Genomic DNA, 57,671 nt, shown 5'->3' with positions numbered 1-57,671 from the left:
AACAATGCCACAGCATAATTACCATGTTTCATGCGTCCAGCTGCATTGATTCTGGGAGCGATTATAAAAACCACATCTGTAATGGTTAGTTCTTCTTTTTTTACTTGATTGATAATGGCTTTAATTCCTGGTCTAGGATTGGTGTTGATTACTTGCAAACCAAAATAAGCCAACACTCTGTTTTCTCCTATAATTGGTACAATATCTGCTCCTATGGCTGTGGCAACCAAATCCAAATATTCGGTTAAAGCTTCAATAGGTTTTCCTTCATTTAGAGCCAAAGCTTGGATGAGTTTAAAACCAACACCACAACCACAAAGCTCCTTAAACGGATAGTTACAATCGTCACGTTTTGGATCTAACACAGCAATGGCATCTGGAAGGTCTTTTCCTGGTCTATGATGGTCGCAAATTATAAAGTCAATCCCTTTTTTTTTGGCATAAGCCACTTTGTCGATGGCTTTGACACCACAATCCAAAGCGATAATTAAAGAAAAATCGTTATCGTCTGCAAAATCAATACCTTTTATGGACACACCATAACCTTCATCGTATCTATCAGGAATATACGTGGCAACTTGTTCTGTACGTGTTTTAAGGTAGGTTGACATTAAGGCTACCGAAGAAGTTCCGTCTACATCATAATCGCCAAAAACAAGAATGTTTTCATGGTTTGCCAAAGCTTGTTCCACACGTAAAACTGCTTTATCCATGTCTTTCATTAAAAAGGGATCGTGCAAATGCTCTAAACTTGGTCTAAAAAATGTTTTAGCATCATCATAAGTTTCAATGCCACGTTGTAATAAAAGTGTGGCAACAACTTCATCTACCTGCAATGCTTTTTGTAAAGCAGCTAACTTTTCAGCTTCGGGTTTTGGTTTTAATGTCCAACGCATGGGAAAGTTTCAAGTTTATAAGTATTTAAAGTGTATTAAAGTTATAAATTGTTTCGAGGATTAAAAAACTTTAAGTGCTCTAGGACTCTTTAAACAGTCAAAGAATTATGAAAATGAATGGAAGTTTTTACCGTTGCAAACTTGCGGAACATGTCCATGACACCACAATATTTTTCAATGGATAAATCCACTGCTTTTTTAATTTTGTTTTCATCCAGTTTCTCGCCATAAAAATGGTATTCCACTGAAACTGTGTGATAATATTTTGGGTGTTCTTCGGTTAATTCGCCATAGGTATCCATTCTAAAATCGGAAATTGTTACTTTCATTTTGTCTAAAATGGATACCACATCCAAACCAGAGCAACCTGCAAGAGCTGAAAGCATCATGGCTTTTGGACTTAAACCGGAATTATGCCCTCCATGTTCTGGACTTGTGTCCATTAATACTGTTTTACCGTTTGGATTATCCGATTCAAATTGCATGTTGCCTTTCCAATGGGTTGTTACTTTATTTATCATAGTTACAGATTTAAGTTATGAATTTTTGAAGTGCGGTAACACTAAGGTGCATCCAGTTAAAAATGATAAAAAAACCAAAATCGCTTTTTGTATTTTAGGCACTTATAACTTTAGACACTATATTTAATCAAAAATACCAATAAAATTTAGACTATGCCATTAGTAACACCATTATCAGCAGAACACGATTTGGAAACCAAGGAATTGGCAGAATTCTTTAATGAAACGCTTGGGTTTTGTCCCAATTCGGTTTTAACCATGCAGCGAAGACCAGCTATTTCTAAAGCTTTTATTAATTTGAATAAAGCCGTTATGGCAAATGAAGGCAGAGTTACTTCGGCTTTAAAACGTATGATAGCTTGGGTTTCCAGCAATGCAACAGGTTGCAGGTATTGTCAGGCTCACGCGATTCGAGCAGCAGAGCGTTATGGTGCAGAACAGGAACAATTGGACAATATTTGGGAATACCGAACGCATCCAGCTTTTAGCGAAGCCGAACGTGCAGCTTTAGACTTTAGCTTGGCTGCAAGTCAAGTGCCAAATGCTGTTGATGAAACCATTAAATCTCGGTTATATGAACATTGGAATGAAGGTGAAATTGTTGAAATGTTAGGCGTTATTTCCCTCTTTGGCTATCTGAACCGTTGGAACGATTCCATGGGAACTTCTATTGAAGAAGGTGCTGTGGAAAGTGGCAATAAATATTTGGGAAAACATGGTTGGGAAACAGGGAAACATGCATAAGAGGTTTCCAGTGTTTAATCTCAGATAGTAGGTATCTTAGACTTGAATAGCCGTTTTTGTTTATAATTTGTTACCGTTTGTTTTAAAAATGGTATGAACTACCTTACTCTGAAACATTATTGTTCCAATATCTGACTGACTTTTTCCTGCAACTCAGGAATAACCTCCTTCTCAAACCAAGGATTTTTGGTTAGCCAAAACCGGTTTCTGGGACTTGGATGTGGTAAAGGGAAATAGTTTGGTAAATAGGTTTTGTATTCGGCAACTGTTTCGGTTAAGGTTCGCTTGGCTTTCTCTTTTAAATAATATTTTTGGGAGTACATACCAATAAGAATAACCAATTGCAAATTAGGCATTTGGTCCAATAATTTTTGATGCCATTGTGGCGCACATTCTGGTCTTGGTGGTAAATCGCCAGACTTTCCTTTTCCAGGATAACAAAACCCCATAGGAACTAAGGCAATTTTAGTTTCGTCGTAAAACAACTCGTCAGTTACATCAAGCCATTTTCTTAATTGTTTTCCACTTGGATCGTCCCAAGGAATTCCATTTGTATGAACTTTTAATCCTGGAGCTTGACCAATTATAACTATTTTAGAATCTTTGTGGGCAGACACAATAGGTCTTGGGCCAAGAGGCAAATGGGCTTCGCAAATGGTACATTGTCTGATATCTTTTAACAGATTCTTCACTTTTATCAGGAAGGTAATAATTAATTACCCTTTCAAGGTTTTCCTCCAACAATTATCACAATCTCACCTTTTGGCGGTTTGTTGCTATAATGTTCAAGCACTTCTTTAGCTGTTCCCCTTATGGTTTCTTCATAAAGTTTGGTGAGTTCGCGAGAGACGGAAACAGGTCTGTCTTCACCAAAATATTCACAAAAGTGAGTGAGTGTTTTAATGAGTTTATGTGGACTTTCATAAAAAATAATGGTTCGGGTTTCTTCTGCTAAAAGTAACAATCTGGTTTGCCTGCCTTTTTTTACTGGCAAGAAACCTTCAAATACAAATTTATCGTTTGGAAAGCCAGAATTCACCAAAGCAGGTACAAAAGCAGTAGCACCAGGAAGGCAATCCACCTCTATATTGTTTTCAATACAGGCTCTGGTGAGCAAAAACCCTGGATCTGAAATGGCAGGTGTTCCAGCATCACTAATTAAAGCCATACGCATACCACTTTTTAATTTCTGGATAAGCCCATCAACTGTTTTGTGCTCGTTGTGCATGTGATGCGATTGCGAAGGTGTGGCAATATCAAAATGTTTTAATAATTTCCCAGAAGTACGTGTGTCTTCAGCTAGGATTAAATCCACTTTTTTTAAAACCTCAATGGCTCTAAAAGTCATGTCTTTTAAATTTCCAATAGGAGTAGGTACAATATAGAGTTTGCTCATAATAAGTCCCAATTAAATGGGAGTCTAATTAAACTTGCTTTCAAGAATTTCCATAAAACGTGTTTCAAACTCCTCTTTGTCTTTCCAGTTGTTATAGTCTGGTTTTACTACGTTTTGGATGAGGTTTTCGGCTTCTTTAAAGGATGTTGTGGTGTTAAGTTGGGAAAGAACCCTATCGTAATCGGCAGCTTCTCCATTAAACAAGTGTTTTATAAAGGCCAATTTGTCGTTTAAGCCTATGTGCAAACCACCACTTTTAAGCTTGTCATTTAAAGATTTTTTTGCAAGATCTTTATTGTTTCCGTTTGTTACAGGTTCAAATTCCGGCATTTCGTTAAAACCGGCTGTTATTTCTTCAAGATCATTTTTATGATATTGTTTTTTGGGAACGGCTTTTTCAAAAATAGCATCTATATGTTGTGCCTCTTGAGGCATTTGCGCAACCATGTCTTTTATTTTTTCAATGGCAGGTTCCATAATATCATCATGCTCGCTCTCGTCTAGATTGACATAGGTTTTGTCTTCAATCTCTATGTTATCACTCACTTTATTGTTAAAAGCCACATCCAACATTCCAAAAAACGAAGAATCGCTACCTATGGTTGGCAGGTCTTTTTCAAAATTTTCTTTGGCAAACTTTAAAACGGTTAATTTTTCATAAAGAGCAGCAACCTCTTTGTGCATTTTATCTATGTCGTCCTTGCCTTTTAACTTAAGAATTCTATGGGCTATGCTCATTAATTCGGCTTCAAGTTTCTTCTTCATAACTTTTAAAATTTAATCTATTTTATGCTTTTGATTTTTAATAAATTTACGCCACCTTTATACAAAACGAAATATCGCTTTGTTTTAGTGTTAAAATTACAAAATGTTTCTCGAAAATACAGTAAATCATAAAGAACAATTTGGTTGGATAGAAGTGATCTGTGGTTCCATGTTCTCTGGAAAGACCGAAGAATTGATTCGCAGACTGAAACGTGCACAGTTTGCCAGGCAAAAAGTGGAGATTTTTAAACCAGCCATAGATGTGCGTTACGACGAAGATATGGTTGTATCTCACGATGCCAACGAAATTCGTTCCACACCAGTTCCTGCTGCTGCCAATATTCCTATTCTGGCCGATGGTTGTGATGTGGTTGGTATTGATGAGGCTCAGTTTTTTGATGACGAGATTGTACGTGTTTGTAACGATTTGGCCAATAAAGGCGTTCGTGTAATTGTTGCTGGATTGGATATGGATTTTAAAGGCAATCCGTTTGGGCCCATGCCAAATCTTATGGCAACGGCCGAATATGTTACAAAGGTACATGCCATTTGTACAAGAACCGGAAACTTGGCCCAATATAGTTTTAGAAAATCCAAAAACGATAATTTGGTGATGTTAGGTGAGGTTGATGAGTACGAGCCATTAAGTCGTGCTGCTTATTATAAAGCCATGATGCGTGACAAAGTAAGAAACATGAAGGTGCATGATGCTGAAGAAATTTCCCCAAAACCTGATGAATAGCATGCCAAAAACACAAGAAACGGTTCTAGAAATAGATTTGAATGCGCTTAAGCATAATTTTCAATACCTTAAATCGAAAATTTCCAAAGACACAAAGTTTTTGGCTGTTGTAAAAGCTTATGCGTACGGAAGTGAAGCAACGGAAATAGCCAATTATTTACAAGACTTACAAGTGGATTATTTTGCAGTAGCTTACACCAGTGAAGGTGTGGCCTTAAGAGATGCTGGAATTACCAAACCCATTCTTGTATTGCATCCTCAACCCGTAAATTACAAAATACTAATAGCGAGATGCCTCGAGCCAAGTTTGTACAATTTTACAAGCCTTAACAGCTTTTTGGAAACTGCTTTGGAAGAAAAACAGCAAAATTATCCCATACACATAAAATTTAATACAGGACTTAATAGGTTGGGTTTTGATGAAGTAGATATTGAAGCCATTTACAATAAATTAAAAGTTTCCTCATCTGTAAAAGTAAAATCAATATTCTCACATTTGGCTGCGAGTGAAGATTTAAACGAGAAAGAGTTTACCTTAAATCAAATAAAAGCGTTTCAATCCATTTCAAAAAAATTCATAGAAACTGTTGGTTATAAACCCATGCGTCATCTTTGCAATACCTCAGGTATATTGAATTATCCAGAAGCTCATTTAGATATGGTTCGAAGTGGGATTGGTTTGTATGGGTTTGGAAATTCTGAAATAGAAAATAAACATTTTACGCCTATAGCCACTTTAAAATCGGTTATCTCTCAAATCCATACCATAGAAAAAGGGGAAACGGTAGGCTATAATAGAGCCTTTAAGAGTGATTCCCTTATTAAAACAGCAACCATACCCATAGGTCATGCCGATGGAATAGGGCGGCAATATGGAAACGGCAAGGGCTTTGTAACCATTCATGGAAAACCAGCTTATATTGTTGGAAACGTTTGTATGGACATGATTATGGTAAATGTGACAGATATTGACTGTCAGGAAGGAGATGAGGTGATCGTGTTTGGAAAAAAACCAAATGCCTCAGAATTTGCAGAACGGGCTAATACCATTTCTTATGAAATACTAACGGCTATTTCACAACGTATCAAACGATTGCTAATTAAATAATTTCAATTTTAGATTTTTTTATTTACTTTAGTCACTTACACTAACTATTAAAAACACTAATTATGTTAAAAGAATTTAAAGAATTTGCCATGAAAGGCAATTTGGTTGACATTGCAGTAGGTTTTGTCATGGGAGCCGCTTTCAATAAGGTAGTTGCTTCATTTACGGGAGGTGTTGTGTCTCCATTGATTGGTTTGATATTCAATTCAGATTTTAAAGATTTAAGATATAAATTACAAGATGGCACATTAAACGATGCAGGAGAAATGATAGGAGAAGTTTATTTGGAATATGGAACGTTTTTAACAAATGTTATTGATTTTATCATTGTGGCTTTCGTGATGTTTATGGTTGTAAAAGCCGTTAACAGAATGAAGAAAAAAGAAGAGCCTGCTCCTGAAGCGCCTTCAGGACCATCAGACAACGAACTGCTTTTGCAGATTCGGGATTTGTTGAAAAAACAATAATTTTAATAGAATCATTTTTAAAAACAGCTTCCTTACAAGAAGCTGTTTTTTTATGCTTTTTTTAGAGCCATAAGCTAATTTAATTTATAAATTTGCCTCATAAAAAGGTCATAAAATGAAAGTAGCAGTTGTTGGTGTCACAGGCATGGTAGGGGAAGTTATGTTAAAGGTGCTAAAGGAAAGGCATTTTCCGGTAACCGAATTAATTCCAGTAGCTTCAGAAAAATCTGTAGGTAAAATAATTTCTTTTAAAGATAAAGATTATCAAGTGGTTTCTTTGGCAACAGCTGTTTCCATGAAACCAGATATTGCCCTGTTTTCTGCAGGAGGTGAAACCTCTTTGGAATGGGCACCAAAATTTGCCGAAATAGGGACTACGGTTATAGACAATTCGTCTGCTTGGCGTATGGATTTGAACAAGAAATTGATTGTTCCAGAAATTAATGCCAAGTCGCTTACAAAATCAGATAAAATAATAGCTAACCCAAATTGTTCTACCATACAAATGGTTATGGCTTTGGCTCCCTTACATAAAAAATACAAAATAAAGCGTATTGTGGTTTCCACCTATCAATCCATTTCAGGAACAGGAGTGAAAGCCATTAAACAACTGGAAAACGAACTTGCAGGTATAAAAGGGGAAATGGCCTACCCATATCCTATTCACAAAAATGCGTTGCCTCATTGCGATGTGTTTGAAGAGAATGGCTATACTAAAGAGGAAATGAAACTTGTAAGGGAAACGCAAAAAATTCTTGACGATAAATCCATTTCCGTAACAGCAACTGCTGTGCGTATTCCAACATCTGGCGGACACAGTGAAGCTGTAAATGTAGCTTTTGAAACCGATTTTGATTTGACAGATGTTCGTCAGATATTAGACAACACTCCAGGTGTGGTTGTACAAGACAATACAGATGTCAACATGTACCCAATGCCCATATATGCACATGGAAAAGACGATGTGTTTGTAGGTCGAATAAGAAGGGACGAATCACAGCCCAACACTTTAAATTTATGGATAGTTAGCGATAACCTTAGAAAAGGTGCTGCTACTAACACCATCCAAATAGCCGAATATTTAGTAAAACACCAATTGGTTTAACAGCCAAGACCTTGTTCTTGAGAGAAATTTTAAACATTAAGTCTATATTTTTTTATCATTTTCTATAGACTTATAGTATCTTTATTGCTAAATAATTGTATTTTATTTATATTTCGCGCTATTTTATTGATAAATGATTAAAAATTACGCTTCTGTTTTAACGGTATTGCTTATTTGCTTGGGATTTTTTTCTTGCGCATCAGACGATGATTATGTCCCAAACCCAACCCAAAACCCTGAACCAGAGCCTACATCTCCTGTTAATTTTAACATAGATGATGTGCCTTATCAAACCCTTTCAGAATATAACTTTTTTGAGGGCGACCAAAAAAACTTAAACCCAGTTTATGGTGTTGTGCCATACGAATTGACTTCCCCTCTTTTTTCAGATTATGCACACAAAAAAAGATTTCTTTGGATGCCAGATAATGTTAGCGCAAGTTATGTAAGTGATGGTGACATTTTTAATTTTCCAATAGGAACGGTTTTAATAAAGAATTTTTATTATGAAAATGTGCTTCCGGATTACAATACCAAAATAATAGAAACCCGTTTAATGATTAAAAAGGCTGAAGGCTGGATTTTTGCTGAATATATATGGAACGAAGAACAAGACGATGCAATATTCGATTTAAACGGAAGGGATGTTTTTGTGCAATGGGATGAAAATAGTGAAACTAAAAGTGTTAATTTTAGAGTGCCTTCAGAAGCCGAATGTCATACCTGTCATAAAACAGGTGATGTTTCCATTCCTATTGGTCCTAAACCAAGAAACATCAATAAACTCTTTAATTACGGAGACGAAACCAAAAATCAATTACAAAAATGGGCAGAAATGGGTTATTTGGACGCGTCATATCCAGATACCATAGAATCCTTGCCAAGTTGGGACGATACCACGCAATCTTTAGAACTAAGAGCCAGGTCTTATTTAGACATTAATTGTGCTCATTGCCACTCAGAAGAAGCACATTGTGCTTACAGACCTGTTAGGTTTGATTTTGAATCTACCTCCATTCCTGAGAATTTGGGGATTTGTGTAGAACCGGATACAGAGATAGTTGGAGCAGGGTTAACACACATTGTAAACCCAGGATCTTTTGATAGATCTGTTTTATATTACAGAATGAATTCTGTTGAGGAATCAACCAGAATGCCACTTTTGGGAAGAACACTCAAACACCAAGAAGGAGTCCAGTTAATACAACAATGGATAAACTCTTTAACCATACAATGCAATTAAACACCCAAGAACATGAAAAAAATTATTCTATTATTTTCTTTGCTATGTTGTAGTTATTACACCATAGCGCAAGTATTGAATCAACCTGCAAACTGGCCCAATTCCAGTTGGACATTGGCAGGCTCTTTCGATTCAGATCCTTTAATCTTTACAGGGAACCCTACAACAAATTCATCAACCTTTTCTTTTGATGACGATCAAGGTGGGAGCAGCTCTGTTAACAATGTGGCTGTACAATCACCAACAATAAATTTAACAAACGCTTATAATGCTGGAGAAACTGTTTTAAGGGTTTATTCCACCTACGTGTTAAATGTATATCAATCAGAAACCATTACCTTACAATATTGGGATGCTGATGCGAGTGAATGGGTAAACTGGGGATCACCATATGGTACTGATACCCCTAATGCTCCAAATGTGAATTTTTGCTCTGGAACTTTTAGTGATTTTGAAAGTATTGAATTAAATATCGCAACTTTTACAAGTACGCAATTAGCAGGATTTCGATATCGAATCCATTACAATGACAATGGTTCTTATGGTTGGGGCATGTGTTTTTCTTCCCCTACAATCACTTCAGTTCTTCCTCCAGCTTGTATAGGAGTTTCCAATTTAAATGTAACCAATATCACCCATAATTCAGCAGATATTAGTTGGTTACCTGGAGATACAGAAACAGCTTGGCAAGTTGCTGTGCAACTGGCAGGAACAAATCCTCCAACCTCTGGAACTGCAACCAGTTTAAACAATCCTTATAACGTATCAAGTTTAACACCCAATACGGCTTATAAAGCTTATGTTAGGGCAAATTGTTTGTCCGACGGTTATAGTGAATGGGTGTCCATAAGTTTTACAACCAATGAAGCACCACCAAATCCTGGCGATTTTGTTTTTATTAGGGATAATTCCATTACCATGAATGGCACTAGCTATGCAGTAGTGGATATGAACAACGATAGCATGGACGATTTGATTGCGGCCTCATCTTCAAACTTAAATATCAATTATCAAATTGCTGGAGGTTTTACCTTGTCTAATTTTTCTGCACCAACAAACTATGGACCTACCTGGAGTATTGCAGCAGGCGATATCGATGGAAATGGGTATAACGACTTGTTGTATGCAGCAGGAAATGGCGTTTCTTTTGTTTCTGCAAATACCGATGGAACGGCTTATTCCCAAACCTTCAATACCAGTTCGTATGTGTTTTCACAACGCTCCAACTTTGTAGATATCAATAACGACGGAAATCTTGACGCTTTTGTGTGTCATGATGTGCAACCAAATGTGTATTTTATTAATAATGGCAGTGGAGGATTAACTTTTTATCAAGGTCCTTCTACAGCGGTTCCTAATGGTTTGGGAGTGCACCCAAATGGTGGGAATTATGGAACGGTTTGGATTGATTATGACAACGATAGAGATGTGGATATGTTTATTGCCAAATGTCGTGGTGGTAACGTGACTCATAAAATAAACGAACTTTGGAGAAACGACGGAAATGGTGTGTTTGTAAATGTAGCAACAGCTGCAAACCTTGCCGATCCTGTGCAAACATGGTCTTCTGCTTGGGCAGATTTTGATAACGATGGCGATATGGATGTGTATGTTGGCGCAAGTTCAGCATCAGATGGGTCCCATAAATACATGATCAATAATGGAGATGGTACTTTTACAGATGCTACTGCAACAGCAAATGTGGGCAGTGCTCCTTTTGGTATTGAAAATGCTCCTGGCGATTTTAACAACGATGGTTATGTGGATATTTTATCCAATGGCAGAATACTTCTTAACAATGGCGATAATTCGTTTACAGTGGTCACAACCGATATGCCACCAAGTGGAGCCATTGGAGATGTGGATGGCGATGGCTTTTTGGATGTTTTTAATGGCAACATATATAAAAACAATGGAGGCAATGGAAATAATTACATCATGATTCGTACCCAAGGCGTACAAAGTAATTACAATGGTATTGGGGCAAGAATAGAAATCCACACAGATTCTGGCACACAAATTAGAGATGTAAGAAGTGGAGAAGGTTTTGAGTTTATGAGTTCCCTAAACGTACACTTTGGGCTAGGTACAGATACAGTTATCAACAACATGGTAATTTATTGGCCATCAGGTGTGGTCGATAATATTCTCAACCCTTCCATCAACACATTACATACCATTGTTGAAGGCCAGTCTTTAAGCATTCAGGACGAAACACTTTCAGATTTAGTAATGTATCCTAATCCAACCCAGCATGTTTTAAACTTTACATCTTCAGTAGATATTTCAAACAAAGTGGCTACTGTTTTTGATGTGAATGGAAAGAAAATTTTCAGTTCTAAATTGTTTAACAACACGCTGGATGTTTCCATGCTTCAAAGTGGGTTTTATGTGTTAAGATTGGAAGAAAAAGGCAAAAGTATCAATAGAAAATTCATAAAAAAATAAATATTAACCCACAGAAGGAAAGCCACTTTTATAGTGGCTTTTTTTTTATAAACTATTTGGAAAGGTTTTTGCGTATATATTTTAAAGGGTGAATATTTTTTGAACAGCCACTTATGGAACAGAAGGAAATGAAACATTTATATTGGAGGGCAGGATTTGGTATTAACCCAAAGGAGCTGGAATTTCTTTCAACAAAAAGTAGGGAAGATATTATAGATATGTTGTTTTATGAGTCGCAAAACACTCTTCCTTTAAAGATTGACACCCATGAATTTGACACGCTTACCCAAGAACAATTTAAAAAAACAGATAAAATACAAAGGGAATACATTGAAAAAAGCAGGAATAAGATTAAGGAATTAAACCATGCATGGGTTGAAAGAGTCTTAAACTCCCATAGTGTTTTACAAGAAAAAATGACTTTGTTCTGGAGCAACCATTTTGCATGTCAGAATGGAATGATCCTGTATGTCCAAAAATTTCATAATACCATCCGTGAACATGCTTTGGGCAGTTTTAAAGAGTTGGTAAAAGCCATATCCAGGGAACCTGCAATGATTGAATATTTAGATTTAAAACAAAATAGAAATGACAAACCCAACGAGAATTTTGCTAGGGAATTAATGGAACTATTCACTCTTGGTGTTGGGAACTATACTGAAGAGGATATTAAAGAAGCAGCCAAAGCTTTTACAGGTTATAATCACGATTTTGAAGGCCATTTTGTATTTAACGAAAACCATCACAACACCCAATTTAAGTATGTTTTTGGAAAGGCAGGACGCTATGAAGGAGACGACATCATAGATATTATTTTAGAACAAGAGGCCTGTGCAGAATTTATTTGTAAAAAACTGTATCGGTATTTTGTTAATGATGCCTTAAATAAGGAACACCTTAAGGAAATGACCCAAGTATTCTATCCAGACTACAATATTGAAACGGTATTGAGGTATATGTTCGCTCAGGATTGGTTTTACAATCCAAAGCATATTGGCAATAAAATAAAATCCCCTATCGAGTTGATTGCTGGAATTTCCAATACCATTCCCTTATCTTTTAAGGATACCAAACAGCTGGTTGCAGTAGAAAGAATGTTAGGTCAAATATTATTTTTCCCTCCAAATGTGGCAGGTTGGAAAGGAGGGAAAAGTTGGATAGACAGCAATACCTTGATGCTGCGATTGAAACTACCATCCATGTTGCTCTCCAAAGCAACAATTGCCAATAACAAAAAAGGTGAGTTTTACGATTCTTTTCAAACATACACCAAAGAAAAGGTAGCAAATAACTTTTTTAAAACCACTTCAAATTGGCGTGTTTTTAATTCCAACTATCAACAGGTTTCAACTAAGGATTTGGCACAATACCTGTTGCAATGTCCTATAAATAAGGGCACGTTAAATTATTTGGAAACTTTAAGAATCAATAATAAGCAAGATTATTGCTTACAACTAATGTCTTTGCCAGAATATCAAATGTGTTAATTATGGATAGAAGAAAATTTATAAAGCATTCCTCTTTGGCAAGTAGCTTGTTTTTTGTGCCAAGCTTTGTTAAAGCCTTCAGTAGTTATATTACTGCAGAAACAGGCTATAAACGTTTGGTTATTCTACAGCTTTCTGGAGGTAATGATGGCTTGAACACCATTGTTCCTTTTAGAAATGATGAGTATTATAGGGCTAGACCAACGCTTGCCTTAAAGAAAGAAGACGTCATGGCTTTGGATACCGATTTGGGCATGCATAAAAGCCTATTGCCTCTTAAAAAACTCTATGACAAAGGTTTTGTGTCCATTATTAACAATGTAGGTTACCCAAACCCCAACAGGTCCCATTTTAGGGCAACAGATATTTGGCAAACAGCCAGTAGTTCCAATCAGTACTTGCAAAGTGGTTGGATAGGCAGATATGTAGACCAATTTGCTACAGCACCTTATACAGCTTTGGAGTTAGACCATAGTTTGTCTTTGGCCCTAAAAGGAGAAACCCAAAATGGTTTGGCAGTACAAAATGCCCATACATTTTACAAAATTACACAGGATCCTTATTTAAAGAATATTGCAAGCTATCAAGAAGAAGCGCATTTAAGCGAACATAATTTAGGGTATTTATACAAAACCATGATAGATGCAGAGTCTTCTGCCAAGTACATTTACGAAACCAGTAAAACGGTTTCTACTTCTGTAAACTATCCTAATAATTCTTTTTCCAAGCAGTTAAAAACCACAGCGCAGTTTATTAATTCAGGATTAAAAACAAGAGTATATTATGGGTCTTTAAACGGTTTTGATACACATGTGCATCAAGAAAACACACATAAAAAACTTTTAAAAACATATGCTGAAGGCATCCATGCTTTTGTAAAAGACCTGCAATCTAAAGACACCTTTAATGACACTTTGATTTTAACTTTTTCTGAATTTGGGAGACGTGTCAAACAAAATTCTGGTCATGGAACAGATCATGGTTCTGCCAATGCGCTGTTTGTTATTGGAGGAAATTTAAAAAAACCAGGAATCTATAACAATCTAGCAAGTTTAAGCGATTTGGACGACAATGGTGATCTTAAATTTGAAATAGACTTTAGGACTATTTATGCAACTGTTTTAAATAAATGGTTGGATGTAAACCATGAAGCAGTATTGTTCAAGAATTATAAGCAACTGGATTTTATATAAAAAAAACCTTGATTAAAGCAGTATGAAACTGTTTAAACAAGGTTGATATGGTAATTGATTAATAGCATTCAAAAATATTAAAAAACCATCTCTAGAGTGCTAACTATTTTATAGTTGGTAAGAACTATTGTATAATTGGTTGTAATTTTGCCATACTTAACTTTAGCTGTATTTTACTTTTCTTAATATCCTAACGGCTTCTTTGTAAAGCAGGTAGGTTTCTTCGTTAAAAGATTTTAAAAAAGGCTTCGCTTCATGAAGTTTGTCTATGGCTTCGTGAAACAAGTTCAAATAACAAATCAAGTAGGTGGCAGGAAGGTTTTTTAAATCTTGGACTTCGTTTTTATTTAAAGACATCCCTTTTTTTAATTTATCCAATATGGCATTATTGGCATTGTAAATATGATGCAGCACTTTCTTATCGTATTGAGGTGCTTCAAAAAGTAAAGTGGTTTCAATGTTATAACTAACGTTATCAGAAAATTGAATAACCGTTTCCTCCAAAGGGTAATATTTATAGGAGTTTTGTAGCCCTAAATTAACATATTCAATTATTTTAAAGCTATCTTCATCATAAGAAATGGAAACTTCATCCAAGGTAGAGTAAAACAAACGCACTTGTTCGTTTATAAGTTTAATATCAACTCGGGAGTAAAAGGTTTCGTCTTTTACCTGTTTTTTTTGTCCAGACCAGCATAACACAAAATATTCTTTAAATACTTTGTATTTCGGGTTGTAATCTTGTCTGCTTTTTAAAAAATCGAAAACACCATCAAGGGTATGTTCAATGTTGTTTTGAGAATGATTTTCAATGGCAGTTACAATACCAGAGTTTACATCCTTAATTTCTATATCAAAGACTTTGGGCACGCTCATGCTGCCATCCCTAAAAAAAACAGAACCAGCATAATACTTCCAGATATTTTTCCTTAAGGAAGTAATTTTATCTATGGACCTTATGGTCACTAAACCAACCACTTTATCGTCTGGTAAATGAGGAAACGGAATGTTTTCATATTGAACGATAGGAGGATTTGTTAAATAGGCATTGATAAGGTTTTGAATTTTGCTGTCATCAAAAAAATCGACACCTACTATTTGGTTGTCCTCATCTTCAACACCAATAACTATGTAAGAATTGTTTTTTGGATTGCTATTTGAAAGGGCACAGACATGCTTTAAAAATTTAGCCTTTCCTTCTTTTTGGCTAATATCAATCATGCGCTTTTTATCGTAAAAGCTATTCTCATCATTATGAGCCAATAGGTTTTTAATAAGTAAGCGTTTGTTGATCATGTTCATTTACCACGAAAGTGGCATTTTTATTTATAACTCTTTCTTTACAATTGTTGACGAAGCTTGGGCCGTTGGGAACACCAACAAATCGGCAATATTAACATGGGCAGGTCTGCTTATGGTAAAATATATGATTTCGGCAACATCTTCGGGTTGCAAGGCTTTATAGCCTTTATATACATTGTCTGCAATGGCATTTCCTTTAAAACGAACCTTGGAAAATTCTGTTTCCACCAATCCTGGGTTTATGGCGCTTACCTTAATCCCAAAATCGTTTAAATCTATTCGCATACCTTCGGTAATGGCCAACACAGCATGTTTGCTGGCACAATACACGTTTCCTTTCGGATATACCTCTTTTCCTGCCGAAGAACCAATATTGATAATATGTCCGGTCTTTCGTTCTGTCATTTGTGGAATCACAGCTTTGCTAACATACAGTAACCCTTTTACATTTATGTCCATCATGGCATCCCAATCCTCCAGATTGCCTGCTTGAATGGCGTCCAGCCCATGGGCATTTCCGGCATTGTTAACCAAAACGTCAATGTTTTTAAAGGCTTCAGGCAAGGATGCAATGGCTTTTAGTGTTTCTTCTTTGTTCCTAACATCAAAATTTAAAATATGTACTTCGGTCTGTTTTTTTAAAGCTGCTTGTATGGATTCCAAACGTTCTTGTCGTCTTCCACACAAAATAAGATGTATGCCATGTTTGGCAAATTCATAAGCTGTTGCACGACCAATACCACTGGTGGCTCCTGTTATTAAGGCAATTTTTCTCATGATTTTTAATTATACCATAAAAATATCAATTCGTGATTAAATAATATCTTATTGATAGAATAAAATATTTGGTGGACGGGTTATTTTTAAGCAATTAAAAGATTTAACAAAATTTTAGTGATTTTAAAAACAAAACAGTTAAAATGCTGTTTAACAAGTTTTTAATAATAATTATTAATTAAAAGTAAGGATTGTTTAATCACGATAACAAGCGTTTGGTTTTAAAGAATAATCTAATTCTACAGACATAATCGTATATTAAATGAACCTAATAAAAAACTTATTTATGAAAACATTAAAGCAATTTAAAATTTTTATTTTATCCGTATTGGCAATTACATTATTTAATTGTAGTGACAACGACGATAATAATACAATAGAAGGAACATCCTATTTATCCGTAAATTAGTGGATGAACCAGGAGATTACGACCATGTATTTGTTGATATTGTTGATGTTATGGTAAAGGTTAATGATGCTAGCGATGATGAAAGCGGATGGGTAAGTCTAGAAGCCATTAACACAGGTGTTTATGACTTGTTGGAGTTAACAGGTGGAGTGAGTGTGTTGCTTGCAGATGGTTATGAAGTCCCTTCTGGCACCTTAAATCAAATAAGATTGGTTTTAGGAGAAGATAACACCATAGTTATTGATGGTGAAACTTTTCCATTAAATACCCCAAGTGCGCAACAATCTGGACTAAAAATTAACATTAATGAGCAATTATCACCAGGTTTTACTTATGATATTCTATTAGATTTTAATGTTGATGAGTCTATTGTAGTAGCTGGTAATTCTGGAAATATAAACTTAAAACCAGTAATTAGGGCAAGTACTCAATATACCTCAGGAAGCATTCAGGGCATGGTAAATCCATCAAATTTTCAAGTTATGGCATCTGTTGATATAAACGGAGAAGTTGTTTCTACTTATGCTGATGCCAATGGTAATTTTTTACTTGGTGGTATTCCAGAAGGCACATATGAGGTAACTTTTACTCCTGATCCAAATTCTGGATATGCAATAGTAACCGTGGATAATATAACTGTTGTAAATGGTCAAATTACAGATATGGGTCTGGTTGAATTAGAACTATTGCCTGAAGTTGGAGCAATTACAGGTACTATTTTAAATACTGGTGTTACTGCTACAGCTTCTGTTGATGTGGAAGGAAACATAATTACAGCCGAAAGCGATGTGAATACTGGTGTGTTTCTTTTAGAAAATATTCCAGTAGGTGTTTATACAGTAATAATTACTCCAGATCCAGTTTCTGGCTTATCCAGTACAGAGTTTATGGATGTTGAAGTTGTTCAAGATACAACTGTAGATTTAGGAGATATTACTTTGGAGTAACTAAAAGTTTTATTAAAATATATGTTAAAGAGCAGCACTATTAGTGCTGCTCTTTAATTTTTAACCAATTATTAACAGCAAGACAGCGAAAATTTTAACAATTTGCATGGCTCAATTAAGGATGCTATATTCGAGCCTATAAAAAGTTAAAAAAATGATGGAAGATACAAGTACAATTGATATTAAGACAATTAACGAGAAGATTGAAAAGGAAAGCGCTTTTGTTGATTTACTTATTTTGGAAATGAACAAAGTTATTGTGGGTCAGAAGCACATGGTAGAAAGGTTGCTTATTGGTTTGCTTGGTCAAGGACATATTTTGTTGGAAGGTGTTCCAGGACTTGCAAAAACACTCGCTATCAACACGCTTGCACAAGCTGTGGATGGTAGCTTTAGCAGAATTCAGTTTACCCCAGATTTATTACCTGCAGATGTGGTTGGGACATTGATTTATAACATGAAGCAAAATGATTTCTCTATTAAAAAAGGACCCATTTTCGCAAATTTTGTGTTGGCCGATGAGATTAACAGGGCACCAGCAAAAGTACAATCGGCTTTACTGGAAGCCATGCAGGAAAAACAGGTAACCATTGGAGACGAAACCTTTGTGTTGGACAAGCCATTTTTGGTAATGGCAACCCAAAACCCTGTAGAGCAAGAAGGAACCTATCCGTTACCAGAAGCTCAAGTGGATCGTTTTATGCTAAAAACAGTTATAGACTATCCAAAGATGGACGAAGAACAGTTAATTATTAGAGCCAATTTAAAAGGCGCTTTCGAAAAAGTAAATCCGGTGATTTCCGTGCAGCAAATTTTAAACGCCCAAAAAGCTGTTCGTGATGTGTACATGGACGAGAAAATAGAAAAATATATCTTGGACATTGTGTTTGCAACACGTTATCCAGAAAAATACAAACTTGCCGATTTAAAACCATTGATTTCTTTTGGAGCATCTCCACGTGGAAGTATCAATCTGGCAACAGCAGCAAAATGTTACGCATTTATTAAAAGACGCGGTTACGTAATCCCTGAAGATGTTAGAGCTGTTGTGTACGATGTATTGCGTCATAGAATAGGGATAACCTACGAAGCCGAAGCAGAAAACATCACTTCTGTGGATATTATCAACAAAATTGTAAACGAGATAGAAGTACCTTAATAGTTCAAAGTTTCAAATTCTAAATTCAGGGTTTTGCAACTTTGAATTTTAAATATTTAATCTTGAATCTAAATCATGGATACTAAAGAACTACTAAAAAAAGTACGAAAAATCGAGATCAAGACACGTCGTTTGTCTGATCATATTTTTGGAGGGGAATACCATTCCACCTTCAAAGGTCGTGGAATGACTTTTTCTGAAGTTAGGCAGTATCAATATGGAGACGACGTAAGAAACATCGACTGGAACGTAACAGCACGTTACAACGAACCCCATATAAAAGTCTTTGAGGAAGAGCGCGAATTGACCATGATGCTTATGGTGGATGTTTCAGGCTCCGAGTTGTTTGGTACCGAAGAACAATTTAAAAATGAAGTTGTTACTGAAATTGCTGCAACCTTGGCGTTTTCAGCCACTCAAAACAACGACAAGATTGGATTGATACTCTTTTCAGATACTATCGAATTATACATTCCACCTAAAAAAGGACGTTCACATGTACTTCGTATCATTCGGGAACTTATAGAGTTTCACCCTAAAAGCAAACAAACCAATATTACCGAAGCCTTAAAGTTTTTGTCCAATGTAATGAAGAAAAAGGCCATAGTGTTTCTTTTAAGCGATTTTATAGCAGACGATTATAAACAAACCTTAAAAATAACCTCTGGAAAGCACGATGTTACAGGTATTAGAATCTATGATAAAAGTGAAGAATCCATACCAAATTTAGGTATGGTACAAATGCAAGATGCCGAAACAGGAGAGTATATGTTGGTGAACACGGCATCAAAAACCGTAAGAAGAAATTACAGTAAATTTTACAATGATAAAGTGGCCTATTTCAAAGACAGTTTTGCTAAATCTGGAGCAGGTTCTTTAGATTGTCGTGTGGACGAAAGCTACGTAAAAAAGTTATTGGGATATTTTAAAAGAAGAAATTAGTTAAAAAAAATGTCAGGTATGGCATGACACACTAAGTGCAGTGAACGTGCTAAACAAGATAAAAAATAAAATGAAATATAAGATTAATCATACCAAAGTTAAAACATATTTCAGTTCCAGCCTAATTAAGTCGTGGAGTCTATTTTCCATGTTTTTTGTTTTGTTTTCATCCCTAACTTTTTCACAGGAAATTTCCTCATCCATAGATTCCACATCCATTAAAATAGGTGAGCAAATTACCTTTAAGGTGGAAGTGGAAACAGACTCAACAAATTTGGTGGTTTTTCCTGAAGGACAAACCTTCATGCCTTTGGAAGTTATAGAGTCTTACAAAGTGGATACCACCAAAAAGGACGCCAAATGGATTCTCATAAAAAAATATGGTTTAACCCAATTCGATTCTGGTACTTACACCATTCCAAAGCAAAAAATCCTTATAGGAAACAAATCCTATTTTACAGATTCCCTTAAAGTAGTTGTAAACACCATTGAGGTAGATACCACCAAACAAGGTTTGTACGAAATTAAACCTTTAATGGACGTTGACAAAAGTGCAAGCGATTGGTGGAAGACCTTGCTTATTATCCTTGTATTTGTAGCTGTTGTGGCTGCTTTGTTATATTGGTTTATATGGCGAAAAAAACCATTGACCGAAGCAGAGGAGATAGCTTTGTTGCCACCTTATGAAAGAGCTAAATTGGCCTTAAAAAAATTGGACGAAAGTGGTTATTTGGAAAATTCGGAATTAAAGGAATACTATTCAGAATTAACCCTTGCCATTAGAAGATATATAGACGAAAAGGTTTACGATAGAGCTTTGGAAAGCACAACAGATGAACTTATTTCCAGGTTGAATTTACTTAAAGAAGGCAACCAAATAGATTTAAGTAAAGAAACCCTTAAAAACCTAGAAAGCATTTTCAAGCGTGCCGATTTGGTAAAATTCGCTAAATCTGCTCCAGATATAGAATTGGCAAAACTGGACCGAAACACCATAGACTTGGAAATAGATCATGTAAAAGAAGTGCTTCCAGAACCAACTGAAGAAGAAAAATTACTGGACCAACAATACAAAGAGGCACAAGCAAGAAAAAAGAAACAAAGAAAGATAGTGTTTACCAGTTTGGCTGCTGTAATGCTGCTTGTTGCAGTATATGTAGGGTTTGGAATAAAATATGGATTTGGGTATGTTACCGATACGCTTTTGGGTCATGATACTAAAGAACTGTTGGAAGGACAATGGGTTAGAAGCGAATATGGCGTGCCACCAATTGATATATCTACACCAGAAGTTTTAAAAAGGGACAATCCTCCAACACCTCAGGATATTAAAGCAAAACTTAACATTACTAGTTTTAAGTATGGTACTTTGCAAGAGGACTTATATATAAACCTGAGCACCACTACCTTTCAAAATCAAGGTCAAGATCCAGAGAAGAAAGAAGTGGATTTAACCCAAGTAGCTGCCAAAAGTATTAACGATTTAGAAAAACAAGGCGTTACAGATATTTTTGTAAAACAGGAAAAATTTGTCACTCCCAATGGCGCCGAAGGCCTTAAAACCTTTGGAACCTTAAAAATCCCTGAATTAAACTCAAACGATTTCAAGGATGGACATTATGTGCTACTTCAATTTGTTTCAGACAATAAAGATGTTTTGCAGCAAATTTTAATCACTTGGGCAGATGCTGATAGGTATGCCGAACAAATTTCAGAACGAATTATAAACTCCATAGAACTTAAAAAAGCAACACAATAATGTTTGAAGGGATTGAATTTTTAAATAAAGAGTTTTTCTGGTTGTTTTTATTGCTTCCAATAGCCATTTTATGGTATGTTTTTAAGTTCAATAAACAAACAGCCGAACTTAAAATATCCAGCTTAAAAGGTTTTAAAACAGGAAATTCCTTTTTACCCAAATTAAAACATGTCCTTTTTGTATTAAGATTATTGGTGTTGGCGTTATTGATTACAGCTTTGGCAAGACCAAGAACGGTAGATGTCTCAACAAAAACCAAAACCACTCGAGGGATAGATATTGTCATGGCCATAGACGTTTCGGCAAGTATGTTGGCCAAGGACTTAAGGCCAAACAGGCTGGAAGCATTAAAAGAAGTGGCTGCCGAGTTTATAAAAGAAAGACCAAACGATAGAATTGGTTTGGTTGAATATGCAGGTGAAAGCTATACAAAAACACCAATTACCAGCGACAAAGCCATAGTATTGCGCTCTCTGGAAAGCATAAAATACAATACCATTATTGAAGGAGGAACAGCAATTGGCATGGGTCTGGCAACTTCGGTAAACCGTTTGAAAGATAGCAAGGCCAAAAGCAAAATAATTATCCTATTAACAGATGGCGTTAACAACTCCGGTTTTATAGATCCAAAAATAGCTAGCGAATTGGCTGTGGAATATGGTATTAAAACCTACACCATTGGTTTGGGTACAAATGGAATGGCTTTAACGCCAATGGCTATTTTGCCTAATGGGAATTTTCAATATGGTCGTGCACAAGTTGAAATTGATGAAGAACTGCTTAAAGAGATAGCCAAAGTAACAGGAGGTAAATATTTTAGAGCAACAGACAATGAGAAGCTTGCCGAAATTTACGACGAAATAAACAAGTTGGAAAAAACAGAGATTGAAGAATTTAAATACTATAACTACGAAGAAAAATACAGACCATTGGTGCTTTTGGCAGGCATGTTATTGCTTTTGGAGTTATTATTGAGATTTACAATATTTAGGAGTTTTGTGTAAACTTAAAACTTCGAACACTTAACAATAGAAAATGTATCAATTAGAAGAAAAAATATGGTTTTGGGTATTAGCGGTTATTCCAGTAATAATCCTATTCTTTTTGGTGCTTCAAATATGGAAACGCCATGCTCAAAAAAAGTTTGCCAATAAAAAACTATTAAAGAGATTAAGCCCAAACCAATCGCTGTTTAAAAGTATTTTAAAACTTACGGTTATTTGCTTGGCCATAGCGTCTTTGTCCATTGCTTTGGTAAACCCAAAAATAGGTACCAAGCTGGAAACGGTTAAACGCGAAGGAGTGGATATTGTTTTTGCAGTGGATGTTTCCAAAAGTATGTTGGCAGAAGATATAGCACCAAACAGATTGGAAAAAGCCAAACAACTGGTAACACAAATTATCAATAACCTAGCTAGCGATCGTGTGGGAATTATTGCCTACGCAGGAAAAGCCTTTCCTCAATTACCAATCACTACAGATTATGCTTCAGCAAAAATGTTCCTGCAAAACATGAATACAGACATGCTGTCTTCTCAAGGAACAGCCATTAATGAAGCCATTGAATTGGCCAAAACCTATTACGACGACGATGAGCAAACCAATCGGGTTTTAATAATTATTTCAGATGGAGAAGACCATAGTGAAGATGCAGCAAAAGTAGCGGAAGAAGCTAGCGAAGAAGGCATCAGGATTTTTACCATAGGTGTTGGAGACGCCAAAGGAGGTCCCATTCCCATCAAACGAAATGGCATTGTTTTAAACTACAAAAAAGATTCCAATGGCGAAACCGTTATCACTCGTCTAGACGAAGAAACCCTTAAAACCATTGCCAACGAAGCCAATGGCGCTTATTTAAATGGCAAGAACACCAACGAAGTGGTAGAAAACATAAGGGATATATTAAATAAAATGGACAAGAAGGAATTTGAAGCCAAACAGTTTGCCGATTTTAAAGATCAATTTCAATGGTTCTTGGCCTTTGCCATAGCTTTTTTGTTTTTGGACATTTTTTTATTGGACAGAAAAACAGCTTGGTTAAAAAAATTGAACCTGTTTAACGAAAACTTATAGTCTCAAGCTTCAATGTCCTGCAAGCTTAACCAAATTGAAATTTTATAAAAGCTTTAACTATCAGCAATACAACAGTTTTATATATTAGAGGTTGCAAAAAAGCAAAATGAAAGACGATAAGAATAAGAATGAAAAAGCTACTATTTTACATATTTGCACTAATTAGTATTTCTGGATTTTCTCAAGAAAAAGACCAAGAGAAACAAGAGTTGATGGCCTTGAAAAAAGCCAATAACTTTGTGTACGAAGGAAACGAAAAAGCGATAAACAACGATTTTGTTTCAGCAGAAATGGCTTATCGTAAGGCACTTTCACAGCAAGCAACTTCGGTTGCTGGAGCTTATAATCTAGGGACTTCCTATTATCAAGAAGGAAGCTATAACGAAGCTTTATACCGTTTGCAACAAGCAACAAAAAACGCTACTTCAAAAGAAGAAAAACACAAAGCTTTTCATAATATTGGCAACATATTAATGAAAGAAAACAAGTGTCAGGAAGCAGTGGATGCCTACAAAAATGCCCTTAGAAACAACCCTTCAGACAATGAAACACGTTACAATCTGGCTTTAGCAAAGAAATGTGCCGAAGACCAAAAAGACGAACAGCAAGACGATAATAAAGACGACCAAAACAAAGATCAAAACCAAGATCAGAATCAGGACCAAAATCAAGATCAAAACCAGGACGAGCAAAAAGACGATCAAGACAAACAAGACGAAGGCGAAAATAAAGACGATAACCAAGACCAAGGTGATCAAGACAAAAAAGATGGCGACGACCAAAAAGACGATCAAGGCAAACCTAAAGAAGATAAAAAGGATCAAGGTAAGGGAGACGATCAGAAAAAGGACCAACAACCACCTCAACCTCAGCCAGGACAATTATCACCTCAACAAGTAAAAAACTTGTTGGAAGCCATGAACAATCAAGAACAAAAAGTACAGGAAAAAATAAATGCTGAGAAGCAAAAAGGGGTAAAAGTTCAAACAGAAAAAGATTGGTAAACAATTTATAAAGATTTCTCTTTCCTCTTGGGAAAGACGTCCAAAGGACAATGAACCTATGAAAATAATAAAACACATATCATTATTGCTCATTGTATTAAGTACAAGTATTGCTACTGCTCAAGTAACTTTTGAAGCTAAAGTAAGCAAGAAAAAACTTGGTATTAACGAAAGGTTGCGTGTAGATTTTGAGATGAACAAAGATGGCGATAATTTCAATCCGCCAGATTTTGTGGGATTTAATATTGTTGGAGGACCCAACCAGGCAGTGAGCACGTCCTGGATGAATGGAAAACGGTCTTATAAAAAAACATACAGTTATTTTTTATCACCAAAACAACGAGGCTCTTTCACCATTAAACAGGCAACCATAGAAATTGATGGTGAAATATATAAAACAACCCCTCAAACCATTGTGGTTACTGCTGCTGTTGACAGACCTAACGACGACAATAACCCAGAAACCATTGCTTCCAATAACATACATTTGGTGGCTGAGGTATCCAACGGAAACCCTTATTTAAATGAAGCCATAACCGTGGTTTACAAACTTTATGTGTCTCCAGACACAGGAGTGAGCAATTGGCGTGAAATAGACAACCCAAGATATAACGATTTTTGGAGCCAGAATATTGATATAAAAAACCTTAAAGTTTTAAATGGCACTTATAAAGGCGAAGATTATAGATATGTGGTATTGCGTAAAACTGTGTTATACCCTCAAAAAACCGGAAAACTTGAAATAGAACCTTTAAGTTTGGATGTAACTATAGAAATACCAACAAACAGAAGGGATATTTTTGGAGGTAGATTGATGACACAAGTGCATAAAACCATCTCAGCTGGCAGTAGGACAATTCAAGTAAAACCGTTACCTGTAGAAGGAAAGCCAACCGATTTTACAGGAGCTGTTGGAGATTTTGAATTCAATGTCATTACATCCAAATCTGAGCTAAACGCTTCAGAATCTTTGCAAGCTCGTGTAGAAGTTAAAGGAAATGGAAATTTAAAACTATTCGAACTCCCTAAATTATCATTGCCAAGTTCCTTGGAAGTTTACGAACCAGAACATTCAGAAAATGTGGTGACCAATTTAAATGGTATGCAAGGAAGCATATCAGATAGTTACACCATTGTACCTCAATATAAAGGAAAATACCCAATTCCTAGTATTAGCTTTTCGTATTTTGATGTAAAAACAGAATCCTATAAACGTATTTCTTCTGGCGAAATTGTTATTAATGTACTAGATGGTCCAACAAACACTACAGCTTCAGACAACAATATTGCTTCAGCAAATAATGGAAAACAACCTGTTGTGGTAAACAACCAGCAATTTGCTTTTATTAAAACAAGCACAGAGTTAACAAGCATAACACCAAACAACTTTTTTAAGTCTACAGGTTTCTGGACAGGGTTACTGCTGCCACTTTTAGCCATTCCTTTGGCCATAGTTATTAGAAAAAAGAAACAGGAACGCGATGCAGATATTACTGGAAATAAAATTAGAAAAGCCGATAAACTGGCCAAACGCTATTTAGGTGAAGCTAAAAAAGCATTAGGCAATAAAGAAGCTTTTTATGTGGCCTTGGAAAAAGCATTACATAATTATTTAAAAGCCAAACTGCATATTGAAACCAGTGAATTTACCAAAGAAAAAATTCAAGATTTATTGCTAACCAAACAAGTGGACAGTCAATTTGTAACTAGTTTTATAGCTATATTAAAAAATTGCGAATTGGCTAGGTACACACCAATCACTCATGTGGAAATGCAACAAGATTACGATAAAGCAGCAAAAACCATTTCTGCAATAGACAAACAAATTAAATGAAGAAGTTAGTTTACATACTTGTGTTTTTTTTGAGCTTTATTACATCGGCTCAAAACATCTCTTTGTTTGAACAGGGAAATGCCTTATATAACGATGGAAATTATGAGCAAGCCATTCTTAAATACGAAAATATTCTTGAAAATGGAGAACATTCGGCAGAACTGTATTTTAATTTGGCAAATGCACATTATAAACTAAACCATATTGCTCCTAGTATTTATTATTACGAAAAAGCCTTACAATTGGCGCCAAACGATAAAGAGATAAAAAACAATGCAGCTTTTGCAAGAAATATGACCATTGATGCCATAGATTCTGTTCCAGAGGTTGGGCTTTCAAATTACATTAAAAAAGTAACCAATACCTTTGGTTTTAATACTTGGGCCAAACTTGCAATAGCTTTTATTTCTATCTTTGTAGTTCTGTTCCTAACCTATTATTTTGCTTATTCCACTACTAAAAAGCGACTCGCTTTTGTAAGCAGTATGTTAAGTTTAGGTTTCACTTGCTTAGCCTTGATATTTGCTTTTCATAAATTCAATTTGGATAAAAAAGACCAACCAGCCATTATTTTTGCGCAAGAAAGTCAAGTAAAAAGCGAGCCTAATTTACGCAGCACAGAAGCTTTTATTTTACATGAAGGAACCAAGGTTCAAATTTTGGACACTGTAAACAACTGGAAAAAAATCAAACTTTCCGATGGGAAAACAGGTTGGATCCTAAACCAGGATATAAAAGCACTTTAAAGTTTATTTAACTAAAATAAAAAAATGGAATTGTATCTTTGTTTTTGATTTTTAAAAAAATTGGATGAAGAAAACTACTATTTCACTTTGCTTTATCATTATTTTCACCATGTTTATAGCAGCTCCTTTAGTGATTACTGTTATGGACAAATCGTTTGATATATCCATGTTTTATGGTATCAACGAAGAAGAAAATAACAACAACTACGAAATCAAGCATAAGCAAATAGCTTTTCCTAATTATGACAATTCAGAATTGCTTGTTTTGGAACTTCAAAAAAAGAAACAATTCGATTTTTATTTAAATCACTATTCCCAGCTTTCACTGGAAACACATTCTCCACCACCAGATTGTATTATTTAGCAATAAATCCTTATTGCATGGTTTGAAAACAAACTCTTCAAACCAAACATTCACAATTTTTTTAAAGTTAGTATTGTACCCAAGTCAAGAGGTGCAATTATAATTAGTGTTTGATACACATTAAGGGTATCAACATAAACAAAATACATCTGTACATGAAAAAATTATTTTCAAATTTCAAAGGGGATGCCTTTGGAGGTATAACGGCTGGTATTGTAGCCCTTCCTCTAGCATTGGCCTTTGGTGTCTCGTCTGGGTTAGGCCCAAGTGCAGGACTATATGGAGCCATCTTTATAAGCTTTTTTGCAGCTCTTTTTGGTGGTACCAACACACAAATTTCTGGTCCAACGGCTCCAATGACTGCCGTAAGTATGGTGGTAATAGCAGGAATACTTGCTGTTAATGATGGCGATGTAACCAAAGCATTGCCAGCTATTTTAACCGTATTTTTATTGGCTGGTTTGTTTCAAATAGGATTGGGTTTCTTAGGCTTTGGTAAATACATTAAATACATTCCTTATCCTGTAGTTTCTGGTTTTATGACAGCCATTGGTGTCATTATCCTTGTCACTCAAATACTACCAGCTTTAGGATACTATCCCAAAGACGATGAAGTTTTTGTGGAACAATTTAAGCCTCAAGCCGAAGAGATTATCCTACAAAACATTTTAAAAGAAGAAGCAGGTGAAGGGATCTTGGTTTTGGAGGATTTTAAGGAAACCATTGATAGGGCCAAGAATATAAGTCAAGAAGATATTTTAAAAGAGTCCAAGACATTAGCTGCCAAAGAGGCTTCCGGTGTTGTAGGGGCTATTAAAGTTTTGCCCAAAGCGATACAGAATATCAATTGGCTGGAAGTTTTATTGGCTTTAGGGACCATCATTATTATCTATGGCTTTAAACGCATTACAACAGCTATTCCTAGCACCTTGGTGGCACTTGTGGTAATGTCTGGCATTGCCATGGCTTTTGGTTTAAATTATAGACCTATTGAAGAAATTCCAAGTGGATTGCCTGTTCCAAATTTAAGTATCATTACCAATTTTAGTTTTGGCATGATAACACCATATATCTTTACAGCATTGACCTTGGCTCTTTTGGGAGCTATTGATTCCTTGCTTACTAGTGTGGTGGCAGATAATATGACCAAAACAAAGCACAAGCCAAATAAAGAATTGATAGGACAAGGTATAGGTAACAGTATTGGAGCCATTTTTGGTGGAATTCCTGGAGCAGGAGCAACTATTAGGACCGTTGTGAACATTAATTCTGGCGGAAAAACAAAATTATCTGGTATGATTGCTGGTTTGTTACTGTTAAGTATTTTATTGATACCAGGTCTGCCTGGTCTGGCTTCCAGTATTCCAGCAGCTGTTTTAGCTGGAATTTTAATCACGGTAGGTATAGGTGTCATGGATTATAAAGGCTTGAAAGCCATCCCAAGTTTACCTAAAGATATTAAAATAGGGCCATTAAAATTGAGTTCTGAAGTTTTGATTATGGTCATAGTACTACTGTTATCAACCTTTTGGAACTTGGTATATGCTGTAGGAATAGGATTGGTTATTGCCTCGCTTTTATTTATGAAGAAAATAGGCGATTTAACAGCACAAAGATCAGATGTTAAGACCTTAAAAGAAGAAAAAGCTTGGGCAGACGAAGCCAATTTTCCAGAGAAATTGAAGGAAGAGGTTTTTATAAAGCACTTAAAAGGGCCTTTATTTTTTGGGTCTACCAGCGATTTTCAAAGCCTTGCTGCACAAATTCCCAAAACTGCCTCAACTGTGGTAATACGTTTAGGAAGAATGCAGTATATGGATCAATCTGGACTGTACGCCATGGAAGATGTGCTGCAGGAACTAAATAAAAACAATATTACCGTTCTTTTTGTGGGTTTGTTAAAACAACCTAGATATTTAATGGAACGTATAGATATTATTCCAGACTTAATACATCCAGACCATATATTTCTTACTTTTAAGGACTGTACCACTTGGATAAAAAATAATGTAAAAGATAAATATTAATATTATGAATTTAGACAAAGTTTTTGAAAACAATAAATCTTGGATACAAGATAAATTACAAGCCGATAAAGACTATTTTGAAGCTTTAGGAAAAGGACAAAACCCTGAATTGCTATATATTGGCTGCGCTGATAGTCGTGTAACTGCCGAAGAACTTATGGGAGCAACTCCTGGAGAGGTTTTTGTACACAGAAACATTGCAAACATGGTAATAAGCATAGATCTTAATGTCATGTCTGTAATCAATTATGCTGTGGACCACCTAAAAGTGAAACATGTTATTGTATGTGGTCATTATGCTTGTGGTGGTGTTAAAGCAGCCATGCAATCTGCCGATTTGGGAATTTTAAACCCTTGGCTACGTAACATTCGTGATGTATACAGGCTCCATAGAAACGAGTTAAATGCCATTGAAAACGAAGATGAGCGTTACGATAAACTGGTAGAACTAAATGTAAAAGAACAGTGTGTGAATTTAATTAAAACAGCTGCTGTTCAAAAAGCCATAAGAAAAAGAGGTTTAAAAGTTCATGGTTGGGTGTTTGATGTGCACACAGGAAAATTGATTGATTTAAAAATCGATTTTGAAAAATACCTAAAAGACATTATGGAAATTTACCACTTAGATTAAACCATTAAAAAAGCCACTTTTAAAGTGGCTTTTTTAATTCTAAATTCTTTTAAACGCCTTCTTTCGGCTCTATATTTAAAAGGTCTGTTTCTTCATATTTTATTATAAATGGAAATAGCAATGGCACTACAGATTTTACAGGCTTGTATAGCACAGTTTGTTCTGTTTGAGCTTCGTCCCAAAAGCTCATGGTCGTGTTCAATTTATCAAAAACATTTAAGAGCACACTTAAAATAAGTACCATTTTCAGTCCACCAAACAAAGCGCCCAAAAGTTTGTTCAAGATGCCCAAAGCAGCAAAATCTGCCAATTTAGTCAAGGCTTTTCCTGCAAAAGCTATGGCTAAAACTATAATTATAAAGGTAATGGCAAAAGCCACGGCATTAATGGTTACTTCATCCCAATCTACTTTTTCCATGAGCATTTCTGCAACATAATAACTAAAATGGATGGCTCCATAAATTCCAGCAATTAAGGCAACCAAAGACGCAATTTCAACAAAAAACCCTTTTAAAAAACCACGTATCAAACCCAGAAGCAGAAAACCCAATAAAACAATATCAATAACACTCATAATAGTAATATTTCTGTAAATATAACTTAACTTTGCATTTTTATAAAAAACTAAAAAACAGAGTACCCACTTTTGTGGGAAATAAATATGTCTAGAGACGAACAATTAAAACAACGTTGGGAACTTATAGTCGACAAGCTATCCAAGCAATTTGCAGATGGAGACACCTTGGATTTAGACGCCATAATCTACTTAATTGGTGTTCAGGAACTGGGACAATTTGATAAAAAATTCAAAAAAGATCACAAATTGGACCTTATGCACATAGCCATCTGCAGGCTTCTGGAGCCTTATGGTTACTATGAATTTGATTATTTTGATGAAGATGGATGGCCTCATTATATCATAAAAGAACAGTTGCCTCCATTAAAAGCTGGAGAACAAAGTGTTTTAATGAAAGAAGCCATTGTAAGCTACTTTATGGAAAGTAAATACATTGAATAATTAGCGGTTTTATACACGCTTCAAAGACAAGTTTCATCATAATTCACTAAATTTGCACTCATTTTCAAAAATATCATGATAGATAAGATCAAAGAGTTAATTGCTGAAGCTGAAGCTTTCCAAGCAAAATCGAAAGAAGAAGTTGAGGCTTTCAGAATTAAATATTTAGGAAAAAAAGGACTTCTTAACGATTACTTTAAGGAGTTTAAAAATGTAGCCAACGATCAGAAAAAAGAATTTGGTCAGGTTATAAATACCCTTAAAAAAACAGCCGAGGACAAAGTTGCTTCCCTTAAAGAAGAACTGGAAAGCAAAGAAGAAGATAAAGGTGTTTATGGTGATTTGTCACGTCCTGGAGAACCTATTGAAATTGGTGCGCGTCATCCAATATCTATAGTAAAAAATCAAATAATCGATATTTTTTCCCGTATAGGGTTTAATGTCAGTGAAGGCCCTGAAATTGAAGATGATTGGCATAATTTTACAGCATTAAATTTGCCGGAATACCATCCAGCAAGAGACATGCAGGACACGTTTTTTATTCAAACCAATCCAGATATTTTATTGCGTACGCATACCAGTTCGGTACAAGTGCGTTATATGGAAAACAATAAACCACCAATTCGAACTATTTCACCAGGTCGTGTTTACAGAAACGAAGCTATATCTGCGCGTTCGCACTGCTTTTTTCATCAAGTAGAAGGCTTGTATATTGATAAAGATGTTAGTTTTGCTGACCTTAAGCAAACGCTTCAATATTTCACTACTGAAATGTTTGGAAAAAGTAAAATACGTTTACGCCCTTCTTATTTTCCGTTTACGGAGCCAAGTGCAGAAGTAGATGTATATTGGGGCTTGGAGACAGAAATAGATCATAAAATAACCAAAGGAACAGGTTGGTTAGAAATTATGGGTTGCGGTATGGTAGATCCAAATGTATTAGAAAACTGTGGTATAGATTCTAAAGAATATTCAGGGTTTGCATTTGGTATGGGAATAGACCGTATTGCTATGCTACTACACCAAATAGGAGATATACGTTTATTAAGCGAAAATGATGTTCGCTTTTTAGAGCAGTTTAAATCTGCTCTGTAAGCGCAATTCAATAAAAGATAGAAGCCGATAAACCATCGGCTTTTTTTATTTAACAATTTTTTAACTTCGTTTAGTTCGGTTTGAACCGAACTAAGATTTAATTTTGCAAATTATTCCGATTATGAAAAGCGATTTAAAAAATAAAAAATACCAATTGGTCGAGAAATTGGGTGTTCATTTTGAACACACCGAACAACTGGCTCCTGTAGCTTCAAGAATCTTGGCTTACGTAATCCTTACTGGGAAAGCAGGTGTTACTTTTGAAGACTTGGTGTCAGATTTATGCGCAAGCAAAAGCACCATTTCAACCCATTTAAATCATTTACAGGATTTAAATAAAATAACCTATTTCACCAAAATAGGCAACAGAAAAAAATTCTTCATCATAAATTCCGATACCTTATTGAAAAGTATTGATAGAATGATTGCTCAATGGGAATCTGAAAAAGAATTGCATGAAGAAGTAACCAATTACAAATTGGAAGTCAACAGCTTGGAAACCACCACAAGCGATTTAAAATTTGATGTAACCTATCACGATAACTATATAAACTTTTTAAATTTAGCCATTGCTTCTATGTCTCTGTTAAAAGAGAAAGTGGCAGTTATGAATCTTCAATCCAAACCTTCAATATGAAAAAACACACATTCAACATGTTAGTTGCTTGCACCATGGTTTTAACCTTATCCAACTGTGGAAATAAAGAAACAGAACAAAAAGCAGCTCCAGTTTTACCTTTTCCTGTAGTAAAAGTTGTAAAGCAAGATGTTACCACACATCAAGATTTTCCTGCAAGTATTGAAGGGAAAGTTAACAGTCAAGTAAGACCAAAAATTTCAGGTTACATTAAAGAAGTGCTTGTAAAAGAAGGCGAGGTTGTTAAACAGGGACAATCCCTTTTTAGGTTGGAAACCCAATCCCTAAGTCAGGATGCCAATGCTGCAAAAGCTAATGTAAATGCGGCTCAGGTAGAGGTTGACAAACTTAAACCTTTGGTGGAAAAGAACATAATTAGCAACGTACAATTGGAAACAGCCAATGCAAAACTGGCTCAAGCAAAAAGCTCCTATAACAGTATTGTTGCAAATATAGACTATGCCAATGTAAAAAGTCCCGTAGATGGAGTGGTTGGATCCATTAATTATAGAAAAGGTGCTTTGGTAAGTGCTCAGGATCCAATGCCTTTAACCAATGTGTCTTCAATAGATGAAGTATATGCTTATTTTTCAATGAACGAAAAGGAATTTATTACGTTTATGGAAGAGGCTAAAGGGGAAACGGCTAGGGAAAAGTTGGAAAAATTTCCAGAAGTTAAATTGCGTCTTGCCAATGGGAAATTGTATGATGAAACCGGAAAGATTGAAACCATAACAGGAGACATCAATACCCAAACAGGAACCATAACCTTTAGGGCAAAATTCAATAATGCAACAGGTTTATTAAGAAATGGAAGCAGTGGAACCATCTTAATTCCCAGAACCTTTGAAAACGTAATGGTTATTCCAGCAGAATCCACCTTTGAAAGACAAGGTAAAAGTTATGTGTATGAAGTTGTTGGGGATTCGTTGGCAGACAGACCAATTTCAATTTTAAAAGATGCCAATAAAATATACATTGTTGATAAGGGCATTGAAGTTGGAGAGACCATTTTGGCAAAAGGACTTAATAAAGTGAGTCCAGGCACCAAAATAAAACCTATAGAAAAACCTTTGGATAGTATTATTAATTCTTTCGAGACCGTTTTTAAATAAACCAGACTATGTTACAAAAATTTATTGAAAGACCTGTACTCTCTACAGTTATATCCATTATCATAGTTATTTTGGGTATTTTGGGTCTCACGCAGTTACCAGTAACGCAATACCCTGATATTGCACCACCAACCGTTCAGGTTAACGCATCTTATCCAGGAGCCAATGCTGAAACCATTTTGGAGAGTGTGATTGTTCCTATTGAAGAGCAAATAAATGGTGTGGAGGGGATGACCTATATTACTTCCACGGCAAGTAACTCTGGAAGTGCTTCCATTCAAGTGTTTTTTGAGCAAGGTTACGATCCGGATATTGCAGCAGTAAACGTTCAAAACAGGGTAGCCAGAGCAAACTCCTTGTTGCCATCTGAAGTTATTCGTGCAGGTGTTGTGACACAAAAACAACAAAACTCCGCCTTACTTTATGCAGCAGTTTATTCTACCAACCCAGAATACGACGATACATTTATACAAAACTACTTAAACATTAACATCAAGCCAGAGATACAACGTATCAATGGAGTTGGTGCGGTTAATGTATTTGGAGCTAAAGATTATTCCATGCGTATTTGGTTGGATCCAGATAAAATGGCTGCTTATAAAATAGAGCCAAGAGATGTTACCTTAGCCATTAACGAACAAAGTTTGGAAGCTGCAGCAGGTTCTTTGGGACAAAACAGTGGTGAAGCTTTTGAATATGTTATAAAATACAAAGGCCGTTATAAAGAAGCAAAAGATTACGAAAACATAGTAATAAAAGCTTTAGGAGATGGCCAGTTTTTACGTGTTAAAGATGTAGCAAAGGTAGAATTGGATGCTTTTTCGTATTCCTCCATTTCCAGAACCAAAGGGAATCCTGCCGTAAACTTTGGGGTTTTTCAAACTCCTGGTTCCAATGCACAAGAAATTATTGAAAACATATATAACAAGCTAGACGAACTTAAAAAAGACTTCCCAGAAGGTGTGGATTATCTGGTAAATTATGACACCAATAAGTTTTTAACAGCTTCCATAGAAAAGGTATTGCACACACTTTTGGAAGCCTTCCTGTTGGTTTTTATAGTGGTTTTTGTGTTTTTACAGGATTTTAAATCCACTCTTATTCCTGCTATTGCAGTGCCTGTATCCATCATTGGAACCTTCTTTTTCTTGAATATTCTTGGGTACTCCATCAACCTGTTAACTTTATTTGCATTAATTCTCGCCATTGGTATAGTGGTGGATGATGCCATTGTGGTTGTAGAGGCCGTTCATGCTAAATTGGAAGGAGGGTTTAAAGATGCCAAAAAAGCCTCTATTTCTGCCATGAGCGAGATTAGTGGAGCCATTGTATCCATTACCTTGGTTATGGTGGCCGTATTTGTGCCAATTACTTTTATCAGTGGACCTTCAGGTGTGTTTTACGAACAGTTTGGAGTCACTTTAATGATAGCCATTCTTATTTCGGCCTTAAATGCCTTAACCTTAACGCCTGCTTTGTGTGCCATTTTTCTAAAACCTCATAACGAGCATGAGCACAAAAAGAAATCGCTGTTACAGCGTTTTTACGCAGCATTCAATACTGCTTTTAATGCTACAACAGCCAAGTACACTAAGTCTTTAGGCTTTTTGTTGAAACATAAATGGGTTACCTTAATTATTTTGGGACTTAGTGTCTTCGGAATTATTTATTCCAGTAAAATCATACCAACAGGATTTGTGCCTTCAGAAGATAGAGGTGTTATTTTTATGAATGCCGAATTACCTCCTGGAGCATCACAAGACCGTTCGTTTCAAGTGAACGAAAACCTCTATGAAATGATTAAAGACATTGAAGGGATTCAAGGAGCTTCGTTTATTAGTGGTAGAAACTTCTTCTCGGGAGAAGGGAGTTCAAATGCCATGGGCTTTATTATATTGGAACCTTGGGACGATAGGGAAACCGAAGCCGAATCTGTAAATGGCATCATTGGTCAATTGTTTCAAAAAGCAGCCATGATTCCTGATGCAAAAATCATCTTTTTTACACCTCCTAGTGTGCCTGGTTTTGGTAGTGCAGATGGGTTTGAAATGCGCTTGTTGGATAGAAATGCAAGACCTTTGACGGAACTGGACGCTACAGCAACCGATTTTGTGGGTCTGCTGAACCAACAGCCGGAAATAGCATATGCTTCCAATTCGTTCAGTACCAATTTCCCACAACTGGAATTAAATATCAATGTGGAAAGGGCCAAAGAAGTTGGAGTTTCAACCAGTGCTATTCTTTCGACATTACAAGGATATATAGGAGGGAATTATGTGGCAGATTTCAGCCGTTTTGGAAAACAATTCCGTGTATTTATTCAGTCCTTACCCGAAGACCGAACAGATATTGCTAGTTTAAATAGCATGATGATTAAAACGCCTAGTGGGGAAATGACTCCTATTTCACAATATGTTTCATTTAATCGTGTGTATGGACCACAAACCGTTAACAGGTTCAACTTGTTTAATGCCGTAACGGTAAATGGTGCAGCGACTCCAGGTTATAGTTCTGGAGATGCCATAAACACCATTAATAAGTTGGCAGAAACCAATTTGCCAGAAGGTTATCAAGTAGCTTATTCTGGTATTACCAGGGAAGAAATAGCGTCTGCAGGACAATCAACCATCATTTTTATGATCAGTATCCTGTTTGTGTATTTCTTATTGTCTGCACAATACGAAAGTTATTTATTGCCTTTGTCCATTATTTTCTCTTTACCTATTGGTGTTGCTGGAGCATATTTAACAACCTTTATTACAGGTTTGGAAAACAACATTTACTTCCAGATAGCCTTGATCATGCTTATAGGTCTTTTGGCTAAAAACGCCATTTTAATCGTGGAATTTGCCGTACAAAGACGACATCATGGCTTGTCGCTGGTAGATGCAGCCATAGATGGAGCCAAAGTGCGTTTGCGTCCTATTTTAATGACATCTTTTGCCTTTATTTTAGGATTAACGCCTTTAGTGTTGGCTAAAGGGGTTGGAGCAGCAGGAAACAATTCCATTGGTACAGGCGCAGTAGGAGGTTTATTGGTAGGAACCATAATTGGTGTATTTGTCATTCCTGTATTGTTTGTTGTGTTCCAATGGTTACAGGAAAAAATAACAGGAGTTCCAGAAGCGGTTAATCAACAAAATCAAGAATAAAAAAAGTATGAAAGCATTTTTAAATAAACGTTTATTTTTAAGAGGAAGTATTCTTGTATTTGCTTTGTTTACATTGCAAGGTTGTATGGTTTCCAAAAATTACGAAAGACCGGATTTAGAAGAAGAAACCGAAAATCTTTATAGAACGGATAATTTACCAACAGACAGTTTGTCCATGGCTGATGTGTCTTGGAAAGAGGTGTTCACAGATCCTTATTTGGTACAATATATTGAAGAAGGTTTACAGAACAACATTGATATTAGAATGGCATTACAGCAAATTATTGCTGGAGAAGCCTATATGAAACAAGGAAAAGCAGGTTATCTGCCAACTCTAAGCGCTGGAGCTACGGCAACGCATCAAGAATTGTCTAAAAACAGTCAATTTGGAAGTTTTTTCAATGGCTCTTTGGAACAATACGAAATGGTAGCCAACCTATCTTGGGAAGCTGATATTTGGGGAAAAATAAGAAGCAATAAACGAGCTTTTCAAGCTGGATATTTACAAAGTGTGGCAGCACACCAAGCCGTTAAAACCAAATTGATAGAAAGCATAGCTACCACCTATTACCGTTTATTGGCTTTGGATGCCCAATTGAAAATCACCCAACAAACCGTAGAAACAAGAGCCAATAGTGTTGAAACCATCAAAGCTTTAAAGGATGCAGGTCAGGAAACCCAAGTGGCAGTAGATCAAAATATTGCGCAATACAATAATGCCAGAGCCTTACAAGTGGATATTGAAAGGGAAATTTTTAAAACAGAAAATACCTTAAGCATTTTATTGGCAAAACAACCTCAGCATTATGAAAGAGGTGTTTTGGACCATCAGGAAATTACAACAGAAATGAAACTGGGAGTTCCTTATTTGTTGTTGAGAAACAGACCAGATGTCATGGCTGCAGAATTCGACTTTATCGAGTCGTTTGAACTTACCAATGTGGCATTGACCAATTTCTATCCCTCATTAACGTTAAGTGCTTCTGGAGGATTTCAAAGTTTGGAGTTTCAAAACTGGTTCAATACCAATTCTTTATTTGCTAATTTGGTTGGCGGTTTAACACAGCCTATTTTCAACCAAAGAAAAATAAGAACCCAATACGAAGTATCTCAAGCTCAACAGGAACAAGCTTTGTTAAATTTTAAGAAAACCTTGTTGGAAGCAGGAAAAGAAGTGTCGGAAGCACTTTATGCTTACGATGCCGAAACCACCAAATTTGAATACAGAAAAGAAGAAGTGGAAGCTTTAAGACGTGCAGAAACCAACTCTGAAGCTTTGTTAAATAATGGATACGCAACTTATTTGGATTTATTGACCGTAAGACAAAGTGAATTGGCAGCCGAATTGAACATGATAGACACCAAGCTGGAACAATTGCTTTCGGTGGTTAATTTATACAAAGCCCTTGGTGGAGGCTGGAAATAAAAGGATAGTGTTAGTTAAGTTTGTTTTATGATTGGCAAAGAACAAATAATTGCGTTTGCAGCCAAAAAGTTCACTCAATTTGGTAGCAAGCGGTTTACTATGGATGAGCTTGCTGCTTTGTTAGGTATTTCTAAAAAAACACTTTACAAACATTTTTTGAGCAAAGAAGATTTGGTAACTACTTGTATTCAATATTTAATTGATGATTACAACCAAACTTTAGAGCAATTGTTACAAGATCAAAAAGACCCTATTAGCAGCATTATTTTAATGTATGAAAGTGCTTTTGACCGTTTAAAATATTTCAAACCCTCTTTTGTTTTTGGTTTGAAAAAATATTATCCTGCATCCAATGAGGTATTTGATGACTTTCGCGATACTTTTGTAAAAGTTAGGGTTTATAACCTTTTGGAAATTGCTAAAAAAAACGGTCTGCTTTTAGACGAAGTCAATCTAGACCTATTTTGCGATTTATATTTTAAACGCTTTGAAGAAATCGCCTTCAAAAGCAATAATCTTTTTGATGTACATTCCAACAAAGAGTTGTTAAACCACTTTATAGTTTATAGTTTGCGAGGCATAGCAAAGAAAGGCTATAACAATCCGTATTTTAAATAATGACCTATGAAAAAAGACATTTTTATTCCAAAAGTAGAAAACGTTTATATAGCTGTTGTAAACGAGTATAACGAAATTTACAACAGCCAAGACTGGAATGCCTATATTATAAACAATAAAGATGTTGATTTAGAGATGGTGCTTATAGTTACCAGTGGTTATAACGAGGGTAAAATAACATCCACCTTTAGAAAAAAATTAGAACGGCTTCCTGCTAAAAACTATGCCAAGATAGAATTGATGCAGGAAGAACTGTTTGCTTTAAACAATACCTTTAAAGTATCTTTTTTTGAAGGGAACACTATGTACGATAAAACCTTTCTGTTCAGAAAAAACACCATTAATTTAAAAGCCTTACAACCTATTCCTTTAATGGATGTGAAAGGGGTTTTGGTAAAGTAACATATTCCTGGAAAAGTAGCTTGGAGTTAATCCAACTTATCAGCCAACTTCCTAAATGTTATTTTTGGGTCTTTGCCTTCATATAATATGGCATATACAGCTTTGATAATGGGCAAACGGGTTTTCTTTTTGCTCTTTTCGTTTATTAAATAAGCACTTTTGGTGGCATAATAACCTTCGGCAACCATGCTCATTTCCATTTGTGCAGATTTTACGGTATAGCCTTTCCCGATCATGTTCCCAAACATACGGTTTCGGGAAAACACAGAGTAACCTGTTACCAACAAATCACCTAGATAAGCCGAGTTGTTAATATTACGCTTCATTTTGTGGGTTTTCTTTATAAAGCGTTTCATTTCCCTAATGGCATTGCTCATTAAAACACTCTGGAAATTATCGCCATAACCCAAGCCATGGGCTATTCCTGCTGCAATGGCATAAATGTTTTTAAGCATCACAGCATATTCGGTACCAATAACATCGTCGCTAATTTTTGTTTTAATGTAATTACTGGATAGTTTATCGGCAATTTCCTGTGCTTTTTTAGCATCTGCACAAGAAATGGTTAAATAAGATAAACGCTCCAAGGCTACTTCTTCGGCATGACAAGGCCCAGCAATAACAGCTATATTTTTTAAAGGAACGTTGTAAATATCATGAAAATGCTCACCTACCAACAAGCCAGACTCTGGAATAATTCCTTTTACGGCAGAAACTATGGTTTTTTCAGACACATTAACCGTTAGTTTTTCCAATTCAGAATACATAAAAGCAGAGGGAATAACAAAAATCAACACATCGGCATAAGCTGCCATTTCGTTAATATCGTTGCTTAACTTTAACTGCTCTATTTTAAATTCTACCGAACTTAGATAACTTGGGTTGTGTTGCTCCTTGATTAAGTGCTCCTTGGTGTACACGCTGCGCATATACCAACCTACTTCATCTAAATTTTCGCACAACATTTTTACTATGGCTGTTGCCCAACTCCCTGAACCAAAAACGGCATATTTTAATGGCTTTTCCATATTTGTTCTCAAATTTACAAGAATCAAAAATACATAAAAATTACCTCTTTTGAAGGGTTTAAAATGAAAGCCTAAAAATTTTTGGCACGTGTTTTGAACTGTTTGACAACAGAACTAAAAAATGAAGGCTTATGAAAACGTTAAAACTACTTTTAGGATTTGCCATAATAGCAAGCTTATTCACATCCTGTTACACAGATGATGATTATATAAACAATTACAATCCACCACCTTCCATATCCTTAAATCAGTTATTGGGTTCTTACGAGTTGTGGTATGTAGATATTAACCAAACCATTGGGTATGGTCAAACGCCTTTTCTGCAAATAGCTTTTACGGTATCCTTTAGAAACGGAACATTATATGCCAATAACAATTTGGTGGGTTTTGGCAGTCAAGGAAACGGTTTTGGAATTCCAGTAGGCAATTACGATGCTTATAATAACATCCTGGATGTATACCATGTTATTGATGGATACGAAACCTTCGATGTCTACCAAATAAACGCCAACACCATAGAATTGTATAATCCATACAACGATACCTCATATTTTTTAAGAGGCTATCAACGTGCAACATTCGATTATGATTATGTGTTTTACGATAACATCCATTACTTCTTGCAGGAGTATGAAGCCTGGGAAAAAGTATATACAAGTCCAACAGGAGATATCAACGAGTTTGACAACGAGAATTACCTGCAATTTTTGGCAGGAGGCAACGACTCAGAATTTAGAAGCTCCCAAGATGTAGGTGTTGGCAATCCAGATAATATTTATTGGGATTATACAGGAGTATATGGAGTGAACAATGTCTCTGGAAACATGTATTTAAAAACCTTAAGCCTAAATTATGATTACTATGGAAGCGAATTTTTTGAGCTAAGTGTTGAAAACGATGCATTAATTAGATTGTTTCACACTGCTTCCGGAACTACTTACGAGTTTGCAGGAAGAGGCTATATCCAGTATATGAAAACAGCAGAAGGTAAGAAAACAGAAAGTCCTAAAATGCGTAAGTTTAAAAACGAAAGAAAAGAAAACCCTAGAGAAAACACTAGAGTATAAATATAAGATTTGGTTAGTTAAGTTAGTTGGTAAAGAAACTGTTTAGAGCCTAAAAACCTCAAACAGTTTCTTTTTTTATTGGGTTTGCCATCAAAATAATAGGATTTTTAAAAGAAATTATTGAACTTTATATAAATATTTAAAAACACTTAAAACACAACAGATTATGGGATTATTTTCATTTATTAAAGATGCAGGAGCCAAAGTTTTTGGAATAGGAAAAACACGTGCCGAAGAAGCTGCAGATAAAGCAGCAGATGCAGCCGAAGCCAAACTGAACTCAGAAAAGGCAGCAGCCAATAACCTCATGGAAACCGTTAATGATTTACAATTGGAAGTTAAAAACCTAAACATTCATATTTTGGACGACAAAGCTACCATTACTGGAGCAGCTTACGACCAAGCGACCAAAGAAAAAGTGGTTTTGGTAGTTGGGAATTCTAATGGAATAGCTACTGTAGACGACCAGATGACGGTTGAAAACCCAGAACCAGAAGCGCAGTTTCATACTGTGGTGAGTGGTGATACCTTAGGAAAAATAGCTAAAAAATATTATGGAAATGCCATGAAATATCCTGTTATTTTTGAAGCTAACAAGCCCATGCTTAAAAACCCAGATTTAATATATCCTGGACAAGTATTGCGTATTCCTGCTTTGGATTAAAATTTTATGATACAATAGTAAAAACGTCAGCTTTAAGAAGTTGGCGTTTTTTTATGCGAATTAAAAAACAGATCAAAGAAATGTATTTAAAACTTAAGACTTATATTTGCTGCTTCAATAATAAAAACAATAAAACACGAATGATGAAAAAAATAATGATGATAGCCTGTCTGTTCTCAGCATATTTAGTAAACGGACAAGCTTTTACTGGATCTGGAGATCAAAAAATGCAAATTGGAGCTAGTTTTCAAGAACATGCAACCGGACTTTATATGAGTTACGATTATGGCTTGGGCGAGAATTTTTCCATAGGTGTGGTATCTTCGTACGCCTTAGGGGTTGCAAGTGTTACTGATGCTGGTTTTGAGGATCGCTTTGATGTAAAAGCACGTTTTAATGCCAACATTGGAAGCGTTTTAAACATTGATGAAAATTTTGATTTATATCCTGGTATCCATTTTAGTTTAAAGAATTTTGGTGGTCACCTAGGAGCAAGATATTTCTTCTCCAAAGGTTTCGGACTGTTTACGGAAGCAGCTTTCCCTATTGCAAAATACAATAACGACGACTTAACCTATGCTGAAAAATTAAACAATCAGTTTACCTTTAATGTTGGTGCTGTTTTTAATTTGAATTAAAAGCAAAACCTAAATGTAAAAGAGATTTTAAATGCCTTAGAACCAATTATAGTTTTAAGGCATTTTTTATTAATCTTCCTATTTCTTGCCCAACCAGTTTTCTCTATTGGCTTTTAGTTTTTTATCCAATGGTTTTTTATCTGCCTCCACTAAAGAAATGGTATAAGAGGTATCGGCCAAAAGCGTTAACTTGGTGGTTTTGGTTTTTCCAAAACGATCAAAAACCACCTCAACTTTATCATTCACTTTATAGGTATTTAGTAAGTCTTTTAGGTTTGTGTCATCAGTTAGCTCTGTGTTGCCAATCTTTAAAAGTTTATCTCCTTTTTGAAGCCCAGCCTTATAAGCAGTAGAGTTATTTTTGGGATTGCTCATTATTTTGCCATGTCTTACAAAGGCACCAAAAGCTACTTTTGTGGTGTCTTGGCTTAGTAAAACACCAACCGTTTTGAAAAGCTTTTTAAAATCTGGCATCTCAGAGTTGTAAATATAATTGTTAAAAAACCTGTTCCCAAAGTCTTTTCCTGCATACTCATTTAAAGTCTGGTTTAGGTTGTCTATAGTATAGTAGGTTTGGGTTTTACCATAGGTTTGCCAAACCAGCTTCATATAATCGTCCAGGTTTAGGTTTTTTTCCCTTAAGGACAAATCCAAAGCCAGGCCCAACATACTTCCATAAGAATAATAAGAAATAAAAGTATTTTCCCTATTGGTTTCATCAACCGATTTGGCTGCATCCACAAAAGGCGCTTGATAGCTCATTTCAATTGGATTGAAATAATTGCGACCAGGAGAATCCCATACATAATTAAAAGTACCTGTTAAACCAGTAATGTATTTAGCTTGCGAGATAACTCCTGCCCGACATAAGGTTAAATCGTCGTAATAGCTTGTAAAACCTTCTGCAAACCAAAGTTCACCACTCATGTTGGCTTCTTCAAAATTAAATGGTTCCAAGGTTTTAGGACGAATACGTTCCACATTCCAACAGTGAAAGAACTCATGCGAAACGGTTCCAATATTTTGGTCTATGCCTCCATTTGCCAAACTACGTGTGCTCACTACATAAGTGGAATTTCTATGTTCCATACCATCTCCATTGGCATTAGGCATATAACAAGCTAAAAAAGTATATTCGCCATAATCGTAAGTTGGCAACTCACCAAAAACAGCTTTTTGTTGTAGAACTACCTTTTTTATGTAATTAAAATACGTGTTGATGTCTGCTTCTGAGGCTGCATCGTCATGAAGTACCAATGTAATGGTTTGGTCTTCTACTTGAAAAGAACGCAAGCTATAGTTGGCAATTTCTGTAGGGCTATCCATAAAATACTGCAAGTTTTTTGCATGGTAGGTAGTGCCTTCCAAATGTTTTAATTGTGTAGCAACCTTCCAGTTTAAATCTTCCCGAACCTTAAAAGTCACTTGCATTTCGTTTTCCGACAACTCAGGCACATACATAAAAGTAGCAGGCATGTTTAAGTGCGCATGTGTTTCATCTACTTGTGCATAGGTGCCATCGCCATGATTTGCAAACAAGGTATACCTTACACGAATGGTACCATCGTGTCCCGAGACATTCCAAACATACGGATTTGGGCGTGTGGTTTCCAAGACCTTTCCTTGGCTGTCGGTTACTTTTACATTGTAAACGTTTTTGGCAAATTCATGAATGGCATAACGCCCTGGAGACGACCTTGCCATTCTAAAGACCACCTTATCCGATTGTAAATCTGTGAAAGTGGCTTGAATGCTAGCTTCGTGATGTACAGCATTTTCAAATGAAATAACATAACTTGAGGATACTTGGGCCTTTACCAATATTGAAAAAAAGAACACCAATAGCGTGAATTCAAACTTTTGCATAAAAATAAATTTAAGGTTGTAAGATACGATGTTTTTTACTTCCAAAAATAGACCAGCAAGGTTTTTAAAACATTATAGGTCTTTCGTATCTTTGAGGCATGTTTCCTAAAAAACTTCAAGACAAAATAAATGAGCGTAAAACCCATAACATGTTGCGCAAATTGGGCACACAACACCATTTGATAGATTTTTCTTCCAACGATTATTTAGGGTTTTCAAACTTGAAGGAGATTTTCGACATGACACATCGTTATTTGGAAACCAGTAACCTTACCAGAAATGGCGCTACTGGCTCCCGTTTGCTGTCTGGAAATTACGAGTTGTATAACGAAGTAGAAAAGACCTTGTGTGAGTTTCACCAAGCAGAGTCAGCTTTGATTTTTAATTCAGGATACAATGCCAATTTAGGATTTTTTTCTTCAGTCCCTCAACGTGGTGACATTATTTTATACGATGAATATATTCACGCATCCATAAGGGATGGAATTGGCATGAGCCATGCAAAATCCTATAAATATAGGCATAACGATTTAAAGCATCTGGATGAGATGCTAAAACGCTTATCTACAGACAAGGCAGGAGTTCAGCATAATCCATCTGTAATTTACGTGGTTACCGAATCTGTTTTTTCCATGGATGGCGATGCTCCTGATATTGCTTCTTTAATTCACATAAGCAAACAACACCAAGCCTATCTTGTTATAGATGAAGCCCATGCTACAGGTGTTTTTGGTAAAAATGGCGAAGGGTTGCTTCAGGAATTGGGTTTGGAAAATGACGTTTTTGCAAGAATCATCACCTTTGGAAAAGCCTTGGGAAGTCATGGAGCAGCTATTTTGGGAAGTAAAGCTTTAACCCAATACTTAATAAACTTTGCAAGACCCTTTATCTATACCACAGCACTACCACCTCACTCCTTAATGACAATCAAATCGGTTTACATCGAGTTGCCAAAAACGCATGAAATCTCCAAACTAAAAGAGAATATTACCTTGTTTAAAGAGGAAATCTTAAAAAACAACTTGCAAAATCATTTTATAGAGAGTCAATCAGCCATACAGAGTTGTTTGATTTTAGGTAACGAAAACGTTAAAGCCATCTCAAATCAGCTTATAAAAAAAGGATTTGATGTGAAACCCATTCTGTCACCAACTGTTCCAAAAGGAAAAGAACGATTACGTTTTTGTTTGCATAGTTTTAATTCTGAAACAGAAATTAAGGAAGTCATCCAGCTTTTAGCCAAACTTTTAAATATATGACAGAGACATTTAAAACCATTGCCAGATTTCAGTATTCCTCTGAAGCACAAATCATAAAAGGACGTTTGGAAGCTGAAGGTATTGACGTGTTTCTTTCCGATCATTTAACCATAGATACAGACCCATTGATAAGTAATGCCATAGGAGGTGTCAAGTTAAAAGTGTATTCATATCAAAGCGAAGAAGCAATAAACATTTTGGAATCCATAAGAACATATTCCATGGACGACGAAGGAAACTCCATAAACTGTCCCAATTGCCAAAGCCAAAAAATAGAACTCTTTTCTACAATTAAAGATGCCAAATCATTAATATGGTTTATTTTTGGTGTCCTGTTTTCGGGGCTTCCATTTTATACCAGGCACAAGTATCGATGTGAAGCTTGCCAAACCGAATTCGATTTAAAAAAAAACTCGCATGATCAGGTTTTTAATTATTAAGCTTGAAGCAGAATGTTAATTGGGTGTTCCTTATGACAATTAAAAAACAATAAAGATTAATACATGAAACAATTATAAACTCATGAAAACCTATTTTGTAACGGGAATCTCAACAGAGGTTGGTAAAACCATGGCTTCGGCCATTTTAGTGGAAGCCCTTCAAGCCGATTATTGGAAACCCATTCAAGCTGGGGAATTGGATCATTCAGACACTCATAAGGTGGAACGCTTGGTGTCCAATAAACAATCCAAATTCCACCCAAACAGCTTTGCATTAAAAACACCCATGAGTCCTCATGCAGCAGCAGAAATAGAAGGTGTTTCCATAACTTTAAAAGACATTATAGCACCAAAAACCAAGAACCACCTGGTTATTGAAAGCGCTGGAGGCTTGCTGGTACCAATAAATAATACACAAACCATTTTAAACCTTATAAAACCAGAATACCATGTTATTGTGGTTTCCAGACATTATTTAGGAAGCATCAATCACACACTGTTAACAGTAAATCTGTTGAAAGAAAAAGGCTTTCAGGTGTCCCTTATTTTCAGTGGAAACGAACATAAAACAACCGAAGCCATCATCAAAAAAATGACAAAAGTTCCAATTATAGGAAGAATAGACGAGGAGCCTTACTTTGATAAGAATGTGGTTTTGGAATATGCAGAAAGGTTTAAAGATAATCTGTAATTTTTGTCATACTAATTGGTATCAGTGTTACAAAACAGTAAGAAATTAGTTGTTGGACATTCTGGAGGATAACTGTAAAAAACTTTAAAAGAACAAACCAAAATTATGAGATGCTGACACCAGTTCAGCATAACGCTTATGACACTAAAAGAACGGGATAAAAAACATCTTTGGCATCCATTAACGCAACACAAATTGCATCCAGAAGCCATTGCCATAACCAAAGCCAAAGGTTGCGTGTTAACAGACGAAGATGGCAAGGAATATTTAGATGCCATTGCATCTTGGTACACCTGCATGTACGGACATTGTAACGAGTATATTACCAATCGGGTTTCTGCACAAATGCAGCAGTTGGATCAGGTAGTATTTAGTGGGTTTACACATGAGCCAGCAGTTAAATTATCGGAAGCTTTAATCCAGGTTTTACCAAAAAATCAAAACAAATTGTTTTTTAATGACAATGGATCCACCTCAGTTGAAATAGGTATTAAAATGGCTTTGCAATTTCATTTTAACCAAGGAAAAACATGCAACACCTTAATTGCTTTTGAAGATGGCTTTCATGGCGATACCTTTGGTGCCATGAGTGTGTCTGGATTATCGGTTTACAACGGTCCTTTCGAGGAATTTTTTTTAAATGTGAAACGAATCCCTACACCCAATGGAACCAATCATGACACCATAATAAACTCTCTTCGTAACATTATAAAAAACCATAAAGTAGCAGGCTTTGTTTACGAACCTTTGGTTCAAGGAGCTGCTGCTATGAAAATGCACGACGGTGAAGGCTTAGAGCTAATATTGAAATTTTGCAAAGAGAACAACATTGTAACAGTAGCTGATGAAGTGATGACTGGTTTTGGTAAAACTGGAAAACACTTTGCTTCAGACTATATGGAAATCAAGCCAGACATTATGTGTTTAAGCAAAGCTTTAACTGCTGGTTTATTGCCTATGGCCATCACATCTTGTTCGCAAGGTGTTTATGATGCTTTTTATAGCGATGATATTGGCAAAGGCTTATTTCACGGACACACTTATTCTGCAAATCCATTAGCCTGTACAGCTGCTTTGGCAGGCCTGGAGTTGTTGCAATCAGAAGACATGCAAAAGAACATCAAACGAATTACTGCTTCACACGAAGCTTTTAATTTACGTATAAAACAACATCCCAAAGTAAAATCTACCAGACAGAGAGGCGTTATTTTTGCTCTGGATTTAAATACTGAAATGTCCAGGTATGGTAATTTAAGGGACAAACTGTTTCAATTTTTTATGGAACAGGGTGTTTTCCTTCGTCCATTGGGAAATACCATATACATTCAAGCGCCTTATGTAATTTCAAATGCACAATTGGAAAAAGTCTATCAAACCATTGAAGAAGCTTTGTCAATAGTTTAAATTTGCAAGGTTCATGGAAAAATGGAACCTCCACTTAACTCGTTTCAGTGTCATATATTTGGTATGCAAATAAGTTACAATTACATATTAAATAAATGAAGGAATCACCAATATTAATCAAGCAATTGCAAGGGAAAAGCAATTGAAGAATTGGCATAAAGAGTGGAAATTAAATTTAATTGGAAAGTTACATCCAACTTTAAAAACATTAAATTATCAATAAAAAAATGAGATGCTGAAAACACTGTCTGTTAACAGGCAGAAGTTTAACATGACAATATAATGATTCAACCTATTTCCATAACCAGCTTATCAAGTCTATCACCTTTAGGGAAAACCCCTGAAGATATTTGGCAAGCTTATAAAAATAAACAGCATTATTTTTCTACCAAACATAAAAATTTAGTTGCAGAACTCCCAGAGGAGTTAAAAAAGGAAATCAAAAAACTTAGAGCTTCAGATAGCAAGTACAAAGCTTTGGATGATACCGTTTTGTTTGCTCTTTACACCGCAAGACAAGCCGTAAAACAAGCAGGTTGGCAAACAACCGATAACTTTGGAGTCAATATTGGCTCTTCAAGAGGAGCAACGGCACTTTTTGAAAGTCATTTTGAGTTTTTTCTTAAAAAAGACAAAGTAAAACCCTTAAGTTCGCCAACAACAACTTTGGGCAATATTTCTTCATGGGTAGCTCACGATTTACAAACTCAAGGCCCCGAAATTTCACATTCCATTACCTGTTCTACAGCATTACATGGATTATTGAATGGCATTGCCTGGATACATTCTGGTATGTGTAACAAGTTTTTGGTTGGAGGAAGCGAGGCACCTTTAACCCAATTCACCATCGCTCAAATGCAAGCGCTTAAAATTTATTGCCATTCGGAACAAAGTGAAGAACTTTACCCTTGTCAAGCTTTAAATTTAAATAAAAAACAAAATACCATGATTTTGAGTGAAGCTGCCTCCATGGCTTGTTTGGAGCAAGGTCATACACCCAATGCCTTGGCAAAAATTATTGGAATAGGTTTTGCCACTGAAATCTTGGAACATAGCGTTTCTCTTTCCACTGAGGCCATCTGCTTCCAACGTTCCATGAACATGGCTTTAGGAAACCTTGATCCCAACCAAGTAGATGTAATTGTAACCCATACTCCAGGAACCATTAAAGGAGACTTGGCAGAATTCACTGCTATTAAAAAAGTGTTTGGCGATAAACATCCAGCTTTAACCTGTAATAAGTGGAAATTGGGTCATAGCTTGGGAACCAGTGGCATGCTAAATTTGGAGATGGCTTTAGGCATGTTACAACATCAAGAGTTTATTTCCATACCATATTTAGAGCAAGAAACACCAAAAAAAATAAAGCATGTTTTAATAAATGCAGTTGGTTTTGGTGGTAATGCTGTATCTGTGTTATTAACGAAATAGTTATATTTACCTTTATAAATCTTACTTATGAAACATTTGTTCTTTTTTCTTTGTTTACCCATTTTGGGTTTTTCGCAAGTCGATCCAAACATTTTCGAAAAATTCGAATCCAAATTTTATGAAATTGATGGTTATAACATCAATGTAGAAGTCTTGGGCGAAGGCGATCCTATTTTCTTTTTACCAGGAGGACCGGGAAATTCCCACGATTATATGCAAGGGAATTTCGGACAATACTATAAAACCAATACCGTGGTTTTTTTCGATTTCTTGGGAAGGGGTAAAAGTGATGATGCCAAAGATGTCTCAGAATATTCCGTTGAAAACGATGTAGCACTTATTGAAAAACTAAGACAGGTTCTTGGTTATACTAAAATCTCATTGGTTGGGCATTCCTACGGAACGGTTCCTGCTCAGGCCTATGCTATAAAATATCCAGAACAAGTGGATAAAATGGTCTTGATTAATGGTTTTCATTCTGGAGCCATGTGGCAAGCCAATTGCGATAGCTACAATCATTATGCTAAAACCCATTTCCCCGAAAAATGGAAACAAGTCGATTCCCTTCGTGCTCTGGGCTATGTGTCCAGTCAAGAACCGTTAAAAACGGTTTATGGCAATTTTCCAACCAAATATATTTATTACCACAATACCAACTTAAAACAAAACGCACCAAAGGAAAACTATAGAGGTTGGGCTAATGATGTGTATGTGGAAATTATTGGTCGGGATGGCGATTTTGATGTATCTGGAAGTATGATCAACCAAGATTATAGGCAACAATTAAAAGATGTTAAAGCAAAAACCATAATTATAGCTGGCAGATATGATGGTGTTTCCACTCCAGAGTTTGCTGTGCAGTACAAAACCTTTATGCCACAAGCACAGTTTGTAATGTTTGAGCAAAGTGCTCACAATCCGTATTTGGAAGAACCAGAAAAATTTTATGGGCTTTTTGAGAGCTTTTTCAATATAAAATAAGTTATTTTTGAACCATACTTGAAACTAACAACATGAGTAAAACAAGACACAACTGGACCAAAGAACAGATTTTAGAGATATATAACAAACCTATGATGGAACTGCTTTACGAAGCAGCAACCATACATCGTTTACATCATGATCCCAATGTGGTTCAGGTGTCCACCTTGCTTTCCATTAAAACAGGAGGCTGCTCAGAAGATTGTGGCTACTGTCCTCAAGCTGCACGTTACCACACCAACATAGAGGGCAACGATTTAATGACTGTTCAACAAGTAAAAGCACAAGCCTTACGTGCTAAAGAAACGGGAAGTTCCAGAGTATGTATGGGAGCAGCATGGAGAAACGTAAAAGATGGTGAAGAGTTTGACCAAGTTTTGGAAATGGTAAGAACCATTAATAAACTGGATATGGAAGTATGCTGTACCTTGGGAATGGTAACCGAAAACCAAGCCAAGCGTCTGGCCGAAGCTGGTTTATACTCTTACAACCATAATTTGGACTCATCGGAAGAATACTATAAAGAAGTGATTTCCACACGTGGTTATCAAGATAGGTTAGATACCATAGAGAATGTTCGTAAAACCAATGTAACGGTTTGTTCTGGAGGAATTATTGGTATGGGAGAATCTGTAGAAGACAGAGCAGGTATGCTTGTGGCTTTATCCACTTTAAATCCGCAACCAGAATCCACACCTATAAATGCTTTGGTTGCAGTGGAAGGTACACCTTTGGAAGATGAAAAACCCGTTGAGATTTGGGACATGATACGAATGGTTGCAACAACAAGAATTGTCATGCCAGAAACACAAGTGCGTTTAAGTGCTGGAAGAACTCAAATGAGTCGGGAAGGTCAAGCTATGTGTTTCTTTGCTGGAGCAAACTCCATTTTTGCAGGAGATAAGTTGTTGACTACGCCAAATCCAGATGTGAATGAAGACATGAAAATGTTTGAGCTTTTAGGAATGAACCCTCAAAAACCGTTCACCAAAAAAGTACAACCCCAAACAGTTGAGGCTTCAGACTCGCAATATCAAGCCCTGGGTGAAAAACCAAGATGGACCAGGCCAGACCATAAAATAGAACGCAACGAAATTGCTAAAGAAAAGGCAAAAACTTTCAAGTAATGTATGGTATTTGTTTTTTAACCTCTTAAATAATAGATGTTGAAATTGAATCTTCAAGATATTCCACGTGAAAAATCTATCTCTAAAGAAGATTTTTTAAAGCGTTACTTTAAACCGCAAAAGCCTGTGGTTATAGAGCAATTTATTGAAGATTGGCCAGCTTTTTCCAAATGGAACCTCAATTATTTTAAAGACATAGCAGGAGACAAAACCGTTCCTTTGTACGACGATAGACATGTATCCTGCAAAGATGGTTTTAACGAGGCTCATGCAAAAATGCCTTTAAAGGATTACATAAAGTTGCTTCAAAACGGTTCTACCAAATACCGTATTTTTCTCTGGAACATATTAAAAGAAGTACCACAGCTACAAAACGATTTTAACTATCCAGATTTAGGGTTAAAACTATTAAAAAAACTCCCAATGCTCTTTTTTGGAGGAAAAGATTCCTACACCTTCATGCATTATGATATAGACTTGGCAAATATTTTCCATGTTCATTTTGAAGGAGAAAAAGACATTATTCTTTTCGACCAAAAGCAAAACAAATTTTTATATAAAATCCCTCATTCCTTAATAACAAGGGAAGATATTGATTTCTCAAATCCAGATCTTGAAAAATGGCCTGCTTTAAAACAGGCAACAGGTTTTAAAACTACTTTAAAACATGGAGATATGCTGTACATGCCTGAAGGTTACTGGCATTATATGAAATATGTAACCACAGGTTTCTCGTTGAGCTTGAGAGCCATTCCTAGAAACCCATTTAATTTAAGTAAAGCCATATACAATATTTTGGTGATGCGCTATTTTGATAATGCCATGAGACGTATAAAAGGTCAAAAATGGATTGAATGGAAGAATGAACAGGCTGTGATTAGGACTACAAAACAAATTGGAAAGTAAAAAAACACTTTCAATTTATTGCATTTCATCGAAAAACACTGTTGTTTAGACCTTTTTTAGATTTTAAAATTTAACTTGTTGTTAAATATCCCAATTAAAAAACCTACTTATGAAAACAAAATTACTCACACCTATCTTTATTGGTGTTTTATGCCTACCTTTTTTTGGGCTTGGCAAGACACATTTAGACACCAATCCACACACAATCCCAAATGTTGTGTTCTATTTTTTTCCAACTAGCCTTTCAGGTTTTAATTATGTTCACGGCTCTGGACCATCTGCAGCTCAATCGTTTCAAATTAACGATGTGTTGGCTTTAGAGAGATCTTATACCATTAATGCTTCTACAGGTTATGAAGTGTCTTTAGAGGCTAATAACAATTTTACCAACATGCTCATTATACCTAATACCATAATAGATTCGGGTCCAGTAGATGTATATATAAGATTGAAATCCAGTATGCCTGTAGGAATTCATTCTGGAACCATACACATCTTTGCTCCAGATCCAACAGATACCAGACAGCAATTCAGTAATCAGGTAGATGAAATTATCAATGTTGAAGGAGAAGTTTCCAGAAAGGAAACCATATGGAATGGTAGTACCTGGAGCAATGGCATCCCAAACCTTGAAACCATTGTTACTTTATCTGGGAATTATGAAACTTCCTCAAATTCCGACTTATTGGCTTGGAGCCTGAATATTGATGCAGGTAAAACCTTAACAGTTGATAACAATACCTTTGTTAAAGTAAAAACAGACGTTATTGTGGATGGACAAATAATTGTAGAAACCCAAGGCGCTTTTGTTCAAGTGGAAGACTCTGGAGTATTTACTTTGAAACCTGGAGGACTTTCAACGGTAAATAAAACAACCTCCCAGTTGGTAAATTGGTACGACTATACCTATTGGAGCTCTCCGGTAAGCAACACTACGGCAAACCAAGCATTTGCAAATTCCAATAGAAGATATTGGTTTAATGCCCAAAATTATTTGGATGTATTAATGGAAACTGACAATGGGAACACCTATGTTCCAGGGCATGACGATGTGGATGATAATGGTGACGATTGGACCAATCTTGCTGGAACCGATGTTTTGGTTCCTGGAGTTGGCTACGCTGCCACACAAAAATCTGCTGGATTTGTCTCAGGGAATACGTACGATCATAATTTTGATGGACCTTTTAACACAGGAACCATTACAACACCCATTTACTATAATGGAGATAACGGTGACAGCGATTGGAATTTTATTGGGAATCCATATCCTAGTGCCATTGATGTGGATGCCTTTTTTGCCGAGAATAGCTCTGTAATAGCTGGTTCCATTTATTTCTGGTCTCATGCTTCTTTACCAGATGCCACAAATAATGGAAACGAAGTTTATAATTTTAATAGTGATGATTACGCAATCATTAACTCTGGAAGTGGAGAAATAGCTGGAGGAAAACCAATCATTCCCAATAGGTATATTCCTTCTGGACAAGGCTTTTTTGTGCAAGGTTTAACAAACGATGATGTGGTTTTTAATAATAGCATGAGAGTGGCAGATAACACAAGCAATTCCCAATTTTTTAGAACTGAAAATCAAGCCAATAAACTCTGGGTAAGCTTGTCATCTGATAATGGTGCGTTTAACCAAGTGCTTATGGCTTATGTTCAAGGAGCCTCTAACGGGAATGATGGACTTTCCTATGATACACCAAGAAATTTATCCACAGATGCTGCTGCCATAATTTATACCTTTATTGAAAATGAAACTGAAAAAATATACGCCATTCAAGGAAAAGCAGAAAGCAGCCTGACCTTAGAAGAGGTGATCCCTCTTGGCTTTTATACCTCAATAGACGAAGCTACATTATATACCTTTACATTGGCTAAATATGAAGGTGATTTTTTACATAACAATACGGTTTATTTAAAGGACAACTATCAGAATATAACACATAACCTTACAAATTCAGATTATGTGTTTACTTCTTCAGTTGGAGAATTTAATGATCGTTTTGAGATTGTTTTTCAAGAAAACACCCTATCTATACATTCTCTGGAATTGAAAAACCAGTTAAGTATTATTGAGCTTGGAAATAATGAATTCACATTTAAAACCTCTAATATGCATCCTGTAAAAAGCCTTGAAATTTATGATGTACAGGGTCGAAAAGTTTATGTTTTGGATGGTTTTGAAAATTCCGCCACCTATAGTTTGCCAGCCTTACATAAAGCAACATATATAGCTAAGGCAACTATGGATAATGAGGTAGTGGTTACCAAAAAGATGTTAAAACGCTTTTAGTGTTTATAAGAGTAATGTTATTTAAAAGCGCAGCCAATTGGCTGCGCTTTTATTTATAGAAATTCATTTCATCCAAATATTCCCATACATGTTCTGGTAGCATAGGCTTTACATTTTTACCAGCTTTAATGGATTTTCTTATAAATGTAGATGAAAGTTCCATGATGGGAGCTTGAATGTGATGTATTTTTTCGTGACCTTTAAATTGAGTTTCTACAGTCCCTTCAGACAGACGAGGATAGGTGTAAATATGGTACTGTTCCAGGATAAGTTTGTAATTTTTCCACTTGTGAAAACTCTTTAAATTGTCTTCGCCCATAAGCAAGCTAAATTTGTAATCTGGAAACTTTTCTTCCAAATAGGCTAAGGTATTTATGGTGTAATTGGGTTGAGGTAAGTTAAATTCTATATCGCTAGGACTTAAGGAATCATAATCTTTGGTAGCTCTGTAAACCATTTCCAGGCGTTGGTAATTGTCAAGTAAGGTACTTTTCTTTTTAAATGGATTATGAGGTGTCACCACAAACCAGACTTTGTCTAAATCGCTGTGTTCCACCAAATGATTGGCAATAATCAAATGTCCAACGTGAATAGGGTTAAAAGAACCAAAAAACAGTCCTATTTTCATTTTTTAAAGCGTTTTGATATGTAAAAAATTATCCACCAAAGTCTCGGCTTCCTGTAAAGCTTTTTCTAGGTTATCATTTTCTATAATAACATCAAATAAAGGAGCAGTAGCAAGTTCGGCAGACGCTTTGGCAATGCGCATATTGATTTTATCTGCACTTTCGGTTTGGCGTTTTTTCAATCTTATTTTAAGCTCGTCTATACTTGGTGGTTTAACAAAAACCGCTAGAGTTTCTTCTGGGAATTTTCGTTTAATACGCAAACCACCAGACACATCAATATCAAAAATAACATGTTTGCCTTTTGCCCAAATACGTTCCACTTCGGTTTTTAAAGTACCATAAAAGTTATCTCTGTAAACCTCTTCCCATTCCAGGAATTCCTCGTTTTTAATTTTTGTTTTAAATTCTGAAGCAGATAAAAAATAATAGTCTTTTCCATGTACCTCATTGCCTCTTTTTTCTCTGGAAGTGGCAGAAATTGAAAATTCCAAGTTTAAGTGGTCTTGTTTTAAAAGGTGTCTCACAATGGTTGTTTTTCCAGAGCCTGAAGGAGCAGAAAATACAATGAGCTTGCCTTTGTGTGGATGTTTGTTTGTCACGAATAATTTTTTAATTTTTGAACTTTAAACTTTAAATCTACAACACATTTAAAAGCTGTTCTTTTATTTTCTCTAGTTCATCTTTCATTTGTACCACAAGTTTTTGCATAGGAGCATAGTTGCTTTTAGAGCCAATGGTATTTATTTCCCTACCAATTTCCTGACCTATAAAACCTAGTTTTTTTCCATTGGAATCGTCTGAACTTAAAGCAGCATTAAAATAATCCAGATGGTTTTTTAGACGTACTTTTTCTTCGGTGATATCAAATTTTTCAATGTAAAATACCAGTTCTTGTTCAAATCGGTTTTCATCCACTTTTTCTTTTAACTCTTCAACACCTTTACGTAAGCGTTCCCGGACACCTTCTATACGCTCGGGATCCATGGCAATAACTTGCTCCAATAAGGTTTCAATATTTTTTAAACGAATTCTAAAATCTGCTTCAAGCGCTTTACCTTCGTCCAATCTATAGATGTCAATATTATTTAAAGCCACATTTATTTCATTTAAAATAGCTTGCCATTCATCTTCATCAATATCGTCCCTTTCTGTATTTAGGGCATCAGGAAATCGAACAGCCATTTTTAAAAGTTCGGTTTCGTCCCCATCCACAATATCTTTCAGTTGCTTGATGTATTGTTTTATAACGGTTTTGTTTACCTGTGTGGTGGTTTCTTCACCAGTAATTTCAACATATATGGAAAAATCTATTTTTCCACGTTCCAATGTGTTGGCAATAAGTTTTCTTAAAGACAGTTCTTTTTCTCTGTAAATAGAAGGCATTCTGGCATTCAAATCCAGATTTTTACTGTTAAGGGATTTTATTTCTATGGTAATTTTTTTGTTTGGCAATTGTAAAACCGATTTGCCATAACCTGTCATGGAGTGTATCATAAACTTATTTATAGTATGTTACAAAGGTAGGTAAATATTGAGGTTTAGAAAACACTAATTTTGTTATGCGTGCATAATATAAAAATGTAAATTTGTTCTTTTAAAAACAGATGCAAGATGTACAAAAAACAGTTTGAAATTAGATGGAGTGATGTAGATGCCAACAGGCATTTGGCCAACAGTGCTTATACTAAT

55 protein-coding genes (2 of these 55 only partly in view) are annotated in these 57,671 nt (G+C 35.8%); 42 read left to right on the top strand and 13 right to left on the bottom strand.

Annotated features, from left to right (window positions below):
- Nucleotides 1–896, bottom strand: the 5' portion of a protein-coding gene (gene recJ / locus D778_RS01645) for a single-stranded-DNA-specific exonuclease RecJ (RefSeq protein WP_007647106.1). The gene continues 796 nt to the left of window position 1, outside the view; the window shows 896 of its 1,692 coding nt (coding positions 1–896); the start codon lies at nt 894–896; its stop codon lies off the left edge, out of view.
- A gap of 89 nt (nt 897–985) precedes the next feature.
- The gene (locus D778_RS01640; RefSeq protein ID WP_007647104.1) at nt 986–1,417 is read right to left on the bottom strand and encodes an OsmC family protein; all 432 of its coding nucleotides are present in this window, start codon (nt 1,415–1,417) and stop codon (nt 986–988) included.
- A gap of 153 nt (nt 1,418–1,570) precedes the next feature.
- Here D778_RS01640 and D778_RS01635 point away from each other — a divergent pair, with 153 nt between their 5' ends.
- A complete protein-coding gene (locus D778_RS01635; protein ID WP_007647102.1) occupies nt 1,571–2,161 on the top strand; it encodes a carboxymuconolactone decarboxylase family protein in 591 nt (196 codons plus the stop codon).
- Between the two features lie 116 nt (nt 2,162–2,277).
- Here the strand turns inward: D778_RS01635 and D778_RS01630 are convergent, their stop codons facing one another.
- The 3 genes from D778_RS01630 to D778_RS01620 are packed head-to-tail and all read right to left on the bottom strand — an operon-like array spanning nt 2,278 to nt 4,322.
- Entirely contained in the window at nt 2,278–2,853 is a 576-nt protein-coding gene (locus D778_RS01630; protein ID WP_040491214.1) for a uracil-DNA glycosylase family protein, read from the bottom strand.
- 32 nt (nt 2,854–2,885) lie between these two features.
- The gene (gene rsmI, locus D778_RS01625; RefSeq protein WP_040491212.1) at nt 2,886–3,557 is read right to left on the bottom strand and encodes a 16S rRNA (cytidine(1402)-2'-O)-methyltransferase; all 672 of its coding nucleotides are present in this window, start codon (nt 3,555–3,557) and stop codon (nt 2,886–2,888) included.
- Nucleotides 3,558–3,581: 24 nt separating this feature from the next.
- On the bottom strand, nt 3,582–4,322 hold the full coding sequence (locus D778_RS01620; RefSeq protein WP_007647096.1) for a hypothetical protein: 741 nt from the start codon (nt 4,320–4,322) through the stop codon (nt 3,582–3,584).
- A 103-nt stretch (nt 4,323–4,425) separates the two neighbouring features.
- Between D778_RS01620 and D778_RS01615 the strand changes: the two genes are divergently transcribed.
- From D778_RS01615 to D778_RS01580, 8 genes are all read left to right on the top strand, one after another.
- Nucleotides 4,426–5,064, top strand: a complete 639-nt coding sequence (locus tag D778_RS01615; protein WP_007647094.1) for a thymidine kinase — start codon at nt 4,426–4,428, stop codon at nt 5,062–5,064.
- A gap of 1 nt (nt 5,065) precedes the next feature.
- Entirely contained in the window at nt 5,066–6,172 is a 1,107-nt protein-coding gene (gene alr, locus D778_RS01610) for an alanine racemase (RefSeq protein ID WP_040491210.1), read from the top strand.
- Between the two features lie 62 nt (nt 6,173–6,234).
- Nucleotides 6,235–6,639, top strand: a complete 405-nt coding sequence (gene mscL, locus D778_RS01605) for a large-conductance mechanosensitive channel protein MscL (RefSeq protein WP_007647090.1) — start codon at nt 6,235–6,237, stop codon at nt 6,637–6,639.
- Between the two features lie 115 nt (nt 6,640–6,754).
- Nucleotides 6,755–7,744 (top strand): aspartate-semialdehyde dehydrogenase, encoded by a 990-nt coding sequence (locus D778_RS01600; protein ID WP_007647087.1) that lies wholly within the window; start codon nt 6,755–6,757, stop codon nt 7,742–7,744.
- A gap of 133 nt (nt 7,745–7,877) precedes the next feature.
- Nucleotides 7,878–8,987 (top strand): hypothetical protein, encoded by a 1,110-nt coding sequence (locus D778_RS01595; protein WP_007647086.1) that lies wholly within the window; start codon nt 7,878–7,880, stop codon nt 8,985–8,987.
- Nucleotides 8,988–8,999: 12 nt separating this feature from the next.
- Entirely contained in the window at nt 9,000–11,435 is a 2,436-nt protein-coding gene (locus D778_RS01590) for an FG-GAP-like repeat-containing protein (RefSeq protein WP_007647085.1), read from the top strand.
- 113 nt (nt 11,436–11,548) lie between these two features.
- The gene (locus D778_RS01585) at nt 11,549–12,922 is read left to right on the top strand and encodes a DUF1800 domain-containing protein (protein WP_007647084.1); all 1,374 of its coding nucleotides are present in this window, start codon (nt 11,549–11,551) and stop codon (nt 12,920–12,922) included.
- Nucleotides 12,923–12,924: 2 nt separating this feature from the next.
- Complete coding sequence (locus tag D778_RS01580) at nt 12,925–14,115, top strand: DUF1501 domain-containing protein (protein ID WP_007647083.1); 1,191 nt, start codon at nt 12,925–12,927, stop codon at nt 14,113–14,115.
- A 162-nt stretch (nt 14,116–14,277) separates the two neighbouring features.
- Here the strand turns inward: D778_RS01580 and D778_RS01575 are convergent, their stop codons facing one another.
- Nucleotides 14,278–15,411 (bottom strand): ATP-binding protein, encoded by a 1,134-nt coding sequence (locus tag D778_RS01575; protein ID WP_007647081.1) that lies wholly within the window; start codon nt 15,409–15,411, stop codon nt 14,278–14,280.
- A 30-nt stretch (nt 15,412–15,441) separates the two neighbouring features.
- The gene (locus D778_RS01570; protein WP_007647079.1) at nt 15,442–16,194 is read right to left on the bottom strand and encodes an SDR family NAD(P)-dependent oxidoreductase; all 753 of its coding nucleotides are present in this window, start codon (nt 16,192–16,194) and stop codon (nt 15,442–15,444) included.
- A gap of 408 nt (nt 16,195–16,602) precedes the next feature.
- Here D778_RS01570 and D778_RS01565 point away from each other — a divergent pair, with 408 nt between their 5' ends.
- From D778_RS01565 to D778_RS01510, 12 genes are all read left to right on the top strand, one after another.
- Nucleotides 16,603–17,550, top strand: coding sequence for a DUF4382 domain-containing protein (locus D778_RS01565; RefSeq protein ID WP_007647075.1), 948 nt, complete (start codon nt 16,603–16,605; stop codon nt 17,548–17,550).
- A 157-nt stretch (nt 17,551–17,707) separates the two neighbouring features.
- On the top strand, nt 17,708–18,709 hold the full coding sequence (locus D778_RS01560; RefSeq protein ID WP_007647073.1) for an AAA family ATPase: 1,002 nt from the start codon (nt 17,708–17,710) through the stop codon (nt 18,707–18,709).
- 75 nt (nt 18,710–18,784) lie between these two features.
- Nucleotides 18,785–19,651 (top strand): DUF58 domain-containing protein, encoded by an 867-nt coding sequence (locus D778_RS01555; protein WP_040491207.1) that lies wholly within the window; start codon nt 18,785–18,787, stop codon nt 19,649–19,651.
- Nucleotides 19,652–19,721: 70 nt separating this feature from the next.
- Complete coding sequence (locus D778_RS01550) at nt 19,722–21,410, top strand: hypothetical protein (protein ID WP_040491206.1); 1,689 nt, start codon at nt 19,722–19,724, stop codon at nt 21,408–21,410.
- Nucleotides 21,410–22,414 (top strand): vWA domain-containing protein, encoded by a 1,005-nt coding sequence (locus tag D778_RS01545; protein WP_007647065.1) that lies wholly within the window; start codon nt 21,410–21,412, stop codon nt 22,412–22,414. The genes D778_RS01550 and D778_RS01545 overlap by 1 nt, the downstream gene beginning before the upstream one ends.
- A gap of 31 nt (nt 22,415–22,445) precedes the next feature.
- Nucleotides 22,446–23,483 (top strand): vWA domain-containing protein, encoded by a 1,038-nt coding sequence (locus D778_RS01540; protein WP_007647063.1) that lies wholly within the window; start codon nt 22,446–22,448, stop codon nt 23,481–23,483.
- A gap of 128 nt (nt 23,484–23,611) precedes the next feature.
- Entirely contained in the window at nt 23,612–24,487 is an 876-nt protein-coding gene (locus D778_RS01535; protein WP_007647060.1) for a tetratricopeptide repeat protein, read from the top strand.
- Nucleotides 24,488–24,545: 58 nt separating this feature from the next.
- Nucleotides 24,546–26,321: a BatD family protein gene (locus D778_RS01530; RefSeq protein WP_007647058.1), complete on the top strand. Its 1,776-nt coding sequence runs from the start codon at nt 24,546–24,548 to the stop codon at nt 26,319–26,321.
- Nucleotides 26,318–27,067 (top strand): SH3 domain-containing protein, encoded by a 750-nt coding sequence (locus D778_RS01525; RefSeq protein WP_007647055.1) that lies wholly within the window; start codon nt 26,318–26,320, stop codon nt 27,065–27,067. The genes D778_RS01530 and D778_RS01525 overlap by 4 nt, the downstream gene beginning before the upstream one ends.
- Before the next feature lie 64 nt (nt 27,068–27,131).
- Nucleotides 27,132–27,431: a hypothetical protein gene (locus D778_RS01520; RefSeq protein ID WP_007647054.1), complete on the top strand. Its 300-nt coding sequence runs from the start codon at nt 27,132–27,134 to the stop codon at nt 27,429–27,431.
- A 155-nt stretch (nt 27,432–27,586) separates the two neighbouring features.
- Nucleotides 27,587–29,458, top strand: a complete 1,872-nt coding sequence (locus D778_RS01515; RefSeq protein WP_007647053.1) for a SulP family inorganic anion transporter — start codon at nt 27,587–27,589, stop codon at nt 29,456–29,458.
- A 4-nt stretch (nt 29,459–29,462) separates the two neighbouring features.
- On the top strand, nt 29,463–30,089 hold the full coding sequence (locus tag D778_RS01510; protein WP_007647052.1) for a carbonic anhydrase: 627 nt from the start codon (nt 29,463–29,465) through the stop codon (nt 30,087–30,089).
- 49 nt (nt 30,090–30,138) lie between these two features.
- On the opposite strand, the gene D778_RS01505 is transcribed toward D778_RS01510, so the two are convergent.
- The gene (locus D778_RS01505; RefSeq protein WP_007647051.1) at nt 30,139–30,663 is read right to left on the bottom strand and encodes a CvpA family protein; all 525 of its coding nucleotides are present in this window, start codon (nt 30,661–30,663) and stop codon (nt 30,139–30,141) included.
- Nucleotides 30,664–30,750: 87 nt separating this feature from the next.
- Between D778_RS01505 and D778_RS01500 the strand changes: the two genes are divergently transcribed.
- The 8 genes from D778_RS01500 (at nt 30,751) to D778_RS01465 (ending at nt 39,552) form a co-directional block, all read left to right on the top strand.
- Entirely contained in the window at nt 30,751–31,107 is a 357-nt protein-coding gene (locus D778_RS01500) for a hypothetical protein (protein ID WP_007647048.1), read from the top strand.
- 75 nt (nt 31,108–31,182) lie between these two features.
- Entirely contained in the window at nt 31,183–32,202 is a 1,020-nt protein-coding gene (gene pheS / locus D778_RS01495) for a phenylalanine--tRNA ligase subunit alpha (RefSeq protein ID WP_007647046.1), read from the top strand.
- A gap of 121 nt (nt 32,203–32,323) precedes the next feature.
- Nucleotides 32,324–32,839 carry a GbsR/MarR family transcriptional regulator gene (locus D778_RS01490; protein WP_007647044.1) on the top strand — a complete coding sequence of 172 codons (516 nt, stop codon included), beginning with the start codon at nt 32,324–32,326 and terminating at the stop codon, nt 32,837–32,839.
- Entirely contained in the window at nt 32,836–33,954 is a 1,119-nt protein-coding gene (locus tag D778_RS01485) for an efflux RND transporter periplasmic adaptor subunit (RefSeq protein ID WP_040491202.1), read from the top strand. Before D778_RS01490 ends, D778_RS01485 begins: the two co-directional genes overlap by 4 nt.
- 8 nt (nt 33,955–33,962) lie before the next feature.
- Nucleotides 33,963–37,106 carry an efflux RND transporter permease subunit gene (locus D778_RS01480; RefSeq protein ID WP_007647037.1) on the top strand — a complete coding sequence of 1,048 codons (3,144 nt, stop codon included), beginning with the start codon at nt 33,963–33,965 and terminating at the stop codon, nt 37,104–37,106.
- A gap of 7 nt (nt 37,107–37,113) precedes the next feature.
- Nucleotides 37,114–38,532: an efflux transporter outer membrane subunit gene (locus tag D778_RS01475; RefSeq protein ID WP_007647035.1), complete on the top strand. Its 1,419-nt coding sequence runs from the start codon at nt 37,114–37,116 to the stop codon at nt 38,530–38,532.
- A gap of 27 nt (nt 38,533–38,559) precedes the next feature.
- A complete protein-coding gene (locus D778_RS01470; RefSeq protein WP_007647033.1) occupies nt 38,560–39,150 on the top strand; it encodes a TetR/AcrR family transcriptional regulator in 591 nt (196 codons plus the stop codon).
- 6 nt (nt 39,151–39,156) lie between these two features.
- Nucleotides 39,157–39,552 (top strand): hypothetical protein, encoded by a 396-nt coding sequence (locus tag D778_RS01465; RefSeq protein WP_007647031.1) that lies wholly within the window; start codon nt 39,157–39,159, stop codon nt 39,550–39,552.
- Between the two features lie 26 nt (nt 39,553–39,578).
- Here the strand turns inward: D778_RS01465 and D778_RS01460 are convergent, their stop codons facing one another.
- Nucleotides 39,579–40,580 (bottom strand): NAD(P)H-dependent glycerol-3-phosphate dehydrogenase, encoded by a 1,002-nt coding sequence (locus tag D778_RS01460; protein WP_007647029.1) that lies wholly within the window; start codon nt 40,578–40,580, stop codon nt 39,579–39,581.
- A 131-nt stretch (nt 40,581–40,711) separates the two neighbouring features.
- Between D778_RS01460 and D778_RS01455 the strand changes: the two genes are divergently transcribed.
- The 3 genes from D778_RS01455 (at nt 40,712) to D778_RS01445 (ending at nt 42,949) form a co-directional block, all read left to right on the top strand.
- A complete protein-coding gene (locus D778_RS01455; protein WP_007647027.1) occupies nt 40,712–41,647 on the top strand; it encodes a hypothetical protein in 936 nt (311 codons plus the stop codon).
- A gap of 166 nt (nt 41,648–41,813) precedes the next feature.
- Entirely contained in the window at nt 41,814–42,311 is a 498-nt protein-coding gene (gene lysM / locus D778_RS01450) for a peptidoglycan-binding protein LysM (RefSeq protein WP_007647026.1), read from the top strand.
- Between the two features lie 143 nt (nt 42,312–42,454).
- On the top strand, nt 42,455–42,949 hold the full coding sequence (locus tag D778_RS01445) for a DUF6646 family protein (RefSeq protein WP_040491199.1): 495 nt from the start codon (nt 42,455–42,457) through the stop codon (nt 42,947–42,949).
- Between the two features lie 78 nt (nt 42,950–43,027).
- Here D778_RS01445 and D778_RS01440 read toward each other — a convergent pair whose 3' ends face one another.
- Nucleotides 43,028–44,815 (bottom strand): M61 family metallopeptidase, encoded by a 1,788-nt coding sequence (locus D778_RS01440; RefSeq protein WP_051052629.1) that lies wholly within the window; start codon nt 44,813–44,815, stop codon nt 43,028–43,030.
- A 98-nt stretch (nt 44,816–44,913) separates the two neighbouring features.
- On the opposite strand from D778_RS01440, the gene D778_RS01435 reads away from it, so the two are divergent.
- The 9 genes from D778_RS01435 (at nt 44,914) to D778_RS01395 (ending at nt 55,353) form a co-directional block, all read left to right on the top strand.
- Nucleotides 44,914–46,074 (top strand): aminotransferase class I/II-fold pyridoxal phosphate-dependent enzyme, encoded by a 1,161-nt coding sequence (locus D778_RS01435; protein ID WP_007647020.1) that lies wholly within the window; start codon nt 44,914–44,916, stop codon nt 46,072–46,074.
- Nucleotides 46,071–46,514 (top strand): putative signal transducing protein, encoded by a 444-nt coding sequence (locus D778_RS01430; RefSeq protein ID WP_007647018.1) that lies wholly within the window; start codon nt 46,071–46,073, stop codon nt 46,512–46,514. The genes D778_RS01435 and D778_RS01430 overlap by 4 nt, the downstream gene beginning before the upstream one ends.
- A gap of 82 nt (nt 46,515–46,596) precedes the next feature.
- Nucleotides 46,597–47,205: a dethiobiotin synthase gene (gene bioD / locus D778_RS01425; protein ID WP_007647016.1), complete on the top strand. Its 609-nt coding sequence runs from the start codon at nt 46,597–46,599 to the stop codon at nt 47,203–47,205.
- 138 nt (nt 47,206–47,343) lie between these two features.
- Nucleotides 47,344–48,609, top strand: a complete 1,266-nt coding sequence (gene bioA, locus D778_RS01420) for an adenosylmethionine--8-amino-7-oxononanoate transaminase (protein WP_007647011.1) — start codon at nt 47,344–47,346, stop codon at nt 48,607–48,609.
- A 282-nt stretch (nt 48,610–48,891) separates the two neighbouring features.
- Nucleotides 48,892–50,040, top strand: coding sequence for a beta-ketoacyl synthase N-terminal-like domain-containing protein (locus D778_RS01415; RefSeq protein WP_007647007.1), 1,149 nt, complete (start codon nt 48,892–48,894; stop codon nt 50,038–50,040).
- Between the two features lie 27 nt (nt 50,041–50,067).
- On the top strand, nt 50,068–51,021 hold the full coding sequence (locus D778_RS01410) for an alpha/beta fold hydrolase (protein ID WP_007647004.1): 954 nt from the start codon (nt 50,068–50,070) through the stop codon (nt 51,019–51,021).
- A 32-nt stretch (nt 51,022–51,053) separates the two neighbouring features.
- Nucleotides 51,054–52,148, top strand: a complete 1,095-nt coding sequence (bioB, locus tag D778_RS01405; RefSeq protein WP_007647003.1) for a biotin synthase BioB — start codon at nt 51,054–51,056, stop codon at nt 52,146–52,148.
- Nucleotides 52,149–52,184: 36 nt separating this feature from the next.
- Nucleotides 52,185–53,054, top strand: coding sequence for a cupin-like domain-containing protein (locus D778_RS01400; RefSeq protein WP_007647001.1), 870 nt, complete (start codon nt 52,185–52,187; stop codon nt 53,052–53,054).
- Nucleotides 53,055–53,163: 109 nt separating this feature from the next.
- A complete protein-coding gene (locus D778_RS01395; protein WP_007646999.1) occupies nt 53,164–55,353 on the top strand; it encodes a T9SS type A sorting domain-containing protein in 2,190 nt (729 codons plus the stop codon).
- A 49-nt stretch (nt 55,354–55,402) separates the two neighbouring features.
- On the opposite strand, the gene nadD is transcribed toward D778_RS01395, so the two are convergent.
- From nadD to D778_RS01380, 3 genes are read right to left on the bottom strand one after another with little or no spacing between them, the layout of a single operon-like run.
- A complete protein-coding gene (nadD, locus tag D778_RS01390) occupies nt 55,403–55,981 on the bottom strand; it encodes a nicotinate (nicotinamide) nucleotide adenylyltransferase (protein WP_007646998.1) in 579 nt (192 codons plus the stop codon).
- Nucleotides 55,982–55,984: 3 nt separating this feature from the next.
- Complete coding sequence (gene gmk, locus D778_RS01385; RefSeq protein ID WP_007646997.1) at nt 55,985–56,581, bottom strand: guanylate kinase; 597 nt, start codon at nt 56,579–56,581, stop codon at nt 55,985–55,987.
- Nucleotides 56,582–56,618: 37 nt separating this feature from the next.
- Nucleotides 56,619–57,476, bottom strand: a complete 858-nt coding sequence (locus D778_RS01380) for a YicC/YloC family endoribonuclease (protein ID WP_007646996.1) — start codon at nt 57,474–57,476, stop codon at nt 56,619–56,621.
- Nucleotides 57,477–57,593: 117 nt separating this feature from the next.
- Between D778_RS01380 and D778_RS01375 the strand changes: the two genes are divergently transcribed.
- Nucleotides 57,594–57,671, top strand: the start of a protein-coding gene (locus tag D778_RS01375; RefSeq protein ID WP_007646995.1) for an acyl-CoA thioesterase. Its footprint extends 402 nt past the window's final position; the window shows 78 of its 480 coding nt (coding positions 1–78); it begins with the start codon at nt 57,594–57,596; its stop codon lies beyond the right edge, outside the window.

The sequence above is a fragment of the Xanthomarina gelatinilytica genome, assembly GCF_000348685.1.
Taxonomy (GTDB): Bacteria; Bacteroidota; Bacteroidia; order Flavobacteriales; family Flavobacteriaceae; genus Xanthomarina; species Xanthomarina gelatinilytica.
Note: the sequence above shows the minus strand (reverse complement) of the source record. Positions and strands in the feature narration are given on the sequence as shown.

Excerpts from the sequence above, each read along its gene's own strand:
- D778_RS01640 (WP_007647104.1), bottom strand. The coding sequence starts at position 1,417 with ATGATAAATAAAGTAACAACCCATTGGAAAGGCAACATGCAATTTGAA.
- D778_RS01635 (WP_007647102.1), top strand. The coding sequence starts at position 1,571 with ATGCCATTAGTAACACCATTATCAGCAGAACACGATTTGGAAACCAAG.
- rsmI (WP_040491212.1), bottom strand. The coding sequence starts at position 3,557 with ATGAGCAAACTCTATATTGTACCTACTCCTATTGGAAATTTAAAAGAC.
- D778_RS01620 (WP_007647096.1), bottom strand. The coding sequence starts at position 4,322 with ATGAAGAAGAAACTTGAAGCCGAATTAATGAGCATAGCCCATAGAATT.
- D778_RS01615 (WP_007647094.1), top strand. The coding sequence starts at position 4,426 with ATGTTTCTCGAAAATACAGTAAATCATAAAGAACAATTTGGTTGGATA.
- alr (WP_040491210.1), top strand. The coding sequence starts at position 5,066 with ATGCCAAAAACACAAGAAACGGTTCTAGAAATAGATTTGAATGCGCTT.
- mscL (WP_007647090.1), top strand. The coding sequence starts at position 6,235 with ATGTTAAAAGAATTTAAAGAATTTGCCATGAAAGGCAATTTGGTTGAC.
- D778_RS01600 (WP_007647087.1), top strand. The coding sequence starts at position 6,755 with ATGAAAGTAGCAGTTGTTGGTGTCACAGGCATGGTAGGGGAAGTTATG.
- D778_RS01595 (WP_007647086.1), top strand. The coding sequence starts at position 7,878 with ATGATTAAAAATTACGCTTCTGTTTTAACGGTATTGCTTATTTGCTTG.
- D778_RS01590 (WP_007647085.1), top strand. The coding sequence starts at position 9,000 with ATGAAAAAAATTATTCTATTATTTTCTTTGCTATGTTGTAGTTATTAC.
- D778_RS01585 (WP_007647084.1), top strand. The coding sequence starts at position 11,549 with ATGGAACAGAAGGAAATGAAACATTTATATTGGAGGGCAGGATTTGGT.
- D778_RS01580 (WP_007647083.1), top strand. The coding sequence starts at position 12,925 with ATGGATAGAAGAAAATTTATAAAGCATTCCTCTTTGGCAAGTAGCTTG.
- D778_RS01575 (WP_007647081.1), bottom strand. The coding sequence starts at position 15,411 with ATGATCAACAAACGCTTACTTATTAAAAACCTATTGGCTCATAATGAT.
- D778_RS01570 (WP_007647079.1), bottom strand. The coding sequence starts at position 16,194 with ATGAGAAAAATTGCCTTAATAACAGGAGCCACCAGTGGTATTGGTCGT.
- D778_RS01560 (WP_007647073.1), top strand. The coding sequence starts at position 17,708 with ATGGAAGATACAAGTACAATTGATATTAAGACAATTAACGAGAAGATT.
- D778_RS01555 (WP_040491207.1), top strand. The coding sequence starts at position 18,785 with ATGGATACTAAAGAACTACTAAAAAAAGTACGAAAAATCGAGATCAAG.
- D778_RS01550 (WP_040491206.1), top strand. The coding sequence starts at position 19,722 with ATGAAATATAAGATTAATCATACCAAAGTTAAAACATATTTCAGTTCC.
- D778_RS01545 (WP_007647065.1), top strand. The coding sequence starts at position 21,410 with ATGTTTGAAGGGATTGAATTTTTAAATAAAGAGTTTTTCTGGTTGTTT.
- D778_RS01540 (WP_007647063.1), top strand. The coding sequence starts at position 22,446 with ATGTATCAATTAGAAGAAAAAATATGGTTTTGGGTATTAGCGGTTATT.
- D778_RS01535 (WP_007647060.1), top strand. The coding sequence starts at position 23,612 with ATGAAAAAGCTACTATTTTACATATTTGCACTAATTAGTATTTCTGGA.
- D778_RS01530 (WP_007647058.1), top strand. The coding sequence starts at position 24,546 with ATGAAAATAATAAAACACATATCATTATTGCTCATTGTATTAAGTACA.
- D778_RS01525 (WP_007647055.1), top strand. The coding sequence starts at position 26,318 with ATGAAGAAGTTAGTTTACATACTTGTGTTTTTTTTGAGCTTTATTACA.
- D778_RS01520 (WP_007647054.1), top strand. The coding sequence starts at position 27,132 with ATGAAGAAAACTACTATTTCACTTTGCTTTATCATTATTTTCACCATG.
- D778_RS01515 (WP_007647053.1), top strand. The coding sequence starts at position 27,587 with ATGAAAAAATTATTTTCAAATTTCAAAGGGGATGCCTTTGGAGGTATA.
- D778_RS01510 (WP_007647052.1), top strand. The coding sequence starts at position 29,463 with ATGAATTTAGACAAAGTTTTTGAAAACAATAAATCTTGGATACAAGAT.
- D778_RS01505 (WP_007647051.1), bottom strand. The coding sequence starts at position 30,663 with ATGAGTGTTATTGATATTGTTTTATTGGGTTTTCTGCTTCTGGGTTTG.
- D778_RS01500 (WP_007647048.1), top strand. The coding sequence starts at position 30,751 with ATGTCTAGAGACGAACAATTAAAACAACGTTGGGAACTTATAGTCGAC.
- pheS (WP_007647046.1), top strand. The coding sequence starts at position 31,183 with ATGATAGATAAGATCAAAGAGTTAATTGCTGAAGCTGAAGCTTTCCAA.
- D778_RS01490 (WP_007647044.1), top strand. The coding sequence starts at position 32,324 with ATGAAAAGCGATTTAAAAAATAAAAAATACCAATTGGTCGAGAAATTG.
- D778_RS01485 (WP_040491202.1), top strand. The coding sequence starts at position 32,836 with ATGAAAAAACACACATTCAACATGTTAGTTGCTTGCACCATGGTTTTA.
- D778_RS01480 (WP_007647037.1), top strand. The coding sequence starts at position 33,963 with ATGTTACAAAAATTTATTGAAAGACCTGTACTCTCTACAGTTATATCC.
- D778_RS01475 (WP_007647035.1), top strand. The coding sequence starts at position 37,114 with ATGAAAGCATTTTTAAATAAACGTTTATTTTTAAGAGGAAGTATTCTT.
- D778_RS01470 (WP_007647033.1), top strand. The coding sequence starts at position 38,560 with ATGATTGGCAAAGAACAAATAATTGCGTTTGCAGCCAAAAAGTTCACT.
- D778_RS01465 (WP_007647031.1), top strand. The coding sequence starts at position 39,157 with ATGAAAAAAGACATTTTTATTCCAAAAGTAGAAAACGTTTATATAGCT.
- D778_RS01460 (WP_007647029.1), bottom strand. The coding sequence starts at position 40,580 with ATGGAAAAGCCATTAAAATATGCCGTTTTTGGTTCAGGGAGTTGGGCA.
- D778_RS01455 (WP_007647027.1), top strand. The coding sequence starts at position 40,712 with ATGAAAACGTTAAAACTACTTTTAGGATTTGCCATAATAGCAAGCTTA.
- lysM (WP_007647026.1), top strand. The coding sequence starts at position 41,814 with ATGGGATTATTTTCATTTATTAAAGATGCAGGAGCCAAAGTTTTTGGA.
- D778_RS01445 (WP_040491199.1), top strand. The coding sequence starts at position 42,455 with ATGAAAAAAATAATGATGATAGCCTGTCTGTTCTCAGCATATTTAGTA.
- D778_RS01440 (WP_051052629.1), bottom strand. The coding sequence starts at position 44,815 with ATGCAAAAGTTTGAATTCACGCTATTGGTGTTCTTTTTTTCAATATTG.
- D778_RS01435 (WP_007647020.1), top strand. The coding sequence starts at position 44,914 with ATGTTTCCTAAAAAACTTCAAGACAAAATAAATGAGCGTAAAACCCAT.
- D778_RS01430 (WP_007647018.1), top strand. The coding sequence starts at position 46,071 with ATGACAGAGACATTTAAAACCATTGCCAGATTTCAGTATTCCTCTGAA.
- bioD (WP_007647016.1), top strand. The coding sequence starts at position 46,597 with ATGAAAACCTATTTTGTAACGGGAATCTCAACAGAGGTTGGTAAAACC.
- bioA (WP_007647011.1), top strand. The coding sequence starts at position 47,344 with ATGACACTAAAAGAACGGGATAAAAAACATCTTTGGCATCCATTAACG.
- D778_RS01415 (WP_007647007.1), top strand. The coding sequence starts at position 48,892 with ATGATTCAACCTATTTCCATAACCAGCTTATCAAGTCTATCACCTTTA.
- D778_RS01410 (WP_007647004.1), top strand. The coding sequence starts at position 50,068 with ATGAAACATTTGTTCTTTTTTCTTTGTTTACCCATTTTGGGTTTTTCG.
- bioB (WP_007647003.1), top strand. The coding sequence starts at position 51,054 with ATGAGTAAAACAAGACACAACTGGACCAAAGAACAGATTTTAGAGATA.
- D778_RS01400 (WP_007647001.1), top strand. The coding sequence starts at position 52,185 with ATGTTGAAATTGAATCTTCAAGATATTCCACGTGAAAAATCTATCTCT.
- D778_RS01395 (WP_007646999.1), top strand. The coding sequence starts at position 53,164 with ATGAAAACAAAATTACTCACACCTATCTTTATTGGTGTTTTATGCCTA.
- nadD (WP_007646998.1), bottom strand. The coding sequence starts at position 55,981 with ATGAAAATAGGACTGTTTTTTGGTTCTTTTAACCCTATTCACGTTGGA.
- D778_RS01380 (WP_007646996.1), bottom strand. The coding sequence starts at position 57,476 with ATGATACACTCCATGACAGGTTATGGCAAATCGGTTTTACAATTGCCA.